The following is a 57,671-nucleotide window of genomic DNA, read 5'->3' on the forward strand; positions in this document are numbered from 1 at the left end:
TTCTTCAACATGTCCCAATAAATCATAAACCCCTAGCTCACGCCAGGGGTTTGTCAGCAGTCTGAGGGGACCGCGTAGGACGCGATCCCCTCTTTTGTCATAGTCGATCGTCGATCAGAACTGGCGACGGAAGCCTGCGGTGATGGCGTGGCTCTTGAAATCCGTGCTGGAGACGGTGCCGTCCGTAGCAGTGAAGTCGAAGTTGTCGGCGCCTGTGTAACGATAGCCGATATCGAAGGTGGTGTTGGCAAACAGCGCGTTGTCACGCAGGAAGGAAATGGTGTTCAGCTCGATGCCGACGCCTGCATCCAGATGGTACGCGAATGCGGTGTCGCTGTCGTTCATGATTACGCCGGCTGCAGCCGTGCCCTGGCGACGAAGCTTGAGGTTCATCGCGCCGATACCGCCACCGAAGTATGGCGTGAAGGCCGTGCCCGTCGGAACGTCAATGTAACCGTTGACATAACCCTGGAAGTTGCGAGCTGAGCCGAAGGAGCCAGCAGCGTCCACGCCGTTTACCGTATGCGTGTCGACATCCGAGCGGCCGTAACCGACTTCGAGTTCGAGGCGTGGGGAAACGAAGTCGTAGGAACCGAAGCTGTAACCGACGCGGAATCCGCTGTAGTACCCGACATCGTAATCGGTGTTGACGCCAGCGCCGATAGTCGAAAAGTTCGTATCGTCCAGGAATGTCAGGCTGTTCAGGCTACCGATGTAGAAGCCGCCGGGATCGGCAACAACTGCCGGTTCGGTCTGAACGGCAAGGTCAGCCGCATAAGCGGTGGTGGAAGCAAGCGCTGTCATGAGTGCAGCAAGCTTGAAGACGTTTCGCATTAGAAAACCTTTCTGAATCGGCCCCCGCCGTTGTCCAGAGACTGCTTGCAACCTCCTCCAATGTCCACGCCGCAGCTTTGATTTAGTACTTGATCGCAAGCTGAAACCGTCATCCCGTTGCAACATGGCAACGAATGGATGAAGTGACGTAAGGGAAGGACATTGACCAACTGCGGGCGACATAATGTGGTTGTTTTTTCACTAGATGGCCCCTTCCGACGATTGCACGGTAACAATCAGGACACCCTTGGGAGACGCAGATGGAAGAGATCAGAACTGAGCGCCTGGTGCTTAGAAACTTTCAGGCCGAAGACGCGCAGGACCTTCTTTCCTATCTGCGCGATCCGCGACCGAGTTGCTTTTTCTCCCAGCGACTTCAAAATCTGGACGAAGCCGAGGCAGAGGCGATCAAGCGTGGCGGCTCCGATGAGCATATTGCCGTTTACTCAAGCGAGCACCGCAGAATGATTGGCGATCTTTTCGCCACCGCCGATGAGGAAGGCGATACGCTGTCCGTCGGTTGGAATTTCAACAGCGACTATGCAGGCCGTGGCTATGCTTATGAGGCGGCGCGCGCCATGTTCCGCTGGCTCTTCGATGAAAGGCAGATACGCCGCCTCTACGCCTATGTTGAGGACAACAACCTGGCTTCTCAGCGGCTGTGCGAAAAGCTTGGAATGCGTCGCGAAGGGCTTTTTCTCGAGTTCATCTCTTTCACCAAGGATGAGGCCGGGCACCCGCTTTACGAGAATACGATGCAATATGCACTTTTGCGCCGGGAGTGGCAGCATCGGATGCAAGGCTCCGTTGACAAAGAAGCTTGAATAGGACCAAAGTCGCGCCGATCATTGTGTTTTCGGGGAGAGACCGATGTCCTTTCGCGTCGTTTCGCACGCTTTTGCCCTTGTTCTTGCAGCATTTTCCGTCTCGCCTCTTCTAGCTGAGGATGCGCCGCGCAAGGTGGTAACAACCGCAAATGGCGACTATTTCGGTTTCGATCTGCGCACGGAACAGGACGTGTCTCTCGATCAGTGCAAGACCATCTGCATCGATGACAAGGGCTGCAAGGCCTTCACCTACAATCCCAAGGTGAAGTGGTGCTTCCTCAAATCGGACTATAATCAGCTCAATGCGTTTCCCGGCGCCGTTGCCGGGAAGATTGTGGAGGCGGCAAACGAGCCTGATCTCGGCGCGCCACAGCGTCTCTCCTTCGTCGAGGATAGCCTCTACCAGCAGGCCCGCAAGCTCAAGGCGGATTTGCCTGAGGCGGATGATACCCAAGGCCTTGAAGCGTTGCTATCGCAAGCACGCCAACAGGCGGTGCTTGATATCCCCCAGGCGGTGGAAGTCTACAAGTCGGCGCTATCGCTCAATCCTGAGAATGGCGCCTTATGGGCGGAGCTCTCTTCCGTCGAGGCGAAGGTCGAGAACAACTACCAAATCCTTGGCGAGGCACCGGCCGCAGCGCTCAACGCCTACCAGCTTAGCCGGACACAGAGCACTCGCTTGGCTGCGCTGAACCGGTTGGCCCAAGCCTTCGAGAAAGGCCAGAATTACCGCGCGGCGCTGAACGCCTACAAGGCAAGCCTTGCCCTTTCGGATGTTGCCAAGACGCGGGCGGCCTATAACGACCTTCGCACCCGCCAGGGCTTCCGCGTCATCAACAACACGGTCGACACCGACAGCGTAACACCGCGCGCCTGTATCCAGTTTTCCGAACCGCTGGTGAAGAATGCCGACTACTCGTCCTTCGTGACGCTGGACGGCGCTGCGCCGAAGGCGCTCGAAGCCAAGGGTAGTGAAATCTGCGTCGAAGGTCTGACGCATGGGCAGAGATACAAGATCGCCCTTCGCGCCGGTCTGCCATCCTCCGTGGAAGAGCCGCTGGAAAAGCAGGTCGATCTCGACATTTACGTCCGCGATCGCTCCGGCTCGGTTCGCTTTACCGGCGACAACTTTGTGCTTCCCGGAACCGCACGCCGCGGCATCCCACTCGTGTCGGTCAATATCGATCATGCCGATCTCAAGCTCTACCGCGTGGGTGACCGCAATATCACCGCGCTTTTGGCCAATTCGCAGTTCCTGACCCAGATGGACGGTTATGGTGCGGAGAAGATCGAGAACGAGCTGGGCGAACTCGTCTGGCAGGGCGGCATCGACATTCAGACGGAACTGAACAAAGACGTCGTCACCAGCTTCCCCGTGGACGAAGCACTGCCGGACCGCAAGCCTGGCATCTATGTTCTGACCGCCGTGCCGCCAGGCACCGCAGCGGAGAATTGGGACGCGCGCGCCACCCAATGGTTCCTCATTTCCGATACCGGCATCACCACCTATGCCGGCACCGACGGGCTGAATGTCTTCGTCCGGGCGCTCAGCAATGCCGAACCGCTGAAGGGCGTTTCGCTCCAGCTTCTCGCCAAGAATAACGAGGTGCTGGGTTCCGCCACCACCGATGCGGAGGGACGCGCGACGTTTTCCGCCGGTCTGATGCGCGGCTCCGCCGGCCAGGCACCTGCCATCATCACGGCGCGCAATGGCGAGAAGGACTACGTCTTCCTCGATATGACACGGGCGGGCTTCGATCTTTCCGATCGCGGTGTGACCGGTCGCGCCGCACCCGGCGCCATCGACGTGTTCAGCTGGACTGAACGCGGCATTTACCGCGCGGGTGAGACGGTGCATGCCGCAGCACTTTCGCGCGACATCGAAGGCAATGCGATCGAGAACCTGCCGCTGACCTTCATCTTCTCAAGGCCTGACGGCGTCGAGGATCGCCGCTTCGTCAGCGACGGCAAGGCGCTGGGGGGTCACGCGGTTGATCTGCCGCTGCAGGAAACCGCCATGCGCGGCACCTGGACGATGCGCATCTATACCGATCCGAAGGCAAGCGCGATCAGCGAACAATCCTTCCTCGTGGATGATTTCGTGCCGGATCGCACGGAGTTCGACCTTACCAGCGCGGCAAAAGAGATCGATCCGGCAGGCGAGACGACAATTGATGTCGATGGTCGCTATCTCTATGGCGCGCCGGCTGCGGGGCTTGAGCTTGAGGGCGAAATCGCCCTGAAGCCGTCGCGCACCAATCCGGCCTTCGAGGGATATGTCTTTGGCCTAGCGGATGAGGAGACCGAAGAAGAAAGCCGCACCACGCTCGATAATCTTCCGGTCCTGGATGAGAACGGCAAGGCAAGCTTCCCGGTGGAGCTTGGCGATCTTCCCTCCACCACGCAGTTTCTTTCGGCCAGCATCACTGTGCGCATGCGTGAGGCAGGTGGCCGTGCGGTGGAGCGCTCGCTGACATTGCCGGTCAAGTCCGACAGCAACATGATCGGCATCAAACCGCAATTCTCCGGCGATCTGGCGGAAAACTCCATCGGGCGTTTCCATGTGATTGGGCTTGCGCCGGACGGCAGCAGGCAGGCGATGAACGGGCTTACCTGGAAGCTCATCAAGGTGGAGCGCAATTATCAGTGGTACAGGCAGGGTAATTCCTGGCGCTATGAGCCGGTGGTCCATACCAAGCAGGTGGAGACCGGCACGCTTTCGGTCACGCCGGATGGAGCAGACATCTCCGTACCCGTGAACTGGGGCCGTTACCGGCTGGAGGTGGAAGCGCCGCAGAATGATGGCGCTGTCTCCAGCGTGGAATTCGATGCCGGCTGGTTCGTAGCCGCAAGCTCGACCGAAACGCCGGATGCGCTCGAAATTGCACTGGACAAGCATAGCTACAGGGTGGGCGAGACGGCCAAGCTTCAGGTCACATCCAGTTATGCCGGCCAGTTGATGGTTGTCTCCGGTTCCGAAAAGCTGATCTCGGTGCAGAATGTCGAGATCGGCGACAAGGGCGGCGAAGTCGAAATCCCGGTGACGGAAGATTGGGGCGCTGGCTCCTATGTAACGGCAACCCTGTTCCGCCCCGGCGCCGCGCAGGAAAGCCGCATGCCGATGCGCGCCATCGGCGTGAAGTGGCTGGCGGTCGATCCGGGCGAGCGCAAGCTTGGCATCGCGCTCGATCTTCCAAAGCAGACATTGCCGAGGCAGGCGCTACAGATTCCGGTGCATGTCTCCGGTGCGGGTGCAGAGGACAAGGCCTATGTAACGATTGCCGCGGTGGATGTCGGTATTCTGAACCTCACCCGTTACGAGCCGCCGAAGCCGGACGAATGGTATTTCGGCCAGCGCAGGCTCGGCCTCGAAATTCGCGATCTCTATGGCCGCCTCATCGATGGTTCGCTTGGCGCCACGGGGCGTCTGAGAACCGGCGGCGATGGCGGGCAGGTTGCGCTTCAGGGCAGCCCGCCGAAGGAGAAACTCGTCGCGTTTTTTGCAGGCCCCGTAGAGCTGGATGCACAAGGCAAGGCGACGGTCAGCTTCGATATCCCGCAGTTCAATGGGACTGCACGGGTCATGGCCGTTGCCTGGACAAAGACCGGCGTTGGCCACGCGGTCTCGGATGTCGTCATTCGCGATCCGGTGGTGGTGACGGCAAGCGCGCCGAAGTTCCTGAGCCCCAGCGATGTGTCGCAACTGCGCCTCGACATCGCCAATACCGATGGTGAGGCTGGCGATTACAAGATCGATGTCACCAGCAACATGGCCGTGACTGTGGATCAGGGCGAGTTTTCTCAAACGGCGAGGCTGGAAAAGGGCGGCAAGACGTCCCTGACCGTGCCTTTGACGGGCGAGTTTCCCGGTGAAGGGCAGATTGCGATCAAGGTCAGCAACGCCAGCGGCGTTTCGCTGGAGCAGGCGCTGACCATTCCGGTGCGGCCCTCGGTGCTTCCGGTCACGACACGCCGCAACATCAAGATTGCGCCCAACAGCAGTCTGACGGTGGACGGCAACCTGCTGGCCGACAGCATGCTGGTTGGCTCATCGGTCTCGGTCAACGTCACCCGCTCTCCGGCGTTCGACGTCCCCGCTTTGATGATGATGCTGGACAAATATCCCTATGGCTGCGCCGAACAGACAACGAGCCGGGCTCTACCTCTGCTCTATGCATCCGAACTGATGAAGGACAGTGGCGGCAAGGACGATCCGGAATTGCGCAAGCGGGTGCAGGACGCGATCTACCGGGTTCTCTCCTTCCAGTCGAGCGCCGGCGGCTTCGGTCTCTGGTCTCCCGGCGAAGGGGATTTGTGGCTCGACGCCTACATCTCCGATTTCCTGACGCGGGCGCGTGAGCAGTCCTACGATGTGCCGGAAGCAGCCATGGTGCAGGCACTCACCAATCTGCAAAACGGTCTTGCCTATGACAGCAACGTCAAGGACCGCGGCAACGAGATTGCCTACTCGCTCTATGTGCTGGCACGCAATCGCAAAGCTGCGATCAACGACCTACGCTACTATTCCGATACGGCCTTGAACGAGTTTCCGACGCCGCTCGCCAAGGCACAGGTCGCGGCAGCCCTCTCGCTTTATGGCGATGCTGCGCGCGCCAAGTCCGCGTTCGGGGCATCCTTGGGCATGGCATCCTCAAGCGCGAACGTCACGCTGGCGCGTGCCGATTACGGTTCGGCTCTTCGTGACGGCGCTGCGTCCCTGGCGCTGGCGGCAGAAAGCCGTCCGGTCCCGGCAGTTGTGTCCCAGCTTGCGGGTGTCGTGTCCAAGGACTTCGAGTCCAAGCGCTATACCAGCACGCAGGAGCAGGCCTGGATGATTCTCGCCGCGCGCGCCCTGAAAGGTGAGGACAAGGATATTCGCCTGGATGTGAACGGCACCCTGCAGCAGGGCGGCTTCAGCCAACGCATGAGCGGCGATGAGCTGCTTCAAGCACCGCTGAATGTTACAAACGCTTCGGCAGATCCGGTCACGGCAGTCGTCACCACCGTTGCGCCTCCGTCCAAGCCGCTTCCGGCAGGCGGTGAGGGCTTCACCATCGAGAAGACCTATTACTCGATGGATGGCGAAGAGGTGAATGTCAGCGAGGTGGAGCAGAACCAGCGCTATGTCGTGGTGCTGAAGGTCATTCCGCAGAACGACTGGCAGGCGCGCATTCTCGTGACCGATCTTCTGCCGGCGGGTTTCGAGATCGACAATCCGAGCCTCGTCAACAGTGCGGCGCTCACGAATTTCGATTGGCTGCCGGAAACGGAAGCGGCGCATACGGAATTCCGTTACGACCGCTTCGTGGCCGCATTCGACAGAACGGCGGGCGATACCTCTGAAATCACGCTGGCCTATGTGGTTCGGGCCGTGACGCCCGGCACTTACGACAACCCGGCGGCGAGCGTGGAGGACATGTATCGTCCGCAGTTCTCCGCTCGCACGGCAACCAGCAAGATGGAGGTTCGCGCAGCGCAGTAATGAGGGGTTGGCGCAGCTTCGTCTTCGGCTTTGTTTTGGCGGCGTCGGTCACCGGTGCCGCCATCTACGGGCTCGACCGTCTCGATCGCGCCTATCCGCCGCCGCTAGACAATGCGCGTATCGTGTCTCAGGAACTGGTGGATGCCGATGGCAATCTTCTGCGCGCCTTCGCCACGCCCGATGGGCGCTGGCGCTTGCAGACGACCGCGGCCGAGGTCGATCCACAATTCATCAAGATGCTGATCGCCTATGAGGATCAGCGATTTTACGACCACCATGGCGTGGACATTCAGGCGCTAGGTCGTTCCGCCTGGCAGTTGCTGACCAACGGTCGCATCGTTTCAGGGGCCTCGACCTTATCGATGCAGGTCGCGCGCCTGATCGAGCCTCGGGCGGACCGCTCCTTCAGCGCCAAGTTTCGCCAGATGCTGCGCGCGGTGCAGATCGAACGCCGGCTGAGCAAGGGCCAGATCCTCGAACTCTATCTTAACGTCGCCCCCTATGGCGGCAATATTGAGGGCGTGCGCGCGGCAAGCCTCGCATGGTTCGGCAAGGAGCCACGGCGGTTGGATACGTCAGAAGCCGCGCTCCTGGTCTCCCTGCCGCAACTCCCCGAAAAGCGCCGACCGGATCGTTTTCCCGACGCCGCGAAAGAGGCCCGCGAGCGCGTGTTGCAGAGACTGGCCGTGGCACGCATTGTCGGAGAGGGCGAGGCCGAGCGCGCATCTGCCGCCGCCGTTCCCCGGGATCGATTGGCGCTCCCGGCCCTCGCACCCCATCTGGCGCAAGCCGCGCGGACAAAATTTCCGCGCCAGCATGTCATCGGCTCCACCCTACGGCGTGGCATCCAGAGCGAGCTTGAGGCGCTGGCGCGGCATGCCGCAGACAAGATCGGCGACAAGGTTTCGGTCGCCATCGTCATGGCGGATAGCACGACAGGCGACATTCTCGCCGATGTCGGTTCGGCCGATTTTCTTGATAGCTCCCGGAGGGGCTGGGTGGAGATGAGCCGCGCGATTCGCTCACCCGGCTCGACGCTCAAACCATTCATCTACGGGCTGGCTTTCGAGAACGGCCTGGTTTCGCAGGAAACCATCATAGAGGATCGACCGGCAGATTTCTCCGGCTATCGGCCGCGCAACTTCGATATGCAGTATCAGGGTGACGTCAGCATTCGGCAAGCCTTGCAACTGTCTCTCAATGTGCCTGCGGTGAAGCTTCTGGATGCCGTCAGTGCTGCCGCTTTGATGGTGCGTTTCAGACGCGCCTCGGTCAGTCTCGCACTGCCGAAGTCTGAGCCACCGGGTCTTGCCATTGCTCTTGGTGGTGCTGGCGTGTCGCTGGTCGATCTCGTGCAGCTCTATGCCAGCCTTGCCAATCAGGGGCAGCCGGTGAAGCTCGGCGATGGCGTGAGAAACAAGCCGGAGATTCTCGACGTCGAACCGATTTTTGCGCGCAGCGCCATCTGGAACATCACCGATACGCTTTCCGGCGTTCTGCCACCGCTTGGCATGAAGCAGCGCGGCATTGCCTATAAGACCGGTACCAGCTATGGCTACCGCGATGCCTGGTCGGTGGGTTTCGATGGCCGCTATGTGATCGGCGTCTGGGTCGGCCGGGCCGATAATGGTTCGGTCCCGGGGATTGCCGGTTACGCTACCGCCGCGCCAATTCTCTTCGATGCCTTTGCCAAATCAGGCGTGGCGATCACGCCCTTCGCAGCCACACCAAGCGGCGTGACACGCTTGAGCTACAGCGATCTGCCAGCCAACCAGAGACGCTTCACCACGACTGCGAGCGGGCTTCTCTCAGCGTCGCGACGCGAATCGTCGCCCGTGATCGTGTACCCGCCGGAAGGCGCGCGTGTCGAACTTTCAGACAGCGCTGGCGCTCTGTCCCCGCTGGTTCTCAAACTCCAGGGCGGTCGGGCGCCATTCCGCTGGCTTGCCAACGGCAAGCCGCTGCCGGACCTGACGCGCCGCCGAAGCAATGAGTGGACGCCGGAGGGCCAGGGCTTCTCGACGCTTACTGTCATCGACGCCGATGGCCGGGCGTCGAGCGTGCGTATCTTCGTGCAATAGATCTCTGTACATCCTTTTGGACGCACTAAGGACGCTTCCCGCCCTTCAAATCTACAGCATCGTGCTTTGCGCACTACCGCCCGGGGGCCTTCAGAGCGACGGAGTCTTTGCCGGAAGAATGCGGTTCTTGACGCTATAGGCAAGCGCCAGCGCCGTCGGGAAGGGCCGGCGCAGGAAAGCGACCTTGCGAACATAATTGTCCACCCGCCACGTCGCCCAGGTGCCGGCATTGAAGTAGGCGACATCGCCGGCGTAAAGGTGATGCACGGAGCCATCGGCTGCCGTCACATGCACGTCGCCCTCGATGATATGAACGGTCTCATCCCACATGAAGAACCAACGGAATGTGCCTGCCGTGCAGTCCCATAGCGCGGTATAGGCAGCACGGTCGCCGCTGCGGGAATGATCCGCCATGCGCGCCTGCGGATCACCGTCGATAATCCACTCCGGATTGATGGGTGCCGCCTTCATCTCCATCCGATCGGAAGCAGCCGAAACCACCGGCCGGGTCCGTCTCCGCCCCATAGCAATCGGCATGAGCGGCACTGTCCGCGACGCCATCGCAATAGCGGTCGCAATCATCATCTTAACAACCATCTTCGGTCCCCACCTTGATCGCTAACATCGTAGCAATGGCGGGTGAGCAAAAGCTTCACAAATTATGTTGAATTCGACCTTTTGCGAGATCGACCTGCAAATACCGCAACGAATGAAAGTCGGCGCATAGTAAGTATTAAGTGCTAGATTGCTGGGTAGACTACAGGGAAGACACGGCTCGTAGCGATCAAACCGACTAGGCCGAAGAAAACTACTGTCTCGAAATTTAATCCTTATATTTAGCGAGAGCATCTATAACGATCGGCAGATATCGTCTTACCTGCTCTCGATCACTTTCTTTCTCTTGTTCGGTCAATTCGCTGTAAACAGTTTTCGTTTCTCGGTCCCAGCGACTTACGAGTTCAGCCGGAATTATGAGACTGCCGTCTGGTTGTCTAACACCCTGAGAATGAACATAACTTTGCCAATGCGTCCATCGCTGATGCTCAGCGTCTGCCAAATCCTCAAGTACGCCAGCAAGAGCCTGTTCTATAATGTGCTTCTTCATTCCCTATATTATCCCTTTTGCGGCGAGGCGCCGATAGTGCTCGCCCAAAGCCGTCAATCGTACGGTCTTCGACTCCATCGCTGCATGCCACATATGAGGGGCTCCTTCAGGCACAAGGAGACCCACCCGGTTGTACTTCTGCAAAAGCTCGAAAATTGCATTGTGATCTGGATTCGGCGGGGGGATGTCGGGAGGAGTGCCCTTCCAGCATTCCTGTCGCTCAGGTTCGTATGACGGGTCGAGAGCGAACTGGTATCCGGCATCGGGAAAAAATTCTGCAATTCTTCGAAGTTCAGACAACAATAACTGCGGCTGAACCTTTCGCAAAGAGACAAACCGCTCCACGTTCGTCTTAAATACAGGGCGTTGGCCCCATGGACCCAGCGACTGATCTACATGGGCATAAATTCCTCCTGGCGTCACGTCTCCGACCAGGTTGGCTGCTGCCCCGCCTAACGCGTCTAGCAGTAAAGAGGTGAAGATTCCGGCTCCATTCTCCTCAGTCGCATACTGCTCTGCCGTAGAGGCAGTCAATATTGTGACTCCGTCACTGATCTCGGCTACTTTCTGCTGCAGAGCTCTGCCGCCAACTATGCCGCTGTGACAACTATCGAGAATGATCACACGATTTTGCACCTTCGACTGGTTCGCAAACGTCATTATGTCAGCCAGTGAAACACCGTCGTTTCCGGTCTTGACATCTGAAGAGCAAAGATAACCACCCGCAGCTTCGATATGTCCGTGGCCAGCAAAATAGAGTAAAGAAGTTTCTCCGCTGCCTGCGAACAACTCTTCGATGGCATATCGCAATTCGTCCCTAGTCACTGGGTCGCCTGGTCCAGTACCAGTGAGATGTTTGACGCCAAAATTCACGGAGCCATCGGCATGTCGGTCTAGCATGGCCCTAACTGCGAATGAGTCGTTCACGCAGCCATACAGTGATGAGTCATTCGTATAGTGGTCTATGCCAACCACAAGCGCCTTCCGCATGGGTGGTCTCCTAAAGGCTATCGATCCATCCAGCTATGTTCTCCCATGTCCAGGTCATGGTGCTTAAGCCAGCAATCGGAGTCCTATCTTCCTTGTACGCCCATATACCACGGACCGGCTTATACTCTTCTCTGGCGCACTGGATTTCCCACTTTTGGCCAGACGACTTGAGAGAGTTTTTGGTCACGATCACCAGAACTCCGTCGGAGCGTGCTATTCGCGCTCGGACCTTCTTCTTCCACTCTTCGTCGTACGCCTCCTTGACGGACATATCGATGTATTCAAAAGGACTGTTTGTATAAAGAGACTGTCCTTTGATCATGTCACGAACTCGAACGTCCTCAATAGCAAACGCAACGAATACAACTTTCTTGCCAGCCATAATAATTTCCTCATAGGCGCTGTGCGCGTCAACCATTAAACTCGTTTTCGCGAGACGTTTCGAAGAATTCTATTTCAAGTAGAATTGGGCAATCGCTGCAAGCTTTCAAGGAGTTACTTACTAGGCAGCTGAAATGCTCTCGTTGTTTCCACGATTTTCATGCGTCTTGAGCGTTGCCAAGACGAAGCGCAGGCAGGGCTGCCTTACAATATATCCTAGGCTGATGGACCTATCGGGATTGCTATCAAGCCGCAGCCGAAAGCCTCTCGCCTGCGATGCGGTACGAAATCGCTTCTGCCAGATGCAGCCGCCCTACAACGGGCTTATCGTCGAGATCGGCGAGCGTTCGCGCCACTTTCAGGATGCGGTGATAGCCTCTGGCGGAGAATTTCAGCTTCTCGGCGGCGTCGCGCAGAAGTTGGAGGCCGGCGGCGTCCGGTTCGGCGCATTTTTCGATGAGTGCCGTGGTGCAGCGTGCATTGGTGCGGATGCCTTGGAAGCCGGCGGCTGCGAAGCGTTCTTCCTGCATCTGGCGGGCACGCGCAACGCGGCGGGCGACGTCGGCGCTGGCCTCGGCTGCCATCGGGCGGATAAGGTCTGCGGCCGAGACGGCGGGGACTTCGATCCGGATATCGATGCGATCCATCAGCGGGCCGGAGATACGCGCCTGGTAGTCGGACACGCATCTTGGACCGCGTGCACAGGTGAAGCCCGGTTCACCGGCCATGCCACATTTGCAGGGGTTCATGGCGGCCACCAGCTGGATTTCAGCGGGATAGCTGACGCGATGATTGGCGCGCGCGATGATGCATTCGCCTGTCTCGAGCGGCTGGCGGAGCGCATCCAGCACCTGCGGGGAGAATTCGGGAAACTCGTCGAGAAACAGCACGCCATGGTGAGCAAGTGAGGCTTCACCCGGCTTGGCGCGTAAGCCGCCGCCGACAAGCGCTGCCATGGTTGCGGAGTGGTGCGGAGTTCTGAATGGGCGTCGATCGGAGAGCTTGCCGCCGGAAAGTTGGCCTGCGATCGAGTGCACCATCGACACTTCAAGCAGTTCCGAGGCAGATAGTGGCGGCAGGATGGAGGGGAGGCGGGAGGCCAGCATGGACTTGCCGGAGCCGGGCGGGCCGACCATCAGAAGGTTATGCCCACCAGCCGCGGCGACTTCCAGCGCCCGCTTCGCGCTCTCCTGTCCCTTGATGTCGGCGAGATCCGGAAGATTATCAGGATTGGCGCGAATGGCCGGAACCGGCCTCGACAGAAGTTGCGTGCCGCGAAAATGGTTGGCGATAGCAATCAGGCTGCGCGGGGCGAGGATATCGATCTCAGCACCTGCCCACGCCGCCTCTGGACCGCTATCGGCTGGGCAGATCAGACCTTTGTCTTGAGCGTTGGCGGCAATGGCTGCCGGAAGAGCACCGGCTACAGCGCCGATCGTGCCATCGAGATTGAGTTCGCCCAACACGACAAAGCGTGTCAGCGCTTCGGCGGGAATGGCGCCAAGTGCTGCCATCAAGCCGAGCGCTATGGGGAGATCGAAGTGCGAGCCTTCTTTCGGCAGATCAGCGGGCGCAAGATTGACCGTGACCTTCTTGGCGGGCATGGCGAGACCCGATGCGTGGAGGGCTGCCTGTACCCGTTCACGGCTTTCGGCCACTGCCTTATCGGGCAAGCCGACGATCTGCATGCCGACCTTGCCAGGTGCCACCATGACCTGAACTTCGACAGGCACACCCTCGATGCCCTGAAACGCAATTGTATTGACGCGCGCTACCATGAAATGGCCCCCACAGCCGTAATCGCCGTCCGCACGGCTCTACCAGATCGCGCCCACAACTTGGCACAGCGATGAGAATAAAACAAGAACATGAGGGTGAGATTCAGTGCATCAGAACGACAGCCGCGGTCAAAGTGGTGAATGCAGGCAGCCTGGGCGATAACCGTCTAACGTGCCTGATCCTGGGCGCACCGGCACCAATCCGTCATCGAAAAGACGCGAGACCTGTCCGTAAGGCGTTATGTTTGCGCTTGACAGAAAAGACAAACCTCCTAATAGCTTTCGCACGAAAAGGAGCGTACTGTTCATGCGGCATGTCCAGCACATGATTGTCATGCAAAGCCCGGCGGGTTCAGCCGGCGATCCTGCGCGCCTTTCTTATTCCATCCGAATTACGGCCAAAACGACGATTAAAACCGTCTGACGTCTCTGGCCCGCCGCTCTCTCCCCGGTTTGGCCGGGGAAAGGAAGCCGCAGTTTCGCGGCTCCCCCTCACCAAAAAGAGGAGAGGCAGAAAGAGAGCTTGATCATGGGTTTCAAAGTTGCAATCGCAGGCGCCACCGGCAATGTCGGGCGCGAAATGCTGAACATCCTGGCGGAACGTGGTTTCCCGGCGGATGAAGTTGTTCCTCTGGCTTCCGCACGTAGCCAGGGCACGGAAGTGTCGTATGGCGACCGCACGCTGAAGGTTGCCAATCTCGAGAATTACGATTTTTCCGATACCGATATCTGCCTGATGTCGGCCGGTGGCGATGTATCGAAGAGGTGGTCTCCGAAGATCGGTGCGCAGGGTTGCGTCGTTATCGATAACTCGTCTGCCTGGCGCTACGATCAGGACGTTCCGCTGATCGTTCCGGAAGTCAATGCCGATGCGGTGGAAGGCTTCAGAAAGAAGAACATCATTGCCAACCCGAATTGCTCCACGGCGCAGCTTGTCGTCGCTCTGAAGCCGCTTCACGATGCCGCCAAGATCAAGCGCGTTGTCGTCTCCACCTACCAGTCCGTCTCCGGTGCAGGCAAGGAAGGCATGGACGAGTTGTTCCAGCAGACCCGCGCCGTCTTCGTGGCCGATCCGGTCGAAACCAAGAAGTTCACCAAGCGCATCGCCTTCAACGTCATTCCGCATATCGATGTCTTCATGGAAGACGGTTACACCAAGGAAGAGTGGAAGGTTCTGGCAGAAACCAAGAAGATGCTGGACCCGAAGATCAAGGTGACGTGCACCGCTGTGCGTGTTCCCGTCTTCATCGGCCACTCGGAATCGGTCAATATCGAGTTCGAAAACGAAATCACTGCCGATCAGGCACGTGACATTCTGCGCGAAGCACCCGGTTGCCTCGTCATCGACAAGCACGAAAACGGCGGCTACATCACGCCGGTGGAGTGCGCTGGCGAAGATGCGACCTATATTTCGCGTATCCGCGAGGACGCAACCGTCGAAAACGGCCTCAATATCTGGGTCGTTTCCGACAACCTGCGCAAGGGTGCGGCACTGAACGCCGTTCAGATCGCTGAACTTCTGATCAACCGTGGTCTCATCAAGCCACGCAAAGCCGCTGCGTGATACGGTTTTTTAACAACTATTAACTATAACCCGTCCGTTACTTTCGAGAATGGGCGGGTTTTCAATCTTCGTGCCTATCACAGCCAGTTCATTTGCTGGTTATGAAGACGAACGGCAATTTGTGCCTTTCAATTCTCGCTAGTGGAATGAATTTGACGTTTGATACCCATCTGCGGTGATCTTGAGGATCAAATGTCACAGTCGGACCATTAGAACGGCGAACATGGCGAGGGGCTGTCCCTCACTTTATCAAAGGCAGATACGGATGCGGGCAATAAAGGCTTTTTCCCTTGGTGCGACGGCAGTTGCAATGCTGGCGGCGACGCCGCTGCAGGCGGCGCAATGCGGCAATACCTCGGCTGGTTTCGGCAACTGGGTGCAATCCTTCAAGCAGGAAGCGGCGGGCCGCGGCGTCAGCCCGGCAGTGCTCGATCGCGCTTTCTCCAACGTCACCTACAACCAGGCGACGATCCGCGCGGACCGCGGTCAGCACAGCTTCAAGCTTTCCTTCGATCAGTTCATGCAAAAGCGCGGTGGCCAGGCCATCATTTCGCGCGGCAAGGCGATGAAGAAGAACAATGCGGCGCTGTTTGCCAATATCGAGCGCGCCTACGGCGTTCCGGCCGGCCCGCTTCTGGCGATCTGGGGCATGGAAACCGGTTTCGGCGGGTTCATGGGCAACCAGCACACACTGTCTGCCGTCGCGACGCTCTCTTATGATTGTCGCCGTTCCGACTATTTCACCGAGCAGCTTTACGCAGCCTTGAAGCTGGTGGGCAATGGTTCGCTCAACATCAACGCCAAGGGCGCAGCCCATGGCGAAATCGGCCAGACCCAGTTCCTGCCGTTGAACGTCGTGCGCTATGGCGTCGACTTCGATCGCGATGGTCGCATTGATCTCGTCGGATCGCGCGCCGATGCGCTGGCTTCGACCGCAAACTTCCTTGCTGGACACGGCTGGCAGCGTGGCGCCGGTTATCAGCCGGGCCAGCCAAGCTTTGCCGCGATCCAGGGCTGGAACGCAGCGACTGTCTATCAGCAGGCGATTGCCTACATCGGCAAGGCGATCGACGGGCAATAGTCGCGGTGAAAGCCGTTTGTAGAGCGGCTGACGTGACATGATCCTCTAGTTGAAGCTCCGTGTGTCCTATTGGACGCACGGAGCTTTACCTTTTGAAGCACGATGCTGTAGCCCCGGGGGATCACACTTCCGGACGACGGAAATCGCCGGTCTTGCTGTCCATCACCCACAATTCGCCAGTCGAGATATCGAACCAGGCGCCGTGCAGTTTCACTTTGCCTGCTGTCTCCTGCGCCTTGACGAAGGGGAAGCCACGCAGATTGTGGATGGAATTGCGAATGGAGACGCGCTCAAGCGCTGTCTGCCTTTCGCCTGAGGTCATCACATCATTGCTCTGGATTTGCTCGGCGGCGGATTTGACGAGGTTCATCCATTTGCCGATGAAATCGCCAGGCGAGAGCGACTCGAAATTCGGGTCGAGTGCCGCCTGGATGCCGCCACAGCGGCCGTGGCCCATGACCACGATGTCCTTCACCTTCAGAACCTGGACAGCATATTCGATGGCAGCCGAGGTTGCGTGATACTGGCCGTCCGGCTCGAAGGGCGGCACCATGTTTGCCACATTGCGCATGACGAACAGCTCACCCGGGCCGCAATCGAAAATCGTTTCGGGCGCCGAGCGGGAGTCGCAACAGGCAATGAACAAGGTCTGTGGTTTCTGGCCGCTATCGGCCAGAGTGCGGTATCGGTCGCGTTCACCGGCATAACGGCCGCTCATGAAGTTCTTGTAGCCGTTCAGAAGATAATCTGGAAAATCCTTCATTCGATCTCGCAGTGCCGTTGGTCGCTACCGGGAACGCCTCGTCATGAGGCGCATGAAACTTGACCGCTATTTGCCCTTGCTTCGGGAAGGATGCAAGAGATGGCGCATCTGAACCATCGCCATGGGTGTGGAAAGGCTTGACGCATCTGTCTCGAGCGTGAGCTCGTTGGCGCCTCGCTTCATGGTGCGGGCCAGAATTTCAAAAACGCTGGCGGTTGCCAGTTGCAGCGCCTTTTCGTCATCCACGCCTTGAAGCATGCGCGCGAGAAAGACCGCGGCAAGCAGGTCGCCCAGTCCGTTCGGCACGTTGTCGATGGCGCGGTGTTCGGCAAGCAGCGCATGGCGACCGCTGAGGAACAGATTGCCGATGCCGTTTGCCATCATCGGAACTGCGGAGGTGACGAGCATTTTCGGCGGACCGAGCGCAAGGGCCGCATCCATGATCTCGGCATTGGTGTCGAGTTCAGCACCGCTCATCCAGGCCAGTTCATAGCGATTGGGCGTGGAAACCGTCGCAAGTGGTACAAGCTCGTCGCGGATCGCTTCGGCGGTTTCGATCGGGACATAAAGCCCGCCCTTGTCTCCCATGACCGGGTCGCAGACATAGATCAGATCGGGGTTGTTTTCCCTCAATGTGCGGATCAAACGCGCGACCGAACGCACCTGGTCGGCGCTGCCGAAATAGCCGGTGAGGACCGCTTTGACTTCTCCACGCCATTTCGATGCCGCCAGATCGCCCATGGCCGCATCGAAGGCCTCGCCATCGAAACGAAGACGGGTGGAGGGTCCTTGGGCGGGATGCCATGGCATCACGATCGTGGGCACAGCCCAGACAGGAAAACCGAGCGTCTCCAGCCCAAAGACGGCAGCCCGATTGCCCACGGAACCGCGCATGACATGGCTGGAAATGACGATGACGGAGCCGCTGATATTGTCTTGCACGAATGTCATTCCTTCATTGAAGGATTGGAGAGGCACACACTCTCTCACCCTAAGCAGAGGTATCGAAGTTTTTTAGGTTTTAGAGGGAGCGACATAGGGGCGCAAGGTCAGGACGTTTGGGATGGTTTCGAAGAAACGGATGACCCCAGGCTTTGCTGGTTTAGGCGCTGTCGAGGTCTCGCTTGCCAGCCTGCTGGGTAGGAAAAAGCCCCGGACGATTGATCCGGGGCTTGTAGAAGAGACTATTGGTTGGCGGTGACGGTGACGCCCAGAACACTCGGGATCGTGTTCGGCGCCCCCATTGCCGCGCCCATGATCATCGGGAAGGGAACGGGTTTTGCCGGCGCTGCCGAGATCGTGAAGTTCTTCGGATCGTCGACATAGGTGTTCACAGCCGCAGATACGGCGTTCTGCAGTTCCGGAATGTTGAGCTGTGCGATCATCATCGGCGCCATGCCCTTGATCATCTGGGAAAGCTGCTGGCTCGTCGTGCCCTGCTCCTTGGCGGCGTAATCGATACCGCGCTTGGTGATGCCGGCATCATCGAAGCTAATCTTGGCATTGTTGAAGGTCAGCTGCTGCATGAGACCAAGCATGGCAAGGCCGAAGGCCTGATCTGCCTGTTCCTTGTTGGGATTGGCTTCCTGCGCCTTGACGGCATCCTGCATCGACTTGATGAAAGCCATTGTATAGCCGGAGACGCTGAAGCTCATATCCAGGCGACCGACATTCTCGACGTCGATGGAGTATTCGTCGACATTGATCGTGCCGGGTGCAACTTCCCAAGAGCCGTTGACGGTGAGGTCGCCGCTCAGAGATTTCAGCTGAAGCGCGTCGATCGCCTCTTTCGACTTCGGATCGGTAACGCCGCTCAGATCGCCCTTGAAGCCCTCTGCAGTGAGATCGAAGCTAAGCGTGCCACCATCTTCGCTCTTGGTCATCGTGGCATTGCTCTCGGCGATCGAGAACGCTTCCTTGCCATCGATCTTGACCGAGGCCGGGCCGGTATGGGCTTCATCGTAAAACAGCATGGCATCGACTGTATTTGCCGTTGCGTCAGCTGGAACCACGACGCCAGTCATGTAAAGGTCGTCGATGGTGATCGCCACCTTTTCCTTGGCGTAGTTGACGTTCTCGAAGCTCATCTTCTCAATGGTGTAGCCGCCATTGTCTTCTTCGACGCCTTCGAGCGTGACGTTGCCAATCGGAAACTGCTGTGCCGGGTCCATGCCGCTGCCAATGACGACGCCGGACAGCGTGACATTGTCGCCGTTGGTGGCGACGGACTTGGCCGTGATTTCTGCGCCCTGTACCTGGTAGGCAGCATTCATTTTCTTCAGCACATCGGCGCCATCCAGGGCGAAAGCCGGAGAGGCAAATGCCAGTACGGCTGCGCTGGCAAACAGGAAATTCCGTGTGGTTTCAAGTCTCATTCTGTCTCTTCCCTTAAGGCGCGAACATCCGCAACAAGAATAGGCACATCACGCGTCCACATATGCAGCACGAGCGCGATTGACCGAAGTGGTACTGTGCAACGAATGGCTGAATTGCGGCACAAAAACAAGATTGCATAAAAATATAGGCTTAACGCTTGTCATCCACAGCGCAGAAAGCCCGGATTTCTTGCCCCAACCGCCTATTTCCGATAGGCAGTCGCCATGGGAAAAAATCTTAATCCGCCATCGGGCGGAGACGACGATCATATTGTGCCGGTCGATTTGAAGGCGGCGCTCGAAGAGCGTTACCTCGCCTATGCGCTATCGACTATCATGCATCGCGCGCTTCCGGATGTTCGTGACGGATTGAAGCCGGTTCATCGACGCATCGTGCATGCCATGAGCGAGATGGGTATTCGTCCCAATTCCGCGTTCAAGAAATGCGCCCGTATCGTCGGCGATGTCATGGGTAAATTCCACCCGCATGGCGATGCGTCGATCTACGATGCGCTCGTGCGACTTTCACAGGATTTTGCCATTCGCTACCCGCTGGTTGATGGCCAGGGTAACTTTGGCAATATCGACGGCGATGGCGCAGCCGCCATGCGTTACACCGAAGCGCGTATGACCGATGTCGCGGCTCTGCTTCTGGAAGGCATCGAGCAGGACGCAGTCGATTTTCGTCCGACCTACAACGAGGAAGACGAAGAACCGGTCGTGATGCCCGGCGCGTTTCCAAACCTGCTGGCCAATGGCTCCTCCGGCATCGCAGTCGGCATGGCGACGTCTATCCCGCCGCACAATGCCCATGAAATCTGCGACGCCGCGCTTCATCTGATCAAGCATCCGGATGCAAGCGTCGAGAAGCTGTTGGAATTCATTCCCGGTCCCGATCTACCAACGGGCGGCATCATTATCGAAAGCCGTGAGAATATTCTCGAGGCCTACAAGACCGGTCGCGGCGGGTTCCGCGTCCGTGCCAAATGGGAAACGGAAGATCTCGGCCGTGGCGGTTACCAGATCGTCATTACCGAAATTCCGTTCCAGGTGCAGAAGTCGCGGCTGATCGAAAAGATCGCCGAACTGCTGCTGGCCCGCAGGCTGCCGCTTCTGGAAGACGTGCGCGACGAATCCGCTGAAGACGTTCGTATCGTTCTGGTGCCGAAAAACCGCACGGTAGATGCGACGCTGCTGATGGAATCGCTTTTCCGTCTGTCGGATCTGGAAAGCCGCATTCCGCTGAACATGAACGTGCTGTCGCTGGGCCGCGTGCCCAAGGTCATGGCGCTGAACGAGGTGCTGACCGAGTGGCTGGCGCACCGCAAGGAAGTTCTGGTTCGCCGCTCGAAATTCCGCCTGGCGGCAATTGACCGTCGCCTGGAAATTCTCGGCGGTCTGCTGATTGCCTATCTCAACATCGATGAGATCATCCGCATCATCCGTGAAGAGGACGAGCCGAAGCCGGTGATGATGGCGCGATTCGGTCTGACGGATAACCAGGCCGAAGCCATTCTCAACATGCGCCTTCGCTCGTTGCGCAAGCTGGAAGAATTCGAAATCCGTACGGAATTCGACGAACTCAGCAAGGAAAAGGGCGAGATCGAATCCCTCCTGGCATCTGACGAGAAACAGTGGCAGGCGGTCTCCTGGGAGATCGGTGAGGTCAAGAAGAAATACGCCAAGGCAACCGAACTCGGCCGCCGCCGCACGCAGTTTGCCGATGCGCCGAATGCCGATGTCGAAGCCATCCAGCAGGCGATGATCGAGAAAGAGCCGGTCACGATCGTCATCTCGCAGAAGGGCTGGATCAGGGCGTTGAAGGGCCATATGTCGGATACGTCGAGCCTGACCTTCAAGGAAGGCGACGGGCCGAAGCTGGCCTTCCCGGCGCAGACGACCGACAAGCTGCTTCTCGTAACCACCGGCGGCAAGGTCTATACGCTCGGCGCCGACAAGCTGCCTGGCGGCCGCGGCCACGGCGAGCCGGTGCGCATCATGGTTGATATGGAGAATGATCAGGACATCCTGACCGCCTTTGTCCACGATGCATCCCGCAAGCTGCTGATCGTCTCGACCGGCGGCAATGGCTTTGTCATCCCGGAAACGGAAATGGTCGCCAACACCCGCAAGGGCAAGCAGATCATGAACGTCTCCATGCCGGACGAAACCAAGCTCGTGGTACCTGTCATCGGCGATCACGTCGCTGTCGTCGGCGAGAACCGCAAGATGCTGACCTTCCCATTGTCGCAAGTGCCGGAAATGTCGCGTGGCAAGGGTGTCCGCCTGCAGCGTTACAAGGATGGCGGCGTGTCGGACGTGAAGTGCTTCGCGATCGCGACCGGTCTGTCCTGGGAAGACAGCGCCGGGCGCTCCTTCTCCAAGGTCGGAGACGAACTGCTTGAATGGATGGGCGATCGCGCCGGTGTCGGCCGCAGCGTTCCGAAAGGCTTTCCGCGCAGTGGGAAGTTCGGCGGCTAAAGTTGATAAATAACAGCTTCCGGGGACGGAAGCTGTCATCGATTAGCGGAATGCTACGGTGTGATCGTTGAAGAAAGCGGTAATGCCCTCTTCGTCTATTTCACCCGCCGCCACGGCCAGAACGAATTCGATGACGGTGCTTTGATCGGCGACAAGTTCGTAGCCGTTGATCAGCAAGAACGTATAGGCGGCCAGAAAGCCGGTGCGTTTATTTCCGTCAGAAAACGGGTGGTTGCGAGCAATACCGAAGAGATATGCCGCAGCGAGCGCCATTAAATTCTCTTCGCCATACACCGCTTTGTTGACGGGCCGCGCCAGCGCCGCTTCAAGCGCGTTGTCATCCTTCAATCCAGGCAGACCACCATGTGCTTCGATCTGCTCCTGATGAATGATGGTTATGGCTGCTTTGGAGAGCCACTTGATTGTCACTTAGCGAGCTCCCGAAGGGCAACCTTGTACTTTTCCATGCCGCGACGAGCGGCTGCCAGTTGCTCTTGAAGATCAGATTGCTCTGGGACGAGCTCCAATTTCTGCCCGTCTTCACTCAATGTCAGGACATCGCCAGCCTTGACTCCAAGGCGATCCAGAACCTCTTTCGGGATGATGATCCCTTCCGAATTGCCAATCTTGCGAACCGTCACATTCATCTCAAACACTCCGTTATAACGCTGTTATAACATAATTTGAGAGATGCGGCAATTACAGGGTCAAACGGTTTCTGGCGTGTATAATTCCCAGCCGCGCGGCGTCAGATGCTCTTGGGGATGATACCGCGTCTTGTATCCCATCTTGTCTGAGCCATCGACCCAGTAGCCCAAATAGACATGGGGCAGACCAAGCGTGCGGGTGCGGGCAATGTGGTCCAGGATCATGAACGTACCGAGCGAGCGCTTCTCAAGATCGGGATTGAAGAAGGAATAGACCATGGAGAGGCCGTCGCTCATCATGTCTGTAAGGGCGACAGCGATCAACTCTCCGCGTTTGCTATCATCGATACTCGCACCCGGTTCTCGCTTTCGATACTCGATGATGCGCGTGTTGACATGGGTGTCTTCCACCATCACCGCGTAATCGAGCGCCGACATGTCCGACATGCCGCCTGACGTATGACGACGATCAAGGTAGCGGCGGAAGAGCGAGAACTGTTCGGTGGATGGTTCAGCCCGATGAACCGTCGCCACGAGATCGTTATTCGTCGCCATTATTCGCCGCATCGACTTCGTTGGCGTGAAGCCATCGGCCAGGATTCTGACGGAGACGCAGGCACGGCAATTCTCGCAGGCGGGACGATAGGCGATGTTTTGAGAGCGACGAAACCCGCCCTGCGTCAGCAGGTCGTTCATCTCCGGCGCGCGAGGGCCTACCAGATGCGTAAAAACCTTCCGCTCCAACTGGTTCGGAAGATAGGGGCAAGTGGCCGGTGCGGTGAGATAAAATTGCGGAGAAGGCGTCGTCTGCGTGTTCATCGAACCCAATCGCTCCCTTCGCAAGCCAACCTTCTATGTCAGAATGACAAAAAGGTGGAAAACGTCAACTCTCGAAGAGACCTGTCAATAAAATTGAAGCCGCCGGAGCTGCTTCATCACATTTTGCTGTGAATTCTCAGCGGGTTCTGATCGTCACTGTTCCCAGAAGGAAGTCGTGGACCAGTCTGGAGCGCTCGGTGAACAGGCCTGCCAGCAGGATAAGCGGCGTCAGGATCGAGTTGATGATCCAGAAGAGCGCGATATGAGCCGTCGAGATCAGGAAGTCGATTCGACGACCGTCAAGGCGCGCCATCTGAATGCCGGCCACACGCATGCCAGGGGTAGCCTGTGCGGCACTGCCGAGCGTCATGCCGAAATAGAGGATGGCGACGATGAAGAACAGCGCAGGAAAGAGCATGAAGCCAAAGCCGAGCGTCAGGATGCCGAGAAAAAACACGATCACGGCTGCCGGAATGCACAGCAGAAGCACCATCACATAGTCGATGATGAACGCCACGACGCGACGGCTCAGCACGCCCTCATAGGCGCGCCAGTCCTCTGTCGGAACGTAGGTCGGGTTCGGGTTGAAGCTCATCGGCGGTTTCTCCTTTTCAGCAAAGATATGGTGTGGACCGCCGCAAATGCAATGAGCCCGCTCCTCAGCCCTTTGCGAGCTTTTTCGCCACGTCGACGGCGAAGTAGGTGAGGATCCCATCGCAACCGGCCCGCTTGAAGCAGAGCAGGGTTTCCATCATCACCCGGTCGCCATCGATCCAGCCATTCATCGCCGCCGCCTTGATCTGCGCATACTCGCCCGAGACCTGATAGGCGAAGGTCGGAAGGCCAAAAGCATCCTTCAGCCGCCAACAGATGTCGAGATAGGGAAGGCCTGGCTTCACCATCAGCATGTCGGCGCCTTCTTCCACGTCGAGAGCGGCATCCCGCATCGCTTCCGTGCCGTTTGCCGGGCTGATGTAATAGCTGTTCTTGTCGCCTTTCAGAAGGCCACTGGTGGAAATCGCCTCGCGATAGGGCCCATAGAAACCCGAGGAGAATTTTGTCGCATAGGCCATAATGCCGACGCCCTGATGGCCCGCCGCATCGAGCCCACGGCGGATCGCGCCGATCCGGCCGTCCATCATTTCGGAAGGCGCGATGATATCCGCACCCGCATCCGCCTGCATGACAGCGGCTCTCACCACCTGATCGACCGTTTCGTCATTGACGATATCGTCGCCGCGCAGGATCCCGTCATGCCCGTGGCTGGTGAAGGGATCGAGCGCTACATCGGTGATCACGCCGATATTGGGAACCGCCCTCTTGATCGCTGCCGTGGCCTGGTTGATCAGGTTATTGGCTTCCAGTACCTGGGATCCTGTCTCGTCTCGCAGTTCCATTTCAATATTGGGGAATGTCGCAAGGGCCGGGATGCCGAGATCGGCCGCTTCTTTGGCTGCTTCGACCAGCTTGTCGACGCTCATGCGATTGACGCCGGGCATTGAGGGGATGGGATCGACGATGTTCGTACCGGGAACGACGAAGACCGGCCAGATCAGATCATCAACCGTCAGTTGGTTCTCGCGCACGAGCCTGCGTGTCCAGTCGGCCTTGCGGATGCGCCGCATGCGACGGTGGCCAGTAATGTGATCTACCAGATGGGTCTTGTCGGTCATGTCTTTTCCTCAAAAGCCTGTCCGGTGGATCTGGTCCCTCGGCCATGCTCTCTTATGATGTTTCCGTCTTTATTTTGGAAGCTGCGCGTGAACGCGGCTTCGATAGGACGCCAGAGTGTGATGATGGCATAACATAAGAGAAGTGGTGTGCGAATGCGACGCTCTGACCCACGGCCAGCTCGAAATTCTTGAGCGCTTTTCGATACGGGCGATCCGCCATGTCCTGACATTTGAGCGCCGTAAAAGGAGTGCGGCGGGCAGTGCCGCTCAAGAGGGCTGTGACCTCCCGCAATTATCCATTGGCAGGAGCTACGCCGGAAACGTATCTTCGCGCCATGGAACCTGATTCTCCACCGCACCCGAAGCTGCCTTTGACGGAAATCCTCTACTTTGTCTTTCTCAGACTGGTGGCGGCTTCCTGTTTCTGGTTCGGACTGCAATACTGGGCCATGCTGACGGGTTATACGCTAAGCGGCCACGCGCGCTTCGATATGCTCAATCTTCCCTGGCGGGTTGCGGGAACCGGGCTGGCCGTCGTCTTTCCAGTCGCTGCTCTTGGGCTGTGGCTTGGCGTATCGTGGGGCGCCGTCATCTGGGTTATCGGCGCGGGTGCGCAGATTGCCATGTACAAGGTGTGGCCCAATATCTTCGGCAGCAACACGCTGGTCCCGGTCGTGCACTGCATCGTGGCAACTGTTTATATACTATTCCAGGTCGCTTTCTGGCTGGATGCGCGCCAAAATGACGAGCGCGCAAGAATTGATTCACCATAATAATAAAGCTCTTGCGGCCTGATTTTCCGGAAATTTGTTGGCTAAACTATTGATTTAATTGGCGCTCATAATTCCGTGTCGCTGCCCGTCGCTCCTCAGCCCGTGGGCGCTGACATCCGGTAACCACTCGTTAATGATGCATTTTAAGTAGAATTTTATGCGCATTGCTTAGGTTTGCTCTCAAGGCGGGAAACAAAATCAACACCGCCAAACAAAACAGTGAGGCAGTCATGATCAATAGCAAAGCAAAGCCACAGGCAGTTGTAACCGACGTACAGGAAGAAGCCATCCGTTCGCTCTACATGGAGTCCCTCCATCTCGTCGAACGCCTGCACCGCCGCCTTCTCGATGTCATCAAGGACGAGTTCGATCGTCAGGGTCGCGATGACGTCAACGCCGTTCAGGCACTCCTGCTCTTCAACATCGGCACCTCCGAACTGACCGCCGGCGAGCTTCGCTCGCGTGGCTACTATCTCGGCTCAAACGTTTCCTACAACGTCAAGAAGCTCGTCGACCTCGGCTTCATCAACCACCAGCGCTCGCGCATCGACCGCCGCTCGGTTCGCATTTCGCTGACCGACAAGGGCCAGGACATCGCCGAAACGGTCGCTCGCCTCTATGAGCGCCACATCGGCTCGATCGAAAAGGTCGGCGGCATCGGCACCGGTGAATTCGCCGAAATGAACAAGCTGCTGCAGCGCCTGGATCGCTTCTGGAACGACTCGATCGCATACCGCCTCTAAGAGCAGCGCCATCCATTTTTGCAAAGCCGGATGCCAAAACGCGTCCGGCTTGTTGCATTTTTGTGCGGTTCACGCTGAAACGGCCGGGCGACACAGCTTCGTGAGCAGTGTCAAGGTGACACGAATTGGCCATATTGGTATGGGACCGCCAAAGCGAGGGAGCCGGCGGTCTCTTCCATCATCGCATGATGCGTCAGTTTTGATTTCGCATGAAGTATTTCCTGCCGGCAGGCGTCCGAAAACGTTTGTTAATCATGTTGTTCTAGGCATCCATAAGGTTGCCTGACGAAATGGCTGGTAGGTAGAATGACTAAGAAATCCGTGCCCGAATTGCTCTCTCGCCGCACCATGCTGCGCTCCGCCGTTTCGCTCGGCGCTGTCGCGCTGGCAGCGCCTGCGCTGGCGCAGGATGCGTTCAACGATCTGATCGGATCCTCGCGCCGCGGCAATTGGGACGATCAGTTCGATGCGAACTCCTCGCGCTCGGCCGTTGGCGTCGTTTCCAACAACCCGGTTCTTGGTCCTGAAGCCCCCACCTATATGCAGCAGGCGATCATGCAGTATCAGCAGATCGTCTCCAATGGTGGATGGCCGGAAGTACCGCCAAGCCAGCAGCGTCTGCAGATCGGCGTCAGCGATCCGTCCGTTCAGGCGCTTCGCCAGCGTCTGATGATTTCGGGCGATCTTCCGCGTGAAGCCGGTATCTCCAGCGCGTTCGATTCCTACGTCGATGGTGCGTTGAAGCGCTTCCAGGCACGCCATGGCCTTCCAGCAGACGGCGTGATCGGCGAATATACGCTGAAAGCGCTGAACGTTTCGGCGCAGCTGCGCATGGCACAGCTGCAGACCAACCTCATCCGCATTCAGACGATGGCGGGCGATCTCGGCCAACGCCACGTGATGGTGAACATTCCGGCAGCCTCGATCGAGGCGGTGGAAAACAACCGCGTGGTTCTGCGCAACACGGCTGTTGTCGGCCGCGCCAGCCGCCCGACGCACATCATCAACTCGAAGATCTACGAAATCATTCTCAACCCATACTGGACGGCTCCGCGCTCGATCGTCGAAAAGGACATCGTTCCGCTGATGCAGAAGGATCCGACCTATCTGGAGCGCAACAACATCCGCCTGCTGGATGGCCGTGGCCAGGAAGTGTCTCCGCAGACAGTGGATTGGTTTGCGCCCAAGGCGCCGAACCTGATGTTCCGTCAGGACCCCGGCAAGAACAACGCCATGTCCTCGACCAAGATCAACTTCCACAACCCGAACAACGAATACATGCATGACACGCCCCAGCAGGGCCTGTTCAACAAGCTGATGCGCTTTGAATCCTCAGGCTGCGTGCGTGTGCAGAACGTGCGCGACCTGACGACCTGGATGCTGCGCGACACGCCCGGCTGGTCGCGCCAGGAAATCGAGCGCGTCATTGCAAGCCGCGTGAACACGCCGATCAAACTCTCCACCGAAATCCCGGTCTACTTTGTCTACATCACCGCATGGTCGGCAAAGGATGGCGTCGTGCAGTTCCGTGACGATATCTACGGCAATGACGGCAATGCCGAATTGGCGCTCAATACGACCAACACGCAGGAGCAGCCATCCGGCTCCATCGGCGAGGATCTGTTGCCGCGCAACTGATCGCTGTTCAGACAGACAAGAAAAGCCGCGCCCCACCGGACGCGGCTTTTTTTCTTTGTGCGTGTCGCGCATTTTGCATTTTTTACGCGCGACGTCGCAGTTTGACGGTCAAATCTCGCTGCGCTTATTGCTCTTATACGGGTGGGGCGCTAAGACGCCATCGCATTACTGTTTCAGGAGCCTTCATCATGTCGAACACAGATGCCTTCTTCTCCAAACCGCTTGCCGAAATCGATCCGGATATCTTTGGCGCGATCGAGAAGGAGCTGGGTCGCCAGCGTCACGAGATCGAGCTGATTGCTTCGGAAAACATCGTGTCCCGCGCCGTGCTCGAAGCCCAGGGCTCGATCATGACCAACAAATATGCTGAAGGCTATCCGGGTAAGCGCTATTATGGCGGCTGCCAGTTCGTCGATATTGCCGAAGAGCTTGCCATCGACCGCGCCAAGAAGCTGTTCGGCGTCAACTTTGCCAACGTTCAGCCAAACTCCGGCTCGCAGATGAACCAGGCCGTTTTCCTCGCGCTCTTGCAGCCGGGCGATACGTTCATGGGTCTCGACCTGAATTCGGGAGGTCACTTGACCCACGGCTCGCCGGTCAACATGTCCGGCAAGTGGTTCAACGTCGTCTCCTATGGCGTTCGTGAAGGCGACAACCTGCTCGACATGGACGAAGTGGAACGCAAGGCCAAGGAAACCAAGCCGGAGCTCATTCTGGCTGGCGGCACTGCCTATTCCCGCGTCTGGGACTGGAAGCGCTTCCGCGAGATCGCCGACGAAGTCGGTGCCTACCTCATGGTCGACATGGCGCACATTGCAGGCCTCGTTGCCGGTGGCCAGCATCCTTCGCCATTCCCGCATGCGCATGTGGCAACCACCACCACCCACAAGTCTCTGCGCGGCCCGCGCGGTGGCATGATCCTGACGAACGACGAAGATTTGGCGAAGAAGTTCAACTCCGCCGTCTTCCCTGGTCTCCAGGGCGGTCCGCTGATGCACGTCATCGCTGCCAAGGCTGTCGCCTTCGGTGAAGCGCTGAAGCCGGAGTTCAAGGATTACGCAGCCCAGGTCGTCAAGAACGCCAAGGTTCTGTCAGAAACGCTGATCGAAGGCGGCGTCGATGTCGTTTCCGGCGGCACGGACAACCACCTGATGCTGGTCGATCTTCGCAAGAAGAACGCCACCGGCAAGCGCGCGGAAGCAGCACTCGGTCGCGCCTACATCACCTGCAACAAGAACGGCATTCCGTTCGATCCAGAAAAGCCTTTCGTCACCTCCGGTATCCGCCTCGGCACGCCGGCTGGCACGACCCGTGGCTTCAAGGAAGCCGAGTTCCGCGAAATCGGCAAGCTGATCGTGGAAGTTCTCGATGGTCTGAAGGTTGCCAATTCCGATGAAGGCAATGCCTCCGTGGAATCAGCGGTACGCGAGAAGGTCGTCGCTCTGACCGATCGCTTCCCGATGTATCCCTACATGTAAGAAGGCGATAGGATGCGCTGCCCTTTCTGCGGTTCTGAAGACACTCAGGTCAAGGACTCACGTCCGGCGGAGGATAATACCTCCATCCGCCGGCGGCGCATCTGCCCGGATTGCGGCGGCCGCTTCACCACCTATGAGCGCGTGCAACTGCGCGAACTGATGGTGATCAAGAAGAGCGGCCGCAAGCTGGCATTCGATCGGGAGAAGCTGGTGCGATCCTTCGAGATCGCGCTACGCAAGCGCCCTGTCGATCGCGATCGTATCGAGCGCGCAGTGTCCGGCATCGTGCGCCGGCTGGAAAGCTCGGGCGAAACGGAAATCGCATCGGAAGAAATCGGCCTGCAGGTGCTGGAAGCGCTGAAGAGTCTCGATGACGTGGCATTCGTCCGCTACGCCTCGGTCTATCGCGATTTTTCCCATGCGGAAGACTTCGAAAACGTCATTGCGGAAATCAACGCCAAGATCGCCCGCGATACAGATTCCGGAACCTGAGACTGTGGCTTCCCAGGCCGAAGACGAAAGATTCATGGCGCGCGCCATCGAGGTTTCGCGTCAGAATACTGGCTTCACCGATACCAACCCTTCCGTTGGCTGCGTTCTCGTGAAGGATGGCGTGATCGTCGCCGAAGCCGTCACCTCGGTCGGCGGCAGACCACATGCCGAGCACAATGCGCTGGACCTTGCCGGTGAAGCGGCGCGTGGCGCAACCGCCTACGTCACGCTCGAGCCCTGCGCCCATTGGGGAAAGACGCCGCCCTGCGCCAACGCACTGGCGCATTATGGCGTCGCCCGTGTCGTCGTGGCCGTGGACGATCCGGACGAACGCGTCTCGGGCCGTGGCTACCAGGTCTTGCGCGATGCGGGGATCGAAGTCCAGACAGGTGTGCTGCGGAGGGAGGGCGAGCGCGCTCTTGCCGCCTATCTCACGCGCAAGATCAAGAAGCGCCCCCACGTGATCCTGAAACTCGCGGTCTCTGCCGATGGCATGATTGGCCGAAAGGGCGCTGGCCAGGTTGCTATTACAGGCGCGGAAGCGCGCCGCGCCGTGCATGAATTGCGTGCCCACTGCGACGGCATTCTCGTGGGTATCGGCACGGCTATCGCCGATGATCCAGAACTCAACGTCCGCATATCGGGAATGGAACAGTATTCGCCCATTCGCTTCGTGCTGGACAGACGACTGGAATTGCCGACCCATTCCAAGCTGGTGAAGACCGCGCGCGACGTTCCGCTTGTCGTCGTGGAAATGCCAAGTTCTGCAGATGCACGCGATCTTGCGGAGAGGCGCGCTGCGCTGGCATCGGCAGGCGCCGAAGTCCTGAGTGCGAAGAACATTGAGGATCTGCTCCTCATACTCGGTGCACGCGGGCTTTCGGAGCTTCTCGTCGAAGGTGGTGCAGTTGCCGCCAAGGCCTTCCTCGAGGCGGGCTTGGTGGATCGCATCCTGTTGTTCGAAAGCCCGACCGTCATTGGTACCGGCGGTATTGAAACGCCGATCAAGCGCGCCGATATCCCTGACACCTATTCCCTCGTCGGTGAGACCGTCTACGGTCCCGACCGCTGTTTCGATTATGAAAGGCCGCTTTGATGTTTACGGGTATCGTCACCGATGTTGGAACCGTTTCCGAGCTTCACCCGCTGGCCGAAGGCGTACGTCTGCGCGTCGCCACCAATTACGATCCGAAGACCATCGATATGGGCGCGTCCATTTCCCATGGCGGGGTTTGCCTGACAGTGACGAAACTGCCGGAAGAGGGCAGCAATGAGCGCTGGTATGAGGTCGAAGCCTGGGAAGAGGCGCTTCGCCTCACCACCATATCCGCCTGGGAGAAGGGAACGCGCGTCAATCTCGAGCGCGCCTTGAAAATCGGCGACGAGCTCGGCGGCCATATCGTTTCAGGCCACGTCGATGGCAAGGCCGAAATTCTTGCCGTCGAGCCGGAAGGGGAGGCGGTCCGTATCCGTTTGCGCGCTCCGGAGCATCTGGCGAAGTTCGTTGCGCCCAAAGGCTCGGTGGCGCTGGACGGAACCTCGCTGACAGTGAATGCGGTGGACGGTCCGGATTTCGATGTCCTGTTGATCCGCCACACGCTTTCCGTCACCACCTGGGGCGATCGCAAGCCTGGCGATTTCGTCAATTTCGAAGTCGATACCATGGCCCGTTACGCAGCACGGCTTGCGGAATTTCCGTCGAAGTAGGATGCTCCGTCACAATGATGAAGGCGCTGAGTGAGCGCCAAACTCTGCGGAGCTCACAATGGCGTCTTATGAACTACTTGCGGCGTTCCTGGTTACGACGGTTCTGTTTGCCTATGTGCCAGGACCTGCGATGCTTTACACAATAGCCCAGACCATGGCGCGGGGCCGCGCTGCCGGCTTGATGGCCGTGCTCGGCATTCACCTTGGCTGTTATGTCCATATCATTGCGGCGGCCGCTGGCCTTTCGGTCCTGTTTCAGGCAGTCCCGTGGCTTTATCTCGCGGTGAAGTTCGGCGGTGCCTGCTATCTCATCTGGCTTGGCTTCTCCATGCTCAGAGCCCGGCTCAACGACGAAGCAACGGGCAGCGTCACGATTTCTCAGAAGTCTGCAAAGCGGGCCTTCATCGACAGCATTGTCGTTGAGGTGTTGAACCCGAAGACGGCGTTGTTCTTCCTGGCATTCCTGCCGCAATTCGTCGACCCCGCTGCTGTGTTTCCGATCTGGCTGCAGTTCCTGATCCTCGGCGTTGCCGTCAACATCATCTTCACCTCGGCGGATTTTGTCGTGGTTCTGGTGGCGGGGCTTGCCGCTGGACGGTTGAAGCGGTCGGCTTTGGCGCAAACGGTTGCCCGGCGTGGAGCCGGTGCGATTTTGATGGGGCTCGGTCTCCATCTGGCGTGGCAGAGAAGCTGATCGTAGCCACGAAACCGGCTCGCGGCATCGCGCACGCGGCAGCATTGCATTAAAAATGCTTGCCAAGCGCGGCCAGCCATGGTTTGACCGCCCCAAAAGCCGGTATGATCCGGCGCAAATTTTCAGGAAACCCCCATGTCCCAGCCCCATCTTCTCATCGTGGAAGCACGCTTTTATGACGATATGGCCGATGCCCTGCTCGATGGCGCAAAGTTCGCGCTCGAAGAGGCTGGCGCCACCTATGACATCATCACTGTTCCAGGCGCGCTGGAGATTCCCTCAGCGATTGCCATGGCGCTCGATGGCGCAGACAATGGCGGCACGGAATATGATGGCTTCGTTGCGCTCGGCATGGTCATCCGCGGTGAAACCTATCACTTCGATATCGTCGCCAATGAATCCTCCCGCGCTATCATGGACCTTACCGTCAGCGAGTCGCTCGCCATCGGCAATGGCATCCTGACCGTTGAAAACGACGAGCAGGCCTGGGCGCGCGTTCGTCGTTCCGACAAGGACAAGGGCGGTTTTGCCGCACGTGCCGCGCTGACCATGATCGAGTTGAAAAAGAAGCTGGGTGGTTGATCGGATGACGAGTGTCGAAAACGGCGCAGAGCCGCGTCAGCCTTCCATCAAGCCCGTCAACCAGCGTGGCGCTGCCCGCCTTGCGGCGGTACAGGCGCTCTACCAGATGGATGTCGGCGGTACCGGCGTCATGGAAGTTGTTGCCGAATATGAGACGCACCGCCTTGGCAAGGAAGTGGATGGCGAGACCTATCTGAAGGCCGACCCGTCCTGGTTCCGCTCGATCGTTTCAGGCGTCGTGCGCGACCAGACGAAGATCGACCCGCTGGTGCGTTCCGCACTTCAGGAAGACTGGCCGCTGTCGCGTCTCGACACCACCGTTCGCGCGATCCTGCGTGCCGGCGCCTTCGAAATCCTTGAGCGTAAGGACGTTCCGGTCGCAGTGATCGTCACCGAATATGTCGAGATCGCCCGCGCGTTCTTCGAAAATGACGAGCCGAAGCTCGTCAACGCGGTTCTCGATCGTATTGCAAAGCAGGTTCGCGGCGAGACCAAGCGTTAAGTTTCACGCCCTCACTTTTTGATTTCCCGCAAGGCTGGACAGCAAGTCACGCTATAGTCTTTGCGGGACATACTCCGATTGGGAAGGTGGGGACGAGATGAGCGCGGTATCGGTTGCGGGCCTGGAAGGCCAATTGTCTGAGGCCAAGCGCAACGTTTTCCTCCTCACCGTCGCACAGGCCATTCTCGGTTCTGCCGGACCGTTGAGTTTTTCGGTGGGCGCGCTTGCGGGTTACCAACTCCTCGGAGCCGACAAATCCCTGGCGACGGCGCCGCTTACCGGCTTCAACATCGGTGTTGCCCTCGGTGCCGTGGCGGTTGCGCTTGCCGCTCGTTTTCTCGGGCGCAAAGCAGGCTTCATTCTGGGAGCGCTTCTGTGTTCGACCGGCGGCGCGCTGGCTGCCGTGGCACTCTTTCGGATGGATTTCTGGCTCTTCGCGCTCGGCTTGATGCTCATCGGTCTTGCTGGCGGCTTCACCCAGAAAATCCGTTTCGCAGCGGCCGATGCCTCGCCCTCCTTCTATAAGCCGAAGGCCATTTCCTGGATTCTTGCGGGCGGGGTTGTCTCTGCCATTGTCGGCCCCCAACTTGCCATTTTCGGTAAGGACGTCCTTGCGCCGGTCACCTTCGCAGGCACATTCATTGCGCTCGTGCCGCTTGGACTTCTGGCCGCTGGGATCTTGTGTTTTCTGAAGCTGCCGGAGTTGAAGCAGACGGTTTCCAGTGCTCAAGCACGGCCGCTCTTCGAGATCATCGCCACCCGCCGCTTCATCACCGGCATGATCTGCGGCATCGGCTCCTATGCTCTGATGACATTCATGATGACAGGCGCGCCGCTTGCCATGGTCATCGGCTGCGAATTTCCGAGCGAACTGGCAACGCTTGGAATACAGTGGCACGTGCTTGCCATGTTCGGGCCAAGCTTTTTTACCGGTGTCCTGATTACCCGCTTCGGCGCGGAGAAGGTGGTGGCGGCGGGTCTCGTCATACTCATGGCCTGCGCCATCGTCGCCCATATGGGCGTCGAACTCTGGAACTTCTGGCTGGCACTGATCCTGCTCGGAGCAGGGTGGAACTTCGGATTCATCGGCGCAACCTCGATCGTATCCTCCAGCTACCGGCCGCATGAAGCGGACAAGGTGCAGGGGTTTCACGACATTATCCTCTTCGGCACGGTTGCGGTTTCGTCCTTCTCGTCAGGGCAGGTCTTCACCGCCTGGGGCTGGTCGGTGATGAACCTCGTCATCTGGCCAGTCGCCGGTTTTTGCCTCATCCTCGTGCTGACATTGATTTTCAGCCGGACGCAAAAAGTGGTCTGAATCAGAACCATACGCACCAGCACGTGATCTTCGGGCTTGACGCGACGCGTCATCGCAACGCAATCTTGCCACCGCAAGCCATTCTTCCCGGGGAGGGGATGAAATGGCTCATCCTGGTGTAAGGCGTTCTGCGCCTCACGCCCCGCATGTGGTTTCGCCCGCCGGGGAAATGTGACGAACCGGCACAATGGGAGGTAAGTGCGAATGACCGTCATTGCATTGGTAATTTTATGCGGTGTCCTATCGATCGCTTATGCGATTTGGGCAACGAAGAGCGTTCTGGATGCCGATCAAGGCAACGAGCGCATGCGTGAAATAGCAGGCTATATTCGCGAGGGAGCTCAGGCCTATCTCGCACGTCAATATCTGACCATCGCAATCGTCGGTATCATCGTCACGATCGCTGCGTGGATTCTTCTCTCTCCGGAAGCCGCAGTCGGTTTCGTCATTGGCGCCGTTCTTTCCGGTGCTGCCGGTTTCGTCGGCATGCATGTTTCGGTACGGGCCAATCTTCGCACGGCCCAAGCCGCATCCCATAGCCTCGCAGCCGGTCTCGATATCGCCTTCAAGTCCGGCGCCATCACCGGCATGCTTGTTGCTGGCCTGGCACTGCTCGGCGTCTCCATCTATTATTTCATTCTGACTTCGGTGCTCGGCCATCCAACCGGCTCGCGCGACGTGATCGATGCGCTGGTCTCGCTCGGCTTCGGCGCATCGCTGATCTCGATCTTCGCCCGTCTTGGCGGCGGCATTTTCACCAAGGGTGCGGATGTCGGCGGTGACCTCGTCGGCAAGGTAGAGGCTGGTATCCCGGAAGACGATCCGCGCAACCCGGCCACCATTGCCGACAATGTCGGCGATAATGTCGGCGACTGCGCAGGCATGGCCGCCGACCTCTTCGAAACCTACGCAGTTTCTGTGGTGGCGACGATGGTTCTGGCAGCGATCTTCTTTGCTGGCGCGCCGGTGCTGGAAAACGCCATGCTCTATCCGCTCGCCATCTGCGGCGTCTGCATTCTCACCTCGATTGCCGGGACCTTCTTCGTCAAGCTCGGCACCAACAATTCGATCATGGGCGCGCTCTATAAGGGCCTGATTGCCACCGGCATCTTCTCGATTGCCGGGCTTGCGGTCGCAACCTCGCTCACCATCGGCTGGGGTTCTATCGGAACCGTTGCCGGAATGGACATCACCGGCACCAATCTGTTCTTCTGCGGCCTTCTTGGCCTCCTAGTAACGGCGCTGATTGTCGTCATCACCGAATACTACACCGGCACCAACAAGCGTCCGGTCAACTCCATCGCTCAGGCGTCGGTCACCGGCCACGGCACCAACGTCATCCAGGGGCTTGCGGTCTCGCTAGAATCGACAGCACTTCCCGCCATCGTCATCGTTGGGGGCATCATCTCCACATACCAGTTGGCGGGCCTGTTCGGTACGGGCATCGCGGTTACCGCGATGCTCGGTCTTGCCGGCATGATCGTTGCGCTCGATGCCTTTGGCCCGGTGACGGACAATGCCGGCGGCATTGCCGAAATGGCGGGTCTCGACCCGGATGTGCGCAAGGCCACCGACGCGCTCGACGCAGTCGGTAACACCACCAAGGCCGTGACCAAGGGCTATGCCATCGGCTCGGCCGGTCTCGGCGCCCTCGTTCTGTTTGCGGCTTATTCCAACGACCTTGCCTACTTCGCGGCGAACGGCGCAACCTATCCCTACTTCCAGGATGTCGGCGAGATTTCCTTCAGCCTCTCCAACCCTTACGTGGTGGCGGGTCTGATCTTCGGCGGTCTGATCCCCTATCTCTTCGGTGGTATTGCCATGACCGCCGTCGGCAAGGCGGCCGGCTCCATCGTGGAGGAGGTTCGCCGCCAGTTCCGCGAAAAGCCCGGCATCATGCAGGGCACGGAAAAGCCGGATTACGGCAAGGCCGTGGACCTGCTGACCAAGGCAGCCATCCGCGAAATGGTCATCCCGTCGCTGCTGCCGGTGCTGGCACCGATCGTCGTCTATTTCGGCGTGCTGCTGATTTCCGGCTCCAAGGCGTCTGCCTTTGCAGCCCTCGGCGCCTCGCTGCTCGGCGTCATCATCAACGGCCTCTTTGTTGCAATTTCCATGACCTCGGGCGGCGGTGCCTGGGATAACGCCAAGAAGAGCTTCGAAGACGGCTTCGTCGACAAGGATGGCGTGCGCCATGTCAAAGGCTCGGATGCCCACAAGGCATCCGTTACCGGCGATACCGTGGGTGACCCTTACAAGGATACGGCTGGTCCCGCAGTCAATCCGGCTATCAAGATCACCAATATCGTGGCGCTGCTGCTGCTGGCGGTCTTGGCGGGTTGATATCAAAAATTAGGCCGCTCCTCAGCTTTGAGGGGCGGCCTCAGCCAACCAGGCGGTCATCGCCGCTTCCGCTTCGGCCCGCGTCGGCGTGCCTGTTCGCCCACCGAAAACCTGACACTTCAACGCTGCCGCCACGGACGACAGCTGGATGGCGGCACGGCTCTCCATCCCTTCCGCCACAGCCAAGGCAAAGGTCCCATGAAACACGTCGCCGGCGGCGAGCGTGTCCACCGCTTCGATGGCCATGGTCGACTGAAAATGGATGGTCGGGTCGCCGGCTTCCGTCCAATAGCATCCTGAAGGCCCGGCGGTGACAGAAATGAATGTCTCCGGGTAGCGCGCATGGAGAACCGAAACCATCGCCGAAACATCGGAAAGGCCGGTCAGCCGTTCCGCTGCGGGCTCGGAAAAGATGATGTGGCTTGCAGCGGGTGCGAGCTTCTCCAACGTTTCCACCGGCGCAACATCTCCGTCCAGAATAGCGGGTTTGCCAAGTTGTCGCGCAACGGTCAGCACATCAAGGGCGAGTTCGGGCCAGCGGACGTCCACAAGAACGGCATCGAAGGGCGCGATATCGGCTTTCGTGCATGAGCGTTTGTTCTCGTGCAGCCTGTGATCGTAGAAGGGGACGATCAGTCGCTCGCCCCGGTCATCGATCAGGATGGTGGAGAGCGCAGAGCGCGCACCCTTGGCGACTGTCATGCCGGACGTATCGATTCCGCTCTCCGACAGGTCGCGCAGAATGCGCGCGCCCGTTTCGTCATCGCCAACAGCGCCCCATAGGCTTGCGCGACCGCCCATGCGCTGGACGGTGTAGGCAGCGCTCGATGCCATGCCCTCGGCAATCTGCAGCATGTCGTAAGGCAGAACCTTACCTTGCCCCGTCGGCATGTCATGTACGCGAAACAGCGTGTCCAGCACAGCCGCGCCGACGCAGAGTACGTGGCGGCCGTGGCCCTCTTCTTTTTTCTCGCTTTGCATCGATGCTCAGATTCGCTTACCGGTTTCCTTGTCGAACAGGTGCACCGAAGCGGGATCGATGGCAACACGAACCGTATCGCCGAAGCGGATATCCAGCCGCTCGCGGAAGAGGCAGGCGATTTCTTCGCCACTGCAATTCAGCTTGGCATAGATTTCCGAGCCGGTGCCTTCCACCAACTCCACCCGTCCCTCGATGCCGGTTTCGGCAGCGCGAATGTGCTCGGGGCGGATGCCGTAGACGAGGTCGCGCCCGCCAAGCGTCGCGGGATTGGCTGTTGGCGGCAGAGGCAGTGTCAGGCCCTTGGCGGTACGGAAAACGCCTTCCTCGACACGGCCGCGAATGAAGTTCATGGCCGGCGAACCGATGAAGCCAGCGACGAAGAGATTGGCCGGGCGGTCGTAAAGTTCGAGCGGCGCACCAATCTGCTCAATGATGCCGTCATGAAGCACGACGATCTTGTCGGCCATGGTCATGGCTTCCACCTGGTCGTGCGTCACATAGATCGTGGTCGTGCCGATGCGCTGATGCATGGACTTGATCTCGCCGCGCATCTGCACGCGCAGCTTGGCATCCAGGTTGGAGAGCGGCTCGTCGAAGAGGAACACCTGCGGATCGCGCACCAAGGCACGGCCCATGGCAACGCGCTGGCGCTGACCGCCGGAGAGCTGGCGCGGGTAGCGATCCAGCAATTTTTCCAGTCCAAGAATGCCAGCGGCCTTGTCCACCTTCGCCTTCGTTGCCGCGGCATCGACCTTCTTGAGCTTCAGGGCAAAGCCCATATTCTCGGCGACTGTCATATGCGGATAGAGTGCGTAGTTCTGGAAGACCATGGCGATATCGCGGTCACGGGCGGGCAGGTGGCTCACCTCTCGTGCGCCGATATGGATTTCGCCATCGCTCAGCTCTTCGAGACCGGCGATCATGCGAAGCAGGGTGGATTTTCCGCAGCCGGACGGGCCGACCAGGACGACGAATTCTCCGTCACGAATATCGATATCGATACCGTGGATGACATTGACCGCGCCGAAGCGCTTCTGGACATTCTGGATATTGACGGGTGCCATGATGATTATCCTGTAATAAAAGCCATTGCAGCGATCGGTCGGATCAGCCGCCCTTGACGGCGCCTGCGGTGAGGCCCGCAACGATCTGCTTTTGTGCAAACATGGTGAGCAACAGCACGGGCAACGTCACGATCAGCGCTGCTGCGGCAAGCGGACCCCAGCTGACCTGCTCGAAGGACAGCATGTTGTAGACCGCAACCGGCAGCGTTCGCGTTTCGCGACTGGCCAGCACAATGCCGAAGACGAAGTTGTTCCATGAGAAGATGACGGCGAGGATGAAGGATACCACGATGCCAGGCTTGGCAATGGGAAGCGCCACGAGGCGAAATATCTGCCAGGACGACGCACCGTCGATGCTCGCCGCCTCTTCCAGCTCTTTCGGCGTCGTTTCGAAATAGCCGATCATGATCCAGACGACGATCGGGACGGTTACCACCAGATGGATGATGATCTGCGGCCAGAGCGTGCCAAGCAGGTTCAACCATTGGAACAGAAGAAACAGCGGAATGAGGAAGGAAAGGCCAGGCGTCATACGGGCGATCATGATGACGATCGCCGCTTTTTCCGCCTTCAGCCGCGCAATGCCGTAGCCTGCCGGAACGCCGATCACCAGCGCGAGAATGGTGGCGGCGCCCGTGACCAGCACGGAGTTCCAGAAATACAGGAAGAAGTTGTTTTCCTCGAACACCTTCACATAGTTCGACCAGGCGAAGCGCTCAGGGATCAGGATCGGCGGATAGGCGCCGTTATCGATCTCGAATTTCAGCGACAGCGAAATCATCCAGAGGAAAAACAGGATGACGGGGGAGATCATCATCAGCGCAATGAAGAACAGGCCGATGCGGTCTAGGTTTCTGCGGGACATCAGCGATCCTCCATCTCGTTCCATTGGGTACGCGCACGGACCATCAGAAGAACGAAGGAGAGCGCGATGATGACGATGAAGAAGACGACGGCCATGGCCGAGGCATAGCCGATGTCGTAATAGGCAAAGGCGGTATTGTAGAGGTAGATATTGATCGTTTCCGATGCCGTGCCGGGACCGCCTTGCGTCATAGCGTAGATGATGTCGAAGCTCTTCACCGCATCGATGGAGCGGATGATGACGGCAATCATCAGGAACGGTGCGATCATCGGCATGGTGAGATAACGGAACTTCTGCCAGGCATTGGCGCCGTCGATCTCAGCACTTTCGTAAGGCTCGCGCGGCACGGCTGCCAGACCACCGAGAACGATGAGCATGACCAGCGGCGTCCATTGCCAGGTTTCCACCAGAACCAGCGAGGGGATGACGGTGGACTGGTTGTAGATCCATTCCAGCGGTCCGATGCCGATGAAGGATAGAAGATAGTTCAGCACGCCGAGCTGCGGGTGGAACATCATCGTCCAGACCAGCGCGATGGCGACGGGGGTCGCCATCATCGGCATGACGAAAACGCCGCGCAGGAAACCGCGTAGCGGGAACTGCGCATCGAACACAAGGGCAGCTAAGGTGCCGAGAAAGAGCGGCGCGACAACCGACAGGACCGTGTAAACCAGCGTGTGCCAGAGCGATTCCCAGAACCGCGCATCACTTGCCAAGCGGATGTAGTTGTCGAAACCGATGAAACTCTGCTCTTGCCCAAGCGTCCAGCGTTGCGCGCTCATCCATAGGGTAAAGACCCAGGGGAAGACGATCACGGCGCCAATGACGACGAGAGCGGGAATGACGAAAGGCCAGTAATTTGGAGCAAGCCGCGGCGGCTTGCTCCTCTGCGCGACCTTCGTCACCGCTGCATTATGTTCGATGCTGACAGACACCATTATCCCTCGCTGCGTGCCAGAACAGGTGCGAACTGTTCGGTCGCCTTCTTGAGTTCTGCGGCGGGATCTGCGCCGCCGATCATGTTGGTGAGACCAACGCCGTAGATGTCGCGGAACTCGGTCACCGGAATGATGACCGGCAGCGCAAGCTTCGACACCTTGCCGGAACCGACCACCGCATCCAGCCATTCGGCTGGCATCTTCACGCCTTCACGCACCTTCGCATCCTCAAGGATGGACTGGCGGAACGGAACGCCGGCACCGGCCTGCAGAAGACGCGCACCCATGTCGTGAGAGATCGCCCACTGGCAGAAGAGATAGGCCGCTTCCTTCTTGGTGCTGGCTTCGACGACACCAAGGCCATCACCGAATGTGCCAGCCGCCTGCGCTGCCGGACCCTTCGGCATCACGCCATAGCCGGTCTTGCCGACGACGCGAGACTTCTCCGGATTTTCGATCGGCGGCGCGAAGCCGACGCCATCCAGCCACATGCCGATCTTGCCCTGAAGGAAGGCAGACTGCGCTTCGGCCCAGTTGAAGCCCGAGACACCGGGAGGTGCGGCCTTGGTCATCAGGCGCTGGTAGAGCTTGGCCGCTTCCACCGCTTCCTTGGACTCGGTGTTGATCTTGCCATCGGTGATCGGCTCGCCGCCGTAACCGAGCATCAGGGTGGTCCACACCGGGGTGTTGGCGTTTTTCAGACCGCGGGCCACGAAACCGTAGGTGTTGGTGGAGGGATCGGTGATCGCTTCTGCAGCGGCAACAAGTTCCTCGAAGGTCTGGGGATACTTCAGGCCCTTGGCTTCGAAGAGATCCTTGTTCCAGTAGAGGATCCAGTAATCCACCGAGAAGGGCAGCGAGCGCAGCACACCGTCTCTATCCTTGGCAAACTGCATGCCGGCCGCGGCAAAATCGCTTTCGACCAGCGACGGATCGGTCAGCGAAGGGTCCTTCATGAAGCCGCTGATATCGGCGAGCCACTTGCCCTTCTCGAACTGGCGCTTCTGAACGTGGTAGCTCAGGTGGACGACGTCGAAGCTCGGCTTGCCGGAGGACAGTTCGATGACGACTTTCTGGCGCTGCTGCTGTTCCGGCGTTGCCTCGGCATTGACCTTGATGCCGGTCAGCTCTTCGAATTCCTTGATGTATTTCAGAAGCGTTTCGCTGCGCGGGCTTTTGACCAGATTGACCTCGAGCGTCGTGCCGGCATGCTTCTTCCAGTCCACTGCGGCTGACGCGGAGCGCACACCGAACATGGCGGCGCCGCCAAGGGCCGCCGTACCGGCCAGGAAGGCGCGGCGCGTTGGGCTGATGAATGAATGTGTCATGAAGTTCCTCCTCTTGACGCCGGGATCTCCTCATCCCGGCTTTATGGTGATCTCTCAAACCGCGAGTGCTCTGTCCCTCGCGCTGCGAATATGGGCGACCAGCCTCTCGACCGCTTCGTCGACATCGCGTCGTTGAATGGCCTCGATGATGGCAAGGTGCTCAGCCATGACCGATTTGACATGGCCGGCGATGCGGAAGCGCTCCTGGTTGATCAGGCGCATCTTGATCGAATTGACGCGATAGGCGTTCGAGATGATCGAGTTGCCGAGCGCGTCGATAAAGGCGTCATGCATGCCCCAGTCCACGGCCTGGGCGCGCGCATCAAGTTCGGTTGAGCCGTTGCCGCTATTGGCAAGTTCGGCGATCTCGCGATGGTCTTTCAGCAACGCCGCAATCGCGTCGTCGGAGGCGGTCCGGGTGAAATTCGCAACCGCTTCCTTTTCCAGCAGAATGCGGAACTGAAAGGCTTCGCGGATGAGGTTGATATCGATATGGGCGATCTGGAGGCCACGCTGTGGCACGGTCTTGATCAGCCCCTCAGCCTCCAGTCGCGGGATTGCCTCGCGGATTGCACCGAGAGGCAGCCCTGTCATCTCGACGAGCCGACGCTGGGAAATGAACTGACCGGGCCGGACGTCACGCGCGAGAAGATGGTGCGTAAAGCTCTCATACGCCTTCTCTCTCAACGTCGTCTGTTCGGCCACATCGTCCATTTATGATCCCTTTCAAGCCGCCTGTTTGCTGAAGAGCGACCCGAATGCCGCTTCGATCTTTTTACGATCTTCTGCGGAAATGGAAACCAGTGGCGGACGCACAGTGTGCCAGATCGTCTCGCCGGTCACGTAGGAGACAAGCACCTTCACCGCAGGCGTCACCGGGAACTTTAGCAGTTCGACGACGAGGTCCTGGACACGCTTGTCATCCTTGCCCTCGACCGCCATGGCGCGGATTTCGGCGGGTAAGAAGTTGGCGCAGCCGGAGATCGCACCCTGACCGCCCATGCGAACGCCCTGGGCCAAATGACGCTCGTCGCCGATGAGGATGATCAGATCGCCATGCTCGTTTAGAAGCCGTTCCGTATGCGGCCAGTTGCCGGAGGAGTCTTTGACGCCAACGACGATGCCCGGAAAAGCCTGCTTCAGGCGGCCGACAAGCTCGACCGACAGCGTTACCATCGTCACAGACGGAATATTGTAAACGAGGATGTCGCGCGCGGTCGAACCGATCTGCGAGAACACCGAAGCGAACCAGTCGAACAGACCGTCGTCGCTGACATTCTTGAAATAGGAAGGAGGGGCAAGGAGAATGTTGCGCACGCCGGCGTCGAGGGCGGCAAAGGCCTGGTCGGCAGCATCCTGCGCCGAATCGACCAGAACGCCGACGACGATATTTTTCGGAGAGATACCTGCACTCAGGCATGAGGCGAGGATATCGGCCCGCTCACGGGTGCCGATCGAGCTTCCTTCGCCGGTGGTGCCAAAAAGGGTGATGCTGTCACAACCCGAGGACAAGGCGCGCTCGGCCTGCTTGATCATCGCATCGATGGCAATCGTTCCATCTTGCATAAAGGGTGTCGTCAACGCTGCCGAGAGGCCGAATTTACCAGTCACGTCCATGCTCCTCCAAAACTGATGAAGATGTGATAAGACATTAACATGTCAGTTGTAAAGTCACCGGTGTTCAGTTTGTTGTTATGAAGCGCAATGAGTCGGGGAGAGGGAGGCCGGCGGGCGCCCTTGCTGAGGATGGCAGAAAAAATCGTTTCAGCTGTAAGATAAAGCGGCGAGCGCGAAAGTGCTGGAATTGCGTGGCACGGTCGCCACAGCCAGCTTTAACTCTGTTGAAATTCGCGAGTTCGGCCGCTTTAGCAATAGGTGGTTAACCTTTATTTTTTATCTCAGTTGCTGTGCCAATTGTCCGTTTATGATGAGTGTACAGGCTGTCATGCGTTTTCCCCGATCCAATTTTAATAATCCAGGCAATGCGATAGAGGGGGGAGAGGCTGAATCGGCAGACAACATGGTTCAGCATCCCCCAATCCCGGCCGCGCCGGCGCAAAGCTTGACGAGGGCTGAGCGCGCCGCCGTGGGTCGTAACGCCGATCAGATCGCTGCCAATGCGATTGAAGGCCGCCCGGATATGCCCGGCTGGCAGAACGCGTTCACGCTCGGCCCGAATGTCCGCTTTTCCCGCACACCGCAGAGCATCTTCTCCAGGAAGAACGCTGCCGGTGAAGACATCGTCGCAGAGCAATTAGCCGAACAGGGCGAGGGAGAATCTCCCGTGGTTGAAGATGCCGCTCAGGCGTCTGCGACTTCTACTGCGCCACAGTCGGCGCCGGTGGAGCGCCGCATCGCAAAGCCTGCAGTGCTGCCGCAGCCACCAGGTGCCACGGGTGCCAGGGCTCTCAGCTATCGTCTGCGTCGCGAACTGGCATTGCGCCAGCAACAGGAGCTAATGCAGCAGGCAGAAGCCGGTACATCGGTGGAAGCCCCGGTCCAGCCAGCCGCGATCGAAGCGACGCGCGAGACCGGTACCGCCGAACAGATCGATGTGGCCTGCTTCCCGGCAGAACACCATCAGAAGCCCACGCTCGACGTGCCATCCTTCGCCGCCCATCTTTCCGACGATATGTTCTGGGAAGTCATGAACCTCGACGTCGAGGGCACGATTGCGCCGGACCGTCAGCCCATGCGCCTGTCTGAACTGGCAAGGCTGAAGGCTCAGCGTCTGGCCGCGACAAAACTCACTGCAGCTGAGCAGCAGCCGGGCCCCATCCGTGTTCCGCTCTTGCGCCAGCCACGCGCGGTCGAACCTGTCGTCATTCGCCAGCAGCCCCGGCCAAGCCTGCCTGCCATGCCGGCATCGGCTGACTTGAACGGATCGGCTGTCTCGCTTTATCGCGAAGTCGGTGTTCGTGGCTATCAGCCGGCCCAATCCGCGCCGGAAGAGATCGTCGAGGCGACGCCGGTCGATGAGGCCGTCCCTGTAGTCGATATTGTCGAACCGGTTGCGATTGAGGCGCCGTCGCCGCGCCGCGAAATCCGCACGGTTGCCCGCAACAATCAGCCAATGTTCCTCGATGCACCTGTCTTCGGGGAAGGCGAATACGAGTATCCGCCAATCGACCTTCTGCAGCCACCGCAGGTGCAGCAGACGACGACAATGACGCCGGAAGCGTTGGAGCAGAGCGCAGGGCTTCTGGAAAGCGTGCTGGAAGATTTCGGCATCAAGGGCGAGATCATCGATGTGCGCCCCGGCCCCGTCGTGACGCTTTATGAATTCGAGCCAGCCCCGGGCGTCAAGTCGTCGCGCGTCATCGGCCTGTCGGATGATATTGCTCGCTCCATGTCGGCGCTATCAGCCCGTGTGGCGGTTATTCCTGGCCGCAATGTCATCGGAATCGAATTGCCAAACCCGGTGCGCGAGACTGTCTATTTCCGCGAACTGATCGAATCCCACGACTATGCCGATACACGGATGAACCTGGCGCTCTGCCTCGGCAAGACCATTGGCGGCGAGCCGGTGGTGGCCGAGCTTGCCAAGATGCCCCACCTTCTGGTGGCGGGCACAACCGGATCGGGCAAGTCCGTTGCCATTAACACCATGATCCTGTCGCTGCTCTACCGGTTGAAGCCGGAAGAATGCCGCCTGATCATGGTCGATCCCAAGATGCTCGAGCTTTCCGTCTATGATGGTATTCCGCATCTCCTGACTCCCGTCGTCACCGATCCGAAGAAGGCCGTCATGGCGCTGAAATGGGCGGTGCGCGAGATGGAGGATCGCTATCGCAAGATGTCGCGCCTCGGCGTTCGCAATATCGATGGCTACAATGCGCGCGCTGCCGCTGCTCGCGCCAAGGGCGAGACGGTGATGTGCAACGTCCAGACCGGTTTCGACCGCGCAACGGGCGAGGCAGTCTACGAGCAGGAGGAAATGGACCTTACGGCCATGCCGTACATCGTCGTCATTGTCGACGAGATGGCCGACCTGATGATGGTCGCCGGCAAGGAAATCGAAGGCGCGATCCAGCGTTTGGCTCAGATGGCGCGTGCCGCCGGTATCCACCTGATCATGGCAACGCAGCGTCCCTCGGTCGATGTCATTACGGGCACGATCAAGGCCAACTTCCCGACGCGCATCTCCTTCCAGGTCACCTCGAAGATCGATAGCCGCACGATCCTGGGCGAACAGGGCGCCGAACATCTTCTCGGCCAGGGCGACATGCTGCACATGATGGGCGGCGGACGCATCGCCCGTGTTCACGGACCCTTCGTCTCCGACGAGGAAGTCGAAAAGGTTGTCGCGCATCTGAAGACCCAAGGTCGTCCGGAATATCTGGGCACGGTAACGGAAGATGCCGACGAGGCCGATGAGGGCGAGGATGAGGACAGCGCCGTCTTCGACAAGACCGCCATGGCCGAAGACGATACGGCCGACCTTTACGAGAAGGCCGTAAAGGTGGTGCTGCGCGACAAGAAGTGCTCGACCTCCTACATCCAGCGTCGCCTGTCAATTGGCTACAACCGCGCGGCATCGCTGGTGGAGCGGATGGAGCAGGAGGGCATCGTCGGTCCTGCCAACCATGTCGGCAAGCGCGCCATCATCATCGGGGAGCGGGATGCGCACGAGGTGCCCGGCGCTGGCGACTGACAGCTGGTCGCTACAATAGCGGATTGAATAAAAAAAGGCCGGCTGCCCTGAAAGGCAGCTGGCCTTTTGTCTTAGTGGAGCCAGGCGCTCGTGTGGGACCAACGGCGATAGGCGTTGCAATACCGAAGGCCGCTATGACGGGCTTTAGGCGAACAGATGCGGACTACCGCGCACCCTTCACGCCATTCGCTCCCGACACCTCGAAGACATCGGCAGGTACCGGGCGACCGACGAAATAGCCTTGTACGTGGTCGATCCGGAACTGGTGCATCAGGTCCAGCTGCTCGACGGTCTCCACGCCTTCGACCAGGATTTTTGGTCCGCGGTTGCGGATGAGGCCGATGATGTCCTTCAACATCATCCGGCCCCGAGGCGTCGCGCCGTCGTGGAGGAAGGACTTGTCGACCTTGACGGTGTCGAAATCGATCAGTCTCAGCCAGGAGAGACCGGCAAAGCCAGTGCCGAAATCGTCCAGCCACATCTTGATTCCGAGCATCCTCAGATCGCTGATACAGCGCAGGACGTCCGAATCCATGTCCATCTCGAGACCTTCGGTGATTTCGAGAGCCAGTTGCCCGCCTGAAATTCCGAGTTCTCCCAAAATGGCGGCGACTGAGGTGGCAAAACCCGGGCGCTTGAGCTGGATGGGGGAGACGTTGACGCTGACGACCTGCACCTTGCCGGTTTGCAGCATCTGCTGGCAGGCGGTTCGGATCGCCCAAAGCCCGAGATCGGTAATCTTGCCGATCCGCTCCGCTATGGGGATGAAGATGCTGGGCGGAACCTGCGTGCCGTCCAGCAGTCTGAGGCGCATCAGGGCTTCGGCTGCCTGGACACGATCGGTCACGAGGCTGCGGATCGGCTGATAGACCAATGAAACGAGATCCTGCTGAATGGCAATATCCAACAGGGCAGCGACATTTTCCGTATCATCACTGGTCAGTGGATCGTCCGGATCGAAGAGCTTGATCCGGTTGCGCCCGCTTTCCTTGGCAAGATAAAGCGCCCGGTCGGCCTCGTGGATTACGCGCTCCAGTTTCGGCATCGGGATCGGGCGTGCATAGGATGCCCCAACGCTGACGGTGATGACGGAGGTGCCATCGCGTCGGCGTTCATGAGCAAGACAAAGATTTTCGACCGTGCGACGGAGAAGCTCGGCAACCTGTTCGATCTCCTGATGCGTGTTGTAGCGCATGAGCGTGATGAACTCTTCTCCACCATAGCGCCCCACCACGGCATCGTAGTCGCTCATTGCTGCCTGGAGTGTGTGGGCAACCTGGACGAGACAGCGATCGCCCTCCTGATGGCCGTAATAATCGTTATATTTCTTGAAGAAATCGACGTCGATAAGAAAGACCGCGAAACTCCGCTTCGAGGTGATCCATTCGCTCCAGAGGCGGCGCAAATGGGCGTCGACCGCGCGCCTGTTGGCAACGCCGGTCATCGGGTCGGTATTGGAAAGCCTGAACAAGGCCTCGCCGCGATCGTCGGCCTCGCGCTGGCGAACCTTTGCCTCGACAGTGCTTAAGAACACTCGGGTGCGCTCCCGATTGAGGCGCCAGTTCACATAGGAGGTGAAGCTGAAGCAGGCGAGATAGAAGGTGCCAAACGCGATCTGATAATAGATGTCCTTGTGCAGGAAGCTCAGCGCCACGAAAAAGATCACGAGGATGACGCCGGACGCAAACAGCGAGAGTGCAAAGTTGAAGGTGAAAAACAGGTTGGCGCCCATCATGAAGATCGCGCCGAAGACCATGTAGTAGGACATGTTGATGGTGTAGGCCGTCATCAACGCTGGCAACAGCCAGCCGAGGTAACCGCAGACCAGCGCCGCAGCGCAGGTCACATCCATGAGGTCGGTTCTCGTTTCCACTCTCACCTGTGTTTCCAGGATCAGCAGGGCGGCAATGCCAACGACGAAGCGAGCAAACGTGGTGTGAACGGAGACATCAGGAACGAGAAGCACATCCGTGACGGAAAACAGCAGATAGATCAGAACGGCAACCCAGAGACCCTTACGGATCGCCACTCGGCGTTTGACGTCGGCCTCTTCGAAGAAGTGCTGTCGCACGAGCGTCTCGGCGCCGGTGCGAGATGCATCCGCCTGCAGATCGAGCTCCACACTATGTGCCAAACTGTGCTTCATGCACGTTCCTAAAGTTGTACGAATTTCTAGCGAGCGATCATGCTCACCTGATAAATTCCAATGCGTGGTCTGCTCCACCCCCAACCGTCCGTCCTCTCCCTTTGCGGAAACGGGGAAGCTTGCGCAATATTCATACTCGCATGCCGATTAAGTTTGTTTGAATCCCACTCGTGTAATTTTATTCATTAGTCATACCTTAATAGTTAAGTCCTAGAAAAGAATTCCTCTTCCCTGGTTCTCCAATCGTCGGTGCCGCGCTGGCATGCCGTCGATTAATCTAGTATTAACAATGGCTTATAAGGGGATTTCTTAGTGGCTCGAAACAATCGTATCGCGCTGGACGGGCAAAGCCTGGTCACGCCGGATTCAGTTTCAAAGGAACTGCTGACGCAAAATGAAAGCAACTCGCAACGTGATCTTGCTGTTGCGGAAGCAGAAGTGGCACTTATTCTCAACCTGGCACACCAACAGTTTCTTGCCGGTAGCGCGCCTGCAACCATAATACACACGGTTGCGGGCAGGCTGCATCAAATGCGTAGAAAATACGACTATAGCGTGTGGACTGAGCTTCTGCCGCTCATCCAGCATCATCCTGTTGCCGATTATTTCCTCGAAGATCCTTTCACCCGATGGTCCTTCGAAAAGCCGCGCGGTTATTCCGGCGATGCGCAGCTTCTGGACTTCATCTACGGCCACGACAGTGTCGCCGCCCCACTTACAGCGGCTTCTCCTCTGGGTGCCGCCCTCTATGACTATACCCGCGAGGCGTCATCCTCCGTCGCAGTTCGCGAGCGGCGCGATATTCTGACACGTTACGTCGATGACATTGCGCAGGAGAAAGGGTCGGAGACCGAGATCCTCACGATCGCAGCCGGTCATTTGCGCGAGGCAAACCGCTCGCAAGCGCTTGCCTCGAAGGGGATCAAGCGCTGGGTTGCTCTCGATCAGGACCCTTTAAGCATCGGCTCCATTGCGCGCGACTTTGCCGGCACGTGCGTCGAAGCTGTCGACGGTTCGGTCAAAGATCTTCTTGCCCGCTCCCACGATCTTGGACAATTCGACTTCGTCTATGCCGCAGGTCTTTATGATTATCTGACGGATAAGGTGGCAATCAAGCTGACGACGAGATGCCTCGATATGCTCAAACCCGGCGGCACCTTCCTCTTCGCCAATTTCGCCGAAGACATTGCCGTCGATGGCTACATGGAATCCTTCATGAACTGGACGCTGCTTCTGCGCAGCAAGGCGGATATGTGGAAGATCATCAATGCCAGCATCGCTCCGTCCCTTGCTGAGAGCGAGGTCTTCCATGGGCAGAACCACAACATTGTCTATGGCGTGATCAGAAAGCTCTGAACATACAAATGACCTCACCGTTTCGATGAGAAGAGAAGCTGATGCCATTTTAGCCGCCAAGGTTCAGATCGACGAGCGATAGTAATGTTCGTCGATCTGAACCATCGACCCTGACCAATCCAACGACATTCCAAATGGTCGCGCCTGTTAGCCTTGATACCGGGGTTTGTTTGTTATCCAAGCCCAGTATTGGTGATTGTCGCGCTCACCATAATCTGTAAGATTTCATCTCGGGACACATTATCTTCTGAGGGGATGATCATGATGGTTTGGGCGGGACGCGTCATTTCGGCGCTCGTTGTTCTTTTTTTGCTTGTCGATGCTTACACTGGGCTGTTTGCGGCACAGACGCTGAAGGCGGAGATGGATGCCACGGGCTTCCCTGCTAATCTTGTGCCCGCCATCGGGATCATCGCGCTGATCTGCGGCGTCCTCTACGCTATCCCGGCCACCTCAGTGATCGGCGCGGTTCTGACGACAGCCTTTCTCGGCGGTGCGATCTGCACCCACTTTCGCGTCGGAGAGATTTTGAGCCCTCCTCAGATCGTTTGTCTGGTGGTGGTCGTTGCCGCCTGGGCGGGGCTTTATTTTCGCGATAGCCGCGTGCGGCAGCTCATGCCTTTCAAGGTCTGAGGGAACGAGATTCCTGGCTCGAGCGAATGCGTTGTCACCAGCGCATCGTCGCCCGGCGCAATTTCTCTACTCCAAAAAATCGAAGGACTCGGGAAATCGCGCTGGCGAGTAAAATGATTGCGGGGTAATCCTAGCTGCGAACAGGCCACGCGATGCTTGTGGCTCGATATAAAATCTTTGGAGTGCATGATGGAAAAGAAGCGTTACTACTCTGATTTTGGCGGGTTGCCAGGGCAGACGGAGCTGCTTTCCAGCAAAGCGGTGTTTACCACCGCCTACGCGGTCATTCCAAAGCGGGTCATGTCCGATATCGTCACCAGCGTGTTACCACACTGGACCGATACGCGCGCCTGGATCATCGCCCGGCCGATGACCGGATTCTCCGAGACTTTCGCGCAGTATATCATGGAAGTGCAGCCGGGCGGTGGAAGCGACAAGCCGGAGCCGGATGCGCGCGCCCAGGCGGCGATCTTCATGGTCGATGGCGAGATGACGATCACCTTCGAAGGCCAGGAGCACGCTCTTCGCTCGGGCTCGTTTGCCTACATCCCGGCGGGAAGCCAATGGTCGCTGCGAGCCAAGGGCGGCTCGGCTGCAAAATTCCACTGGGTTCGCAAGGTGTTCGACAAGGTTGAAGGTCTCGAATTACCGCCAGCCATCTTCACGCATGAAAACGAGCATGAACTCTCCGCCATGCCGGACACCGATGGCAAGTGGGCAACCACTCGCTTCATCGATCCGGCGGATGGCCGTTACGACATGCATCTCAACATCGTCACCTTCGAACCCGGCGCGACCATTCCTTTCATGGAAACCCACGTCATGGAGCACGGTCTTTTCGTGCTCGAAGGCAAGGCGGTCTATCGCCTCAACGATGATTGGGTGGAAGTCGAAGCGGGCGACTTCATGTGGCTGCGTGCCTATTGCCCGCAGGCCTGCTACGCCGGTGGCCCAGGCCGTTTCCGCTATCTTCTCTACAAGGACGTCAACCGTCACGTGAAGCTGTGGTAATCGTCGCAGCATCGTCCTGAAAACCGGCGACGTTTGAGATCAAGGCTCAGGAGCGCTCCCATGGAGAACGGGTCCGCTCTGTCTGCTTTTGGCTAAAGCATGTCGCGTAAAAGTGGTCACCGGTTTTGCGATAACGACATGCGACAAAACAAGGACTTAAAGCGTAAGAAGCGAATCTGAAAGATCGCGACTCCGCTTTAGTGCATTCTGCTTTCCCAGAGCCGTCTCCGCTTTTCGGCGGATGCTGTAGGGGTCTCAGCCAGGTAGCTGGATGTCCATCTCGCCGATCCCTTCCCAGCGAGCGGTGATCCGCGTCGCTTCGCCAAGGCGGATCATCCCGCACAGGCTGCCGGTGGTGATCACCTGACCACGCTTCAACCCGCCTAAGTGATCGTTCTGCGCATTGGCGTAAGCGAGGAGAGGTCCAACCGGGTCCATTTGCGGATGCGCCGGGATGGCGCCGAAGAGCACGTCGTCCTCCGCCTCGACCATGAGTGGCGGCAGGCTCGGATCCTGAAGGGCAAGCGCTTCCATGACGGAGGCGTCGATGGCCGGTCCGAGGACGAAGGAATGGTTGGCAAGCCTGTCGGCGAGGAACAGCGGAAAGGGCACGCGGTTTTCTTCCGTCAACCGATAGCTGACGAACTCTGCGCCGAGATTAATGGATTCGACCGCTTCCAGGATCGTCTCACGCGTATAGGTCTCGCCGAGCGGCAGCGCGGGCAGGTCCTCGGCAAGCACGAAGCAGACTTCGATTTCGATGCCAACGGCACCGGGCTTCGGCACTGTCAGCGTGCTGTCCTGCACCTCGTCATAAAGATCGAGAAGGGGGGCTGCGACCGGGCGACCATTGTTCAGACCAAGCTTCCAGCCGGCAACGTCTTTGCCGATCGTGCCGACAGCCAGCGCCTGGACGGCCATGGCGCTATCGATCGTCGGCGGGATGAGGTCTCGGCTTTCGAGCTTTTCGGCGCTGATGGACGACTGTCGTGCTTCCGCTTCAGCCAGAATCATACCGAGTCTGATATTCGCTTCCGTGATCGTCGTCATATATTTCCCCGCAGGTCCGGCTTTCACAGCTTCATTACAGGCAAATCTCACGCTGACAAGAGAACGGCGCAAGGGCTGGGAAACAAAAGGCCGGTCGTCAACACAATATTAAGCATGAAGTTACGTCGGTCTACATGCCCGTCACGGATAAACCGTAGACGCTAATACAGCTTCTCCTGTTGCTTGTCGCAGTAACGATCTGAATATTTTCAAGCATCTACCGCCAGGAAGTCCTCAACATAAAGAGGCTAGTCGCCAGCTTTCACACTCTGATCATCTGGCTAACTTCGGAAGATGTGGCTCTGAGGACCCGAGGCAAGACCTGGAGGGTTTGATCTTGAAAAATGCCGGAGGCTTAGGGTGCCGCGCGTTCGATTGGACGCGCAGCACTGTACCTCTTTGATTTGACGCATCGGCCCGAAAATCGAGTCCGATTTTCGGGCCGATGCAGTAGAGGCAGCGGGCGGCTTCTTCAAGTCAGATACGGCGGCCGGGCAGTTGCGGCAGAAGAACGGTCAGCAGGCCCAGCAGCGGAAGATACGAGCAGATTTGATACACGAATTCTATGCCCTGCCGATCGGCAAAGACGCCAAGGACCGCGGCACCAATCCCGCCGAAGCCGAAGGCAAAGCCGAAGAACATGCCGGCAATCAACCCCACGCGACCCGGTACCAGTTCCTGAGCGAAAACGACGATCGCGGAAAAGGCAGAGGAGAAGATAAAGCCGATGACGACCACCAGAACCGCTGTCCAGAGGAGGTTGGCATAGGGCAGGATCAGGGCAAAGGGTATGACGCCGAGGATCGAGAACCAGATAACGACGCGAGAGCCGAAACGGTCACCGATCGGGCCGCCAAAGAAGACGCCGGCAGCGGACGCGCCGAGGAACAGAAACAGCAGGATTTGCGCATTCTGCACCGATACACCGAACTTCTCGATGGTAAAGAAGGTGAAATAGCTGGAAATGCTGGCAAGATAAGCGTTTTTCGTCGCGGTCAGGACCACGAGAACGGCAAGCGTCATCAACACCTTGTTGCGGGGCAGCGGCAACTCACGGCTGACAGGTCGTTTTCCTGCCGCACTGCGCCGATGGCGGCTGTACCAGATACTGACCCATGACAGGATGGCAAAGCCGGTGAGCGCAATGATCGAAAACCAGCTGAGAACCTCCTGGCCTCTCGGAATGACGATGAAGGCCGCAAGCAGTGGTCCGATTGCCGTGCCCGTATTGCCGCCCACCTGGAAGAAGGATTGTGCAAGACCATGGCGTCCACCAGAGGCGACGCGCGCGACACGGGAGGCTTCAGGATGAAAGATCGCCGAGCCGACGCCGATCAGGCAGGCGCCGAGCACCAGCACCGGGAAGCTATGGGCATAGGCAAGGGTGATCAGGCCCGTGCAGGTGGAGAGCATCGCAGCAGGGAGCGAGAATGGCATTGGCCACTTGTCCGTCGCGACACCGACAGCCGGCTGCAACAGCGACGCCGTCACCTGGAAGGCGAAGGTCAAAAGCCCGATCTGCCCGAAGTCGAGCGCATAATTGGCTTTGAGCAGCGGATAAAGCGATGTCAGCAGCGACTGCATGATGTCGTTCAGCATGTGGCAGAAGCTTGCCGCTGCGATAATGGAAAAGGTCGTTACTTCGGGGGTGAAGCCGGGATTGGTCACTCTGGCCATGAGGGGATCTCCAAACACGCGCTTGCACGCGTTTGCCTCTTCTGAGAGTTCGGGACCTCATGTTCAAGGTCAATTTTCCGGATTTCGTGTATTTTAGGAAAATAAGATTTGCCTAGGGCAGCTTTTTCTTCGGCCAGACTGACCGCGAACGCAGCTTCGGTTTTGAAAGCCGAAGCTGCGATAGATTCGATGATCAAACCGTCCCGAAAACCAGGAAAGGGTGACCTTCATCGGACGCGACCAATTTCAGAATATCGCTCGTTTCGATCTGATCTTCCGTCCACACGTTCCGGAGCCGCTTGTTTTTCAGCGCCGCCGGAAGGTCTACGGTAGCGTCGCCAAGCGTTGGCGGAAGAGCCCGATCCTCGCCATGGCCAAGCGTGAAGCGTGGGAGAACGACGAGCACGGCCTTCTCACCGTTCACTCTTGCAAAGGCGATCAGCTTCCTGCCGGACCCGGTTGTGACCTCAAGCGGCACATAGTCTCCGTCGTTGAAGAGGTCAGGCTCCGATTGCCGAAGGCGGAGCAGCGCGGCGGTGACGGATTGCTTCAGCGAGCCATCATACCAGGCGGAGATGTCGGCCGCATCCGGCTTGCGTCCTTCTGCCAGTCGTTTTGACAGGGTGTCGTAATCCGGTTCGCGGCGATTGTCGGGGTCGACCAGGCTGAAATCGAAGCCCTCGCTGCCCTGATAGATGTCAGGAATTCCGGGCGCCATGAGCTTGATGATCGTCTGGGTAAGGCCGTTCGCAAGCCCGGCCTCGATGAAGAGTTTTATGGTCTCGGCAAAGCGCGTCAGGAAATCTTTGTTGTTTTTCGAGAAAAGGTGCGAGGCATAGGCCAGAACAGCCTCTTCATACACCGCGTTGGAGTCACCCCAGTCGGTCCTGAGTTTTGCCTCACGCAGCGCTTTCTCCAGATAGGTAAGGAAGCGCTCTCTCAATTCCTCGACCGTCTTGTCGTCATCGGCGTCGAAGCGCGGAGGGAGAAAGCCGGCGAGCGCCTGGTAAATCATCCACTCGACTTTAGGCTCAGGAGCAGGGCCATCTGGAAGCTGCTGAACAGCCTTGGCATTCGTCTCACGCCACCCCTCAACAGCTGCAATCCAGACTTCAGGTGCTTCCGACAGCGCATAGAGGCGGGCTCTCGCATCTTCACCACGCTTTGTGTCATGCGTGGAGGTGCTTGAAATCCCCATGGGCTGCCGTTCCTTGCGGATCCGCATTTCCTCATGAAAATGATCGAGAGAAAAATCAGGCTGGATAGGCTCAGCGCCGACCTCATTCAGGCCAAGCAGCATGTTGTGACGGAAAAACAGCGTATCCTCGATGGACTTCGCCATGATTGGGCCGGTCAATTGCTGGAACTTGGTACGGAAAGTCAGTGCATCCTGTGCCGCAGAGGTTGGCACATCGCCCTTGAGGATGCCGGTGATCAAGGCAAGCGCCTCGATCGACGCGGGATGGCCAGCATCCCCAATGGCTTCGATGACTTGGTCAAGGAGGGCCTTGTCATCGGCGCGCATGCCCTCAAGCGTTCCGTAGGTGCGGTAGACCGGGAAGGCGATCAGCATTTCGCTAAGCGCGTCTTTCAGCTCGCCTTCCGTCGTGGGGCGTCCTGCTTGCTCGGCAATCTTGGCTGCCAGTTTCATCAGGACAGTGACCTCACCCTCGAAGTTCCTGCTGGCCATCAAGAGCTTTGCAGCGCGCAACTGCTCCTTCGCATCGATCCGTTTTTCTCCGAGGCCTTCATAGGCGGATTGCAACACCCTAAGTTTCGCGCCATCCACCAGGGCATGGCTGAGGGCAGCAACGAACTCGTAGCCCGTCGTACCAGAAACCGGCCAGTCGGCTGGAAGCTGCTCGCCTTCGCCCAGGATTTTCTCGACGACGATATAGCAGTCCGGCCCTGCGGCCTGCCGCAGCCGGTCGAGATATCCCTTCGGATCCGCAAGTCCATCGATGTGGTCGAGACGCAAGCCCTGAACGGCACCGCTGCGCACCAGTTCAAGGATTAGGCGATGACTATCCTCGAACACCTCCTCGTCTTCCACCCGCACACCGGCAAGCCCAGTGACCTCGAAAAAGCGTCTGTAAGACAGGTCGCGCGCCGCATCCCGCCAGGACATCAGCCGGTAGGTCTGTTGCTCATGCAGTTGCGAAAGCGAAGCCTGGTCCGAAATCTTCAAAATCTCTGCCTCACGCCCGTCATATGTCGCCGGGTTCAGCGGAAAGAAGGATTCGAAGTAAGCCAAACTTGGCTTACCCGTCTTCGGATCGGGCTTGATGGTCAGATCGCCCGCCTCCAGCACAGCCTCAAAATCATCGCCGAGAACAGGCAAGGTCAAGCGCCGCGACCAGTCGATATCGAAATGGCGCGCATATCGGCTTTCCGCACCATGCTCGATCACATCCTTCCACCAGGGCGTTTCAAGCGATGCCGCCATGTGATTGGGAACGATATCGAGAATGAGACCGAGCCCCGCATCCTTCAACGTCTCGACCATGCGCTCTAAGCCAGCACGGCCGCCAATCGCGGGATCGATCTCATTCGCGTCGGTGACATCATGGCCATGTGTCGATTCCGATGTCGCCGTGAAAATCGGTGACGCATAGAGATGGCTGATCCCGAGCATTTTCAGATAGGGAACGAGCGCGCTCGCCCGATCGAAGGTCATGCCGTTGCGGAATTGCAGGCGATAGGTGGCGGTCGGAAATTTCATGCGACAATCCCAAAAGTGGCCGCTGCTTTGGCCGGTGAAAGCTGGTGAGAGAACAGTCGATGGCTTCGACGTTCTGGTCCCGAAGAGCTGTGAA

The 57,671-nt window shown here is 58.6% G+C and carries 47 protein-coding genes; 22 read left to right on the top strand and 25 right to left on the bottom strand.

Features of this window, described 5'->3' with window-relative positions:
* Positions 1–114: 114 nt before the first annotated feature.
* Complete coding sequence (locus EYC79_RS01490; RefSeq protein ID WP_245495166.1) at positions 115–834, bottom strand: outer membrane protein; 720 nt, start codon at positions 832–834, stop codon at positions 115–117.
* A 260-nt stretch (positions 835–1,094) separates the two neighbouring features.
* Here EYC79_RS01490 and EYC79_RS01495 point away from each other — a divergent pair, with 260 nt between their 5' ends.
* Genes EYC79_RS01495 through pbpC form a run of 3 tightly spaced genes read left to right on the top strand, consistent with a single transcriptional unit; the run spans position 1,095 to position 9,224 of the window.
* A complete protein-coding gene (locus tag EYC79_RS01495) occupies positions 1,095–1,658 on the top strand; it encodes a GNAT family N-acetyltransferase (protein WP_130976983.1) in 564 nt (187 codons plus the stop codon).
* Between the two features lie 46 nt (positions 1,659–1,704).
* Positions 1,705–7,143, top strand: a complete 5,439-nt coding sequence (locus EYC79_RS01500) for an alpha-2-macroglobulin family protein (RefSeq protein WP_130976984.1) — start codon at positions 1,705–1,707, stop codon at positions 7,141–7,143.
* Positions 7,143–9,224: a penicillin-binding protein 1C gene (pbpC, locus tag EYC79_RS01505; RefSeq protein WP_130976985.1), complete on the top strand. Its 2,082-nt coding sequence runs from the start codon at positions 7,143–7,145 to the stop codon at positions 9,222–9,224. The genes EYC79_RS01500 and pbpC overlap by 1 nt, the downstream gene beginning before the upstream one ends.
* A 90-nt stretch (positions 9,225–9,314) precedes the next feature.
* Here the strand turns inward: pbpC and EYC79_RS01510 are convergent, their stop codons facing one another.
* From EYC79_RS01510 to EYC79_RS01530, 5 genes are all read right to left on the bottom strand, one after another.
* Positions 9,315–9,821 (bottom strand): cupin domain-containing protein, encoded by a 507-nt coding sequence (locus EYC79_RS01510; protein ID WP_130976986.1) that lies wholly within the window; start codon positions 9,819–9,821, stop codon positions 9,315–9,317.
* Positions 9,822–10,047: 226 nt separating this feature from the next.
* Complete coding sequence (locus tag EYC79_RS01515) at positions 10,048–10,329, bottom strand: hypothetical protein (RefSeq protein ID WP_130976987.1); 282 nt, start codon at positions 10,327–10,329, stop codon at positions 10,048–10,050.
* A gap of 3 nt (positions 10,330–10,332) precedes the next feature.
* A complete protein-coding gene (locus EYC79_RS01520) occupies positions 10,333–11,319 on the bottom strand; it encodes a caspase family protein (RefSeq protein WP_130976988.1) in 987 nt (328 codons plus the stop codon).
* A gap of 10 nt (positions 11,320–11,329) precedes the next feature.
* Complete coding sequence (locus EYC79_RS01525) at positions 11,330–11,701, bottom strand: TIR domain-containing protein (protein ID WP_130976989.1); 372 nt, start codon at positions 11,699–11,701, stop codon at positions 11,330–11,332.
* 244 nt (positions 11,702–11,945) lie between these two features.
* Complete coding sequence (locus tag EYC79_RS01530; RefSeq protein WP_062423538.1) at positions 11,946–13,478, bottom strand: YifB family Mg chelatase-like AAA ATPase; 1,533 nt, start codon at positions 13,476–13,478, stop codon at positions 11,946–11,948.
* 529 nt (positions 13,479–14,007) lie between these two features.
* Between EYC79_RS01530 and EYC79_RS01540 the strand changes: the two genes are divergently transcribed.
* Both EYC79_RS01540 and EYC79_RS01545 read left to right on the top strand, forming a co-directional pair.
* Entirely contained in the window at positions 14,008–15,042 is a 1,035-nt protein-coding gene (locus EYC79_RS01540; protein ID WP_130976990.1) for an aspartate-semialdehyde dehydrogenase, read from the top strand.
* Between the two features lie 265 nt (positions 15,043–15,307).
* Complete coding sequence (locus EYC79_RS01545; RefSeq protein WP_062443516.1) at positions 15,308–16,123, top strand: lytic murein transglycosylase; 816 nt, start codon at positions 15,308–15,310, stop codon at positions 16,121–16,123.
* 121 nt (positions 16,124–16,244) lie between these two features.
* On the opposite strand, the gene EYC79_RS01550 is transcribed toward EYC79_RS01545, so the two are convergent.
* The 3 genes from EYC79_RS01550 to EYC79_RS01560 form a co-directional block, all read right to left on the bottom strand.
* Positions 16,245–16,886, bottom strand: coding sequence for a carbonic anhydrase (locus tag EYC79_RS01550; RefSeq protein ID WP_062443513.1), 642 nt, complete (start codon positions 16,884–16,886; stop codon positions 16,245–16,247).
* Between the two features lie 66 nt (positions 16,887–16,952).
* Positions 16,953–17,828 carry a pyridoxal kinase PdxY gene (gene pdxY / locus EYC79_RS01555; RefSeq protein WP_130976991.1) on the bottom strand — a complete coding sequence of 292 codons (876 nt, stop codon included), beginning with the start codon at positions 17,826–17,828 and terminating at the stop codon, positions 16,953–16,955.
* Positions 17,829–18,070: 242 nt separating this feature from the next.
* A complete protein-coding gene (locus EYC79_RS01560) occupies positions 18,071–19,261 on the bottom strand; it encodes a hypothetical protein (protein ID WP_130976992.1) in 1,191 nt (396 codons plus the stop codon).
* Between the two features lie 225 nt (positions 19,262–19,486).
* On the opposite strand from EYC79_RS01560, the gene parC reads away from it, so the two are divergent.
* Entirely contained in the window at positions 19,487–21,742 is a 2,256-nt protein-coding gene (gene parC, locus EYC79_RS01565) for a DNA topoisomerase IV subunit A (protein ID WP_062423532.1), read from the top strand.
* A 42-nt stretch (positions 21,743–21,784) separates the two neighbouring features.
* Here the strand turns inward: parC and EYC79_RS01570 are convergent, their stop codons facing one another.
* From EYC79_RS01570 to hemB, 5 genes are all read right to left on the bottom strand, one after another.
* The gene (locus EYC79_RS01570; RefSeq protein ID WP_130976993.1) at positions 21,785–22,171 is read right to left on the bottom strand and encodes a type II toxin-antitoxin system death-on-curing family toxin; all 387 of its coding nucleotides are present in this window, start codon (positions 22,169–22,171) and stop codon (positions 21,785–21,787) included.
* Positions 22,168–22,389: an AbrB/MazE/SpoVT family DNA-binding domain-containing protein gene (locus tag EYC79_RS01575; RefSeq protein WP_062423530.1), complete on the bottom strand. Its 222-nt coding sequence runs from the start codon at positions 22,387–22,389 to the stop codon at positions 22,168–22,170. The genes EYC79_RS01570 and EYC79_RS01575 overlap by 4 nt, the downstream gene beginning before the upstream one ends.
* Positions 22,390–22,449: 60 nt before the next feature.
* Positions 22,450–23,208 carry an arginyltransferase gene (locus EYC79_RS01580; protein WP_062600516.1) on the bottom strand — a complete coding sequence of 253 codons (759 nt, stop codon included), beginning with the start codon at positions 23,206–23,208 and terminating at the stop codon, positions 22,450–22,452.
* Between the two features lie 136 nt (positions 23,209–23,344).
* Entirely contained in the window at positions 23,345–23,803 is a 459-nt protein-coding gene (locus tag EYC79_RS01585; protein ID WP_062443497.1) for an RDD family protein, read from the bottom strand.
* Positions 23,804–23,867: 64 nt separating this feature from the next.
* Positions 23,868–24,881 (bottom strand): porphobilinogen synthase, encoded by a 1,014-nt coding sequence (hemB, locus tag EYC79_RS01590; protein ID WP_113267598.1) that lies wholly within the window; start codon positions 24,879–24,881, stop codon positions 23,868–23,870.
* A 335-nt stretch (positions 24,882–25,216) separates the two neighbouring features.
* On the opposite strand from hemB, the gene EYC79_RS01595 reads away from it, so the two are divergent.
* The 12 genes from EYC79_RS01595 to EYC79_RS01650 all read left to right on the top strand — a co-directional run bounded on the left by EYC79_RS01595 (position 25,217) and on the right by EYC79_RS01650 (position 37,151).
* On the top strand, positions 25,217–25,654 hold the full coding sequence (locus tag EYC79_RS01595) for a DUF6163 family protein (RefSeq protein WP_130976994.1): 438 nt from the start codon (positions 25,217–25,219) through the stop codon (positions 25,652–25,654).
* A 233-nt stretch (positions 25,655–25,887) separates the two neighbouring features.
* Positions 25,888–26,397 carry a transcriptional regulator LdtR gene (ldtR, locus tag EYC79_RS01600; protein WP_186330162.1) on the top strand — a complete coding sequence of 170 codons (510 nt, stop codon included), beginning with the start codon at positions 25,888–25,890 and terminating at the stop codon, positions 26,395–26,397.
* 306 nt (positions 26,398–26,703) lie between these two features.
* Positions 26,704–28,035: a L,D-transpeptidase family protein gene (locus EYC79_RS01605; protein ID WP_130976995.1), complete on the top strand. Its 1,332-nt coding sequence runs from the start codon at positions 26,704–26,706 to the stop codon at positions 28,033–28,035.
* Positions 28,036–28,223: 188 nt separating this feature from the next.
* Positions 28,224–29,513 carry a serine hydroxymethyltransferase gene (gene glyA / locus EYC79_RS01610; protein ID WP_130976996.1) on the top strand — a complete coding sequence of 430 codons (1,290 nt, stop codon included), beginning with the start codon at positions 28,224–28,226 and terminating at the stop codon, positions 29,511–29,513.
* Positions 29,514–29,525: 12 nt separating this feature from the next.
* Entirely contained in the window at positions 29,526–30,005 is a 480-nt protein-coding gene (gene nrdR, locus EYC79_RS01615) for a transcriptional regulator NrdR (protein WP_062423522.1), read from the top strand.
* 4 nt (positions 30,006–30,009) lie between these two features.
* Entirely contained in the window at positions 30,010–31,101 is a 1,092-nt protein-coding gene (gene ribD, locus EYC79_RS01620) for a bifunctional diaminohydroxyphosphoribosylaminopyrimidine deaminase/5-amino-6-(5-phosphoribosylamino)uracil reductase RibD (RefSeq protein WP_130976997.1), read from the top strand.
* Complete coding sequence (locus EYC79_RS01625) at positions 31,101–31,712, top strand: riboflavin synthase (RefSeq protein ID WP_062443486.1); 612 nt, start codon at positions 31,101–31,103, stop codon at positions 31,710–31,712. The genes ribD and EYC79_RS01625 overlap by 1 nt, the downstream gene beginning before the upstream one ends.
* 58 nt (positions 31,713–31,770) lie before the next feature.
* Positions 31,771–32,406 carry a LysE family translocator gene (locus tag EYC79_RS01630; protein WP_130976998.1) on the top strand — a complete coding sequence of 212 codons (636 nt, stop codon included), beginning with the start codon at positions 31,771–31,773 and terminating at the stop codon, positions 32,404–32,406.
* A gap of 135 nt (positions 32,407–32,541) precedes the next feature.
* Entirely contained in the window at positions 32,542–32,988 is a 447-nt protein-coding gene (gene ribH, locus EYC79_RS01635) for a 6,7-dimethyl-8-ribityllumazine synthase (protein ID WP_062443485.1), read from the top strand.
* Positions 32,989–32,992: 4 nt separating this feature from the next.
* Positions 32,993–33,490: a transcription antitermination factor NusB gene (gene nusB, locus EYC79_RS01640; protein WP_113176368.1), complete on the top strand. Its 498-nt coding sequence runs from the start codon at positions 32,993–32,995 to the stop codon at positions 33,488–33,490.
* 97 nt (positions 33,491–33,587) lie between these two features.
* Positions 33,588–34,808 (top strand): MFS transporter, encoded by a 1,221-nt coding sequence (locus EYC79_RS01645; RefSeq protein ID WP_130976999.1) that lies wholly within the window; start codon positions 33,588–33,590, stop codon positions 34,806–34,808.
* A gap of 204 nt (positions 34,809–35,012) precedes the next feature.
* Positions 35,013–37,151 carry a sodium-translocating pyrophosphatase gene (locus EYC79_RS01650; protein WP_062423516.1) on the top strand — a complete coding sequence of 713 codons (2,139 nt, stop codon included), beginning with the start codon at positions 35,013–35,015 and terminating at the stop codon, positions 37,149–37,151.
* Positions 37,152–37,172: 21 nt separating this feature from the next.
* Here the strand turns inward: EYC79_RS01650 and EYC79_RS01655 are convergent, their stop codons facing one another.
* From EYC79_RS01655 to EYC79_RS01685, 7 genes are read right to left on the bottom strand one after another with little or no spacing between them, the layout of a single operon-like run.
* The gene (locus tag EYC79_RS01655) at positions 37,173–38,132 is read right to left on the bottom strand and encodes a sugar kinase (RefSeq protein WP_130977000.1); all 960 of its coding nucleotides are present in this window, start codon (positions 38,130–38,132) and stop codon (positions 37,173–37,175) included.
* Positions 38,133–38,138: 6 nt separating this feature from the next.
* Positions 38,139–39,197 (bottom strand): ABC transporter ATP-binding protein, encoded by a 1,059-nt coding sequence (locus EYC79_RS01660; protein WP_130977001.1) that lies wholly within the window; start codon positions 39,195–39,197, stop codon positions 38,139–38,141.
* A gap of 43 nt (positions 39,198–39,240) precedes the next feature.
* Positions 39,241–40,062 (bottom strand): carbohydrate ABC transporter permease, encoded by an 822-nt coding sequence (locus tag EYC79_RS01665; protein WP_165456936.1) that lies wholly within the window; start codon positions 40,060–40,062, stop codon positions 39,241–39,243.
* The gene (locus EYC79_RS01670) at positions 40,062–41,000 is read right to left on the bottom strand and encodes a carbohydrate ABC transporter permease (RefSeq protein WP_112359318.1); all 939 of its coding nucleotides are present in this window, start codon (positions 40,998–41,000) and stop codon (positions 40,062–40,064) included. Before EYC79_RS01670 ends, EYC79_RS01665 begins: the two co-directional genes overlap by 1 nt.
* Positions 41,000–42,328, bottom strand: a complete 1,329-nt coding sequence (locus EYC79_RS01675) for an ABC transporter substrate-binding protein (protein WP_130977003.1) — start codon at positions 42,326–42,328, stop codon at positions 41,000–41,002. Before EYC79_RS01675 ends, EYC79_RS01670 begins: the two co-directional genes overlap by 1 nt.
* A 54-nt stretch (positions 42,329–42,382) precedes the next feature.
* Positions 42,383–43,042, bottom strand: a complete 660-nt coding sequence (locus EYC79_RS01680) for a GntR family transcriptional regulator (RefSeq protein WP_130977004.1) — start codon at positions 43,040–43,042, stop codon at positions 42,383–42,385.
* A 12-nt stretch (positions 43,043–43,054) separates the two neighbouring features.
* The gene (locus EYC79_RS01685; protein WP_130977005.1) at positions 43,055–43,939 is read right to left on the bottom strand and encodes a dihydrodipicolinate synthase family protein; all 885 of its coding nucleotides are present in this window, start codon (positions 43,937–43,939) and stop codon (positions 43,055–43,057) included.
* Between the two features lie 313 nt (positions 43,940–44,252).
* Between EYC79_RS01685 and EYC79_RS01690 the strand changes: the two genes are divergently transcribed.
* Positions 44,253–46,982, top strand: coding sequence for a DNA translocase FtsK (locus tag EYC79_RS01690; RefSeq protein WP_130977006.1), 2,730 nt, complete (start codon positions 44,253–44,255; stop codon positions 46,980–46,982).
* Between the two features lie 163 nt (positions 46,983–47,145).
* On the opposite strand, the gene EYC79_RS01695 is transcribed toward EYC79_RS01690, so the two are convergent.
* Positions 47,146–49,128, bottom strand: a complete 1,983-nt coding sequence (locus EYC79_RS01695; protein WP_130977007.1) for a putative bifunctional diguanylate cyclase/phosphodiesterase — start codon at positions 49,126–49,128, stop codon at positions 47,146–47,148.
* 312 nt (positions 49,129–49,440) lie between these two features.
* On the opposite strand from EYC79_RS01695, the gene EYC79_RS01700 reads away from it, so the two are divergent.
* The 3 genes from EYC79_RS01700 to EYC79_RS01710 all read left to right on the top strand — a co-directional run bounded on the left by EYC79_RS01700 (position 49,441) and on the right by EYC79_RS01710 (position 52,128).
* Positions 49,441–50,484 (top strand): class I SAM-dependent methyltransferase, encoded by a 1,044-nt coding sequence (locus EYC79_RS01700; RefSeq protein WP_130977008.1) that lies wholly within the window; start codon positions 49,441–49,443, stop codon positions 50,482–50,484.
* 261 nt (positions 50,485–50,745) lie between these two features.
* Positions 50,746–51,117 carry a DoxX family protein gene (locus EYC79_RS01705; protein ID WP_130977009.1) on the top strand — a complete coding sequence of 124 codons (372 nt, stop codon included), beginning with the start codon at positions 50,746–50,748 and terminating at the stop codon, positions 51,115–51,117.
* Positions 51,118–51,306: 189 nt separating this feature from the next.
* Positions 51,307–52,128, top strand: coding sequence for a bifunctional allantoicase/(S)-ureidoglycine aminohydrolase (locus tag EYC79_RS01710; RefSeq protein WP_165456937.1), 822 nt, complete (start codon positions 51,307–51,309; stop codon positions 52,126–52,128).
* A gap of 255 nt (positions 52,129–52,383) precedes the next feature.
* Here EYC79_RS01710 and EYC79_RS01715 read toward each other — a convergent pair whose 3' ends face one another.
* The 3 genes from EYC79_RS01715 to treY form a co-directional block, all read right to left on the bottom strand.
* Positions 52,384–53,178 (bottom strand): 2-keto-4-pentenoate hydratase, encoded by a 795-nt coding sequence (locus EYC79_RS01715; protein ID WP_130977011.1) that lies wholly within the window; start codon positions 53,176–53,178, stop codon positions 52,384–52,386.
* A 477-nt stretch (positions 53,179–53,655) separates the two neighbouring features.
* Entirely contained in the window at positions 53,656–54,855 is a 1,200-nt protein-coding gene (locus EYC79_RS01720; RefSeq protein ID WP_062423504.1) for an MFS transporter, read from the bottom strand.
* A gap of 193 nt (positions 54,856–55,048) precedes the next feature.
* Positions 55,049–57,577, bottom strand: coding sequence for a malto-oligosyltrehalose synthase (gene treY / locus EYC79_RS01725; RefSeq protein WP_130977012.1), 2,529 nt, complete (start codon positions 57,575–57,577; stop codon positions 55,049–55,051).
* Between the last annotated feature and the right edge of the window lie 94 nt (positions 57,578–57,671).

This window comes from Agrobacterium cavarae, from assembly GCF_004310285.1.
GTDB classification, from domain to species: domain Bacteria; phylum Pseudomonadota; class Alphaproteobacteria; order Rhizobiales; family Rhizobiaceae; genus Agrobacterium; species Agrobacterium cavarae.

Bases quoted from the DNA above. Each gene is read 5' to 3' on its own strand.
- EYC79_RS01490 (WP_245495166.1), bottom strand. From the start codon at position 834: ATGCGAAACGTCTTCAAGCTTGCTGCACTCATGACAGCGCTTGCTTCC.
- EYC79_RS01495 (WP_130976983.1), top strand. From the start codon at position 1,095: ATGGAAGAGATCAGAACTGAGCGCCTGGTGCTTAGAAACTTTCAGGCC.
- EYC79_RS01500 (WP_130976984.1), top strand. From the start codon at position 1,705: ATGTCCTTTCGCGTCGTTTCGCACGCTTTTGCCCTTGTTCTTGCAGCA.
- pbpC (WP_130976985.1), top strand. From the start codon at position 7,143: ATGAGGGGTTGGCGCAGCTTCGTCTTCGGCTTTGTTTTGGCGGCGTCG.
- EYC79_RS01510 (WP_130976986.1), bottom strand. From the start codon at position 9,821: ATGGTTGTTAAGATGATGATTGCGACCGCTATTGCGATGGCGTCGCGG.
- EYC79_RS01515 (WP_130976987.1), bottom strand. From the start codon at position 10,329: ATGAAGAAGCACATTATAGAACAGGCTCTTGCTGGCGTACTTGAGGAT.
- EYC79_RS01520 (WP_130976988.1), bottom strand. From the start codon at position 11,319: ATGCGGAAGGCGCTTGTGGTTGGCATAGACCACTATACGAATGACTCA.
- EYC79_RS01525 (WP_130976989.1), bottom strand. From the start codon at position 11,701: ATGGCTGGCAAGAAAGTTGTATTCGTTGCGTTTGCTATTGAGGACGTT.
- EYC79_RS01530 (WP_062423538.1), bottom strand. From the start codon at position 13,478: ATGGTAGCGCGCGTCAATACAATTGCGTTTCAGGGCATCGAGGGTGTG.
- EYC79_RS01540 (WP_130976990.1), top strand. From the start codon at position 14,008: ATGGGTTTCAAAGTTGCAATCGCAGGCGCCACCGGCAATGTCGGGCGC.
- EYC79_RS01545 (WP_062443516.1), top strand. From the start codon at position 15,308: ATGCGGGCAATAAAGGCTTTTTCCCTTGGTGCGACGGCAGTTGCAATG.
- EYC79_RS01550 (WP_062443513.1), bottom strand. From the start codon at position 16,886: ATGAAGGATTTTCCAGATTATCTTCTGAACGGCTACAAGAACTTCATG.
- EYC79_RS01560 (WP_130976992.1), bottom strand. From the start codon at position 19,261: ATGAGACTTGAAACCACACGGAATTTCCTGTTTGCCAGCGCAGCCGTA.
- parC (WP_062423532.1), top strand. From the start codon at position 19,487: ATGGGAAAAAATCTTAATCCGCCATCGGGCGGAGACGACGATCATATT.
- EYC79_RS01575 (WP_062423530.1), bottom strand. From the start codon at position 22,389: ATGAATGTGACGGTTCGCAAGATTGGCAATTCGGAAGGGATCATCATC.
- EYC79_RS01580 (WP_062600516.1), bottom strand. From the start codon at position 23,208: ATGAACACGCAGACGACGCCTTCTCCGCAATTTTATCTCACCGCACCG.
- EYC79_RS01585 (WP_062443497.1), bottom strand. From the start codon at position 23,803: ATGAGCTTCAACCCGAACCCGACCTACGTTCCGACAGAGGACTGGCGC.
- hemB (WP_113267598.1), bottom strand. From the start codon at position 24,881: ATGACCGACAAGACCCATCTGGTAGATCACATTACTGGCCACCGTCGC.
- EYC79_RS01595 (WP_130976994.1), top strand. From the start codon at position 25,217: ATGGAACCTGATTCTCCACCGCACCCGAAGCTGCCTTTGACGGAAATC.
- EYC79_RS01605 (WP_130976995.1), top strand. From the start codon at position 26,704: ATGACTAAGAAATCCGTGCCCGAATTGCTCTCTCGCCGCACCATGCTG.
- glyA (WP_130976996.1), top strand. From the start codon at position 28,224: ATGTCGAACACAGATGCCTTCTTCTCCAAACCGCTTGCCGAAATCGAT.
- nrdR (WP_062423522.1), top strand. From the start codon at position 29,526: ATGCGCTGCCCTTTCTGCGGTTCTGAAGACACTCAGGTCAAGGACTCA.
- EYC79_RS01625 (WP_062443486.1), top strand. From the start codon at position 31,101: ATGTTTACGGGTATCGTCACCGATGTTGGAACCGTTTCCGAGCTTCAC.
- EYC79_RS01630 (WP_130976998.1), top strand. From the start codon at position 31,771: ATGGCGTCTTATGAACTACTTGCGGCGTTCCTGGTTACGACGGTTCTG.
- ribH (WP_062443485.1), top strand. From the start codon at position 32,542: ATGTCCCAGCCCCATCTTCTCATCGTGGAAGCACGCTTTTATGACGAT.
- nusB (WP_113176368.1), top strand. From the start codon at position 32,993: ATGACGAGTGTCGAAAACGGCGCAGAGCCGCGTCAGCCTTCCATCAAG.
- EYC79_RS01645 (WP_130976999.1), top strand. From the start codon at position 33,588: ATGAGCGCGGTATCGGTTGCGGGCCTGGAAGGCCAATTGTCTGAGGCC.
- EYC79_RS01650 (WP_062423516.1), top strand. From the start codon at position 35,013: ATGACCGTCATTGCATTGGTAATTTTATGCGGTGTCCTATCGATCGCT.
- EYC79_RS01655 (WP_130977000.1), bottom strand. From the start codon at position 38,132: ATGCAAAGCGAGAAAAAAGAAGAGGGCCACGGCCGCCACGTACTCTGC.
- EYC79_RS01660 (WP_130977001.1), bottom strand. From the start codon at position 39,197: ATGGCACCCGTCAATATCCAGAATGTCCAGAAGCGCTTCGGCGCGGTC.
- EYC79_RS01665 (WP_165456936.1), bottom strand. From the start codon at position 40,062: ATGTCCCGCAGAAACCTAGACCGCATCGGCCTGTTCTTCATTGCGCTG.
- EYC79_RS01670 (WP_112359318.1), bottom strand. From the start codon at position 41,000: ATGGTGTCTGTCAGCATCGAACATAATGCAGCGGTGACGAAGGTCGCG.
- EYC79_RS01675 (WP_130977003.1), bottom strand. From the start codon at position 42,328: ATGACACATTCATTCATCAGCCCAACGCGCCGCGCCTTCCTGGCCGGT.
- EYC79_RS01680 (WP_130977004.1), bottom strand. From the start codon at position 43,042: ATGGACGATGTGGCCGAACAGACGACGTTGAGAGAGAAGGCGTATGAG.
- EYC79_RS01690 (WP_130977006.1), top strand. From the start codon at position 44,253: ATGATGAGTGTACAGGCTGTCATGCGTTTTCCCCGATCCAATTTTAAT.
- EYC79_RS01695 (WP_130977007.1), bottom strand. From the start codon at position 49,128: ATGAAGCACAGTTTGGCACATAGTGTGGAGCTCGATCTGCAGGCGGAT.
- EYC79_RS01705 (WP_130977009.1), top strand. From the start codon at position 50,746: ATGATGGTTTGGGCGGGACGCGTCATTTCGGCGCTCGTTGTTCTTTTT.
- EYC79_RS01710 (WP_165456937.1), top strand. From the start codon at position 51,307: ATGGAAAAGAAGCGTTACTACTCTGATTTTGGCGGGTTGCCAGGGCAG.
- EYC79_RS01715 (WP_130977011.1), bottom strand. From the start codon at position 53,178: ATGACGACGATCACGGAAGCGAATATCAGACTCGGTATGATTCTGGCT.
- EYC79_RS01720 (WP_062423504.1), bottom strand. From the start codon at position 54,855: ATGGCCAGAGTGACCAATCCCGGCTTCACCCCCGAAGTAACGACCTTT.
- treY (WP_130977012.1), bottom strand. From the start codon at position 57,577: ATGAAATTTCCGACCGCCACCTATCGCCTGCAATTCCGCAACGGCATG.